General features: G+C 38.2%; 55 protein-coding genes, 2 pseudogenes and 1 riboswitch (1 of these 58 running past the window's edge). Of the genes and pseudogenes, 40 read left to right on the top strand and 17 right to left on the bottom strand.

The window, feature by feature from the left end; genetic code table 11:
* Window positions 1-54: 54 nt before the first annotated feature.
* Window positions 55-162 (top strand): annotated as a pseudogene (locus tag BIV60_RS30885) (DinB family protein); the annotation flags it as partial.
* 165 nt (window positions 163-327) lie between these two features.
* Here BIV60_RS30885 and BIV60_RS08430 read toward each other — a convergent pair.
* Window positions 328-636, bottom strand: coding sequence for a hypothetical protein (locus BIV60_RS08430; protein WP_256218347.1), 309 nt, complete (start codon window positions 634-636; stop codon window positions 328-330).
* A gap of 237 nt (window positions 637-873) precedes the next feature.
* Complete coding sequence (locus tag BIV60_RS08425; protein WP_071355275.1) at window positions 874-1,791, bottom strand: EamA family transporter; 918 nt, start codon at window positions 1,789-1,791, stop codon at window positions 874-876.
* A gap of 212 nt (window positions 1,792-2,003) precedes the next feature.
* Here BIV60_RS08425 and BIV60_RS30880 point away from each other — a divergent pair, with 212 nt between their 5' ends.
* The 12 genes from BIV60_RS30880 to BIV60_RS08370 all read left to right on the top strand — a co-directional run bounded on the left by BIV60_RS30880 (window position 2,004) and on the right by BIV60_RS08370 (window position 15,514).
* Window positions 2,004-2,219, top strand: a complete 216-nt coding sequence (locus tag BIV60_RS30880; protein ID WP_083402164.1) for an SDR family oxidoreductase — start codon at window positions 2,004-2,006, stop codon at window positions 2,217-2,219.
* Between the two features lie 486 nt (window positions 2,220-2,705).
* Window positions 2,706-3,029, top strand: coding sequence for a heterocycloanthracin/sonorensin family bacteriocin (locus tag BIV60_RS30875; RefSeq protein WP_083402163.1), 324 nt, complete (start codon window positions 2,706-2,708; stop codon window positions 3,027-3,029).
* A gap of 172 nt (window positions 3,030-3,201) precedes the next feature.
* Window positions 3,202-5,163: a putative thiazole-containing bacteriocin maturation protein gene (locus tag BIV60_RS08415; protein ID WP_071355273.1), complete on the top strand. Its 1,962-nt coding sequence runs from the start codon at window positions 3,202-3,204 to the stop codon at window positions 5,161-5,163.
* Window positions 5,160-7,100, top strand: a complete 1,941-nt coding sequence (locus tag BIV60_RS08410) for a TOMM precursor leader peptide-binding protein (protein ID WP_071355272.1) — start codon at window positions 5,160-5,162, stop codon at window positions 7,098-7,100. Before BIV60_RS08415 ends, BIV60_RS08410 begins: the two co-directional genes overlap by 4 nt.
* Before the next feature lie 21 nt (window positions 7,101-7,121).
* Window positions 7,122-8,702, top strand: a complete 1,581-nt coding sequence (locus tag BIV60_RS08405; RefSeq protein ID WP_071355271.1) for a SagB family peptide dehydrogenase — start codon at window positions 7,122-7,124, stop codon at window positions 8,700-8,702.
* Window positions 8,703-8,944: 242 nt separating this feature from the next.
* On the top strand, window positions 8,945-9,139 hold the full coding sequence (locus tag BIV60_RS08400) for an aspartyl-phosphate phosphatase Spo0E family protein (RefSeq protein WP_071355270.1): 195 nt from the start codon (window positions 8,945-8,947) through the stop codon (window positions 9,137-9,139).
* 292 nt (window positions 9,140-9,431) lie between these two features.
* The gene (locus BIV60_RS08395) at window positions 9,432-9,860 is read left to right on the top strand and encodes a MarR family winged helix-turn-helix transcriptional regulator (RefSeq protein WP_071355269.1); all 429 of its coding nucleotides are present in this window, start codon (window positions 9,432-9,434) and stop codon (window positions 9,858-9,860) included.
* A 222-nt stretch (window positions 9,861-10,082) separates the two neighbouring features.
* The gene (locus BIV60_RS08390; RefSeq protein WP_071355268.1) at window positions 10,083-11,660 is read left to right on the top strand and encodes an MFS transporter; all 1,578 of its coding nucleotides are present in this window, start codon (window positions 10,083-10,085) and stop codon (window positions 11,658-11,660) included.
* 97 nt (window positions 11,661-11,757) lie between these two features.
* The gene (locus tag BIV60_RS08385; RefSeq protein ID WP_071355267.1) at window positions 11,758-12,393 is read left to right on the top strand and encodes an HlyD family secretion protein; all 636 of its coding nucleotides are present in this window, start codon (window positions 11,758-11,760) and stop codon (window positions 12,391-12,393) included.
* Between the two features lie 225 nt (window positions 12,394-12,618).
* On the top strand, window positions 12,619-13,443 hold the full coding sequence (locus BIV60_RS08380; protein WP_071355266.1) for a DUF4405 domain-containing protein: 825 nt from the start codon (window positions 12,619-12,621) through the stop codon (window positions 13,441-13,443).
* Between the two features lie 805 nt (window positions 13,444-14,248).
* The gene (locus tag BIV60_RS08375; protein WP_071355265.1) at window positions 14,249-15,040 is read left to right on the top strand and encodes an SRPBCC domain-containing protein; all 792 of its coding nucleotides are present in this window, start codon (window positions 14,249-14,251) and stop codon (window positions 15,038-15,040) included.
* Between the two features lie 33 nt (window positions 15,041-15,073).
* Window positions 15,074-15,514: an SRPBCC family protein gene (locus BIV60_RS08370; RefSeq protein WP_071355264.1), complete on the top strand. Its 441-nt coding sequence runs from the start codon at window positions 15,074-15,076 to the stop codon at window positions 15,512-15,514.
* 169 nt (window positions 15,515-15,683) lie between these two features.
* Here BIV60_RS08370 and BIV60_RS08365 read toward each other — a convergent pair whose 3' ends face one another.
* A complete protein-coding gene (locus BIV60_RS08365) occupies window positions 15,684-15,866 on the bottom strand; it encodes a YolD-like family protein (protein WP_071355263.1) in 183 nt (60 codons plus the stop codon).
* Between the two features lie 180 nt (window positions 15,867-16,046).
* On the opposite strand from BIV60_RS08365, the gene BIV60_RS08360 reads away from it, so the two are divergent.
* Window positions 16,047-17,627, top strand: coding sequence for a bifunctional metallophosphatase/5'-nucleotidase (locus BIV60_RS08360; RefSeq protein WP_071355262.1), 1,581 nt, complete (start codon window positions 16,047-16,049; stop codon window positions 17,625-17,627).
* A 133-nt stretch (window positions 17,628-17,760) separates the two neighbouring features.
* Here the strand turns inward: BIV60_RS08360 and BIV60_RS08355 are convergent, their stop codons facing one another.
* Window positions 17,761-21,093 (bottom strand): trifunctional glycoside hydrolase family 18/polysaccharide deacetylase/glycosyltransferase family 2 protein, encoded by a 3,333-nt coding sequence (locus tag BIV60_RS08355; RefSeq protein WP_071355295.1) that lies wholly within the window; start codon window positions 21,091-21,093, stop codon window positions 17,761-17,763.
* Between the two features lie 775 nt (window positions 21,094-21,868).
* Here BIV60_RS08355 and BIV60_RS08350 point away from each other — a divergent pair.
* A complete protein-coding gene (locus tag BIV60_RS08350) occupies window positions 21,869-22,522 on the top strand; it encodes a hypothetical protein (protein ID WP_141770428.1) in 654 nt (217 codons plus the stop codon).
* 249 nt (window positions 22,523-22,771) lie between these two features.
* Here BIV60_RS08350 and BIV60_RS29555 read toward each other — a convergent pair whose 3' ends face one another.
* The 5 genes from BIV60_RS29555 to BIV60_RS08330 all read right to left on the bottom strand — a co-directional run bounded on the left by BIV60_RS29555 (window position 22,772) and on the right by BIV60_RS08330 (window position 27,082).
* Window positions 22,772-22,939: a hypothetical protein gene (locus BIV60_RS29555; protein WP_177177249.1), complete on the bottom strand. Its 168-nt coding sequence runs from the start codon at window positions 22,937-22,939 to the stop codon at window positions 22,772-22,774.
* A 228-nt stretch (window positions 22,940-23,167) separates the two neighbouring features.
* Window positions 23,168-24,061: a permease-like cell division protein FtsX gene (gene ftsX / locus BIV60_RS08345; protein ID WP_071355260.1), complete on the bottom strand. Its 894-nt coding sequence runs from the start codon at window positions 24,059-24,061 to the stop codon at window positions 23,168-23,170.
* The gene (gene ftsE / locus BIV60_RS08340; protein WP_071355259.1) at window positions 24,058-24,738 is read right to left on the bottom strand and encodes a cell division ATP-binding protein FtsE; all 681 of its coding nucleotides are present in this window, start codon (window positions 24,736-24,738) and stop codon (window positions 24,058-24,060) included. Before ftsE ends, ftsX begins: the two co-directional genes overlap by 4 nt.
* A 37-nt stretch (window positions 24,739-24,775) precedes the next feature.
* Window positions 24,776-26,008 carry a glucosaminidase domain-containing protein gene (locus BIV60_RS08335; RefSeq protein WP_071355258.1) on the bottom strand — a complete coding sequence of 411 codons (1,233 nt, stop codon included), beginning with the start codon at window positions 26,006-26,008 and terminating at the stop codon, window positions 24,776-24,778.
* A gap of 312 nt (window positions 26,009-26,320) precedes the next feature.
* Window positions 26,321-27,082, bottom strand: a complete 762-nt coding sequence (locus tag BIV60_RS08330) for an N-acetylmuramoyl-L-alanine amidase (RefSeq protein WP_071355257.1) — start codon at window positions 27,080-27,082, stop codon at window positions 26,321-26,323.
* Between the two features lie 370 nt (window positions 27,083-27,452).
* Between BIV60_RS08330 and BIV60_RS08325 the strand changes: the two genes are divergently transcribed.
* The 6 genes from BIV60_RS08325 (at window position 27,453) to BIV60_RS08300 (ending at window position 32,944) form a co-directional block, all read left to right on the top strand.
* Window positions 27,453-28,403, top strand: a complete 951-nt coding sequence (locus BIV60_RS08325; RefSeq protein WP_256218344.1) for a ribose-phosphate diphosphokinase — start codon at window positions 27,453-27,455, stop codon at window positions 28,401-28,403.
* 212 nt (window positions 28,404-28,615) lie between these two features.
* Window positions 28,616-29,785: a tryptophan synthase subunit beta gene (trpB, locus tag BIV60_RS08320; RefSeq protein WP_071355256.1), complete on the top strand. Its 1,170-nt coding sequence runs from the start codon at window positions 28,616-28,618 to the stop codon at window positions 29,783-29,785.
* Between the two features lie 120 nt (window positions 29,786-29,905).
* A complete protein-coding gene (locus BIV60_RS08315; protein ID WP_071355255.1) occupies window positions 29,906-30,814 on the top strand; it encodes a DMT family transporter in 909 nt (302 codons plus the stop codon).
* 139 nt (window positions 30,815-30,953) lie between these two features.
* Window positions 30,954-31,274 (top strand): hypothetical protein, encoded by a 321-nt coding sequence (locus tag BIV60_RS08310; RefSeq protein WP_071355254.1) that lies wholly within the window; start codon window positions 30,954-30,956, stop codon window positions 31,272-31,274.
* Between the two features lie 66 nt (window positions 31,275-31,340).
* Window positions 31,341-32,270, top strand: coding sequence for an aldo/keto reductase (locus BIV60_RS08305; RefSeq protein ID WP_071355253.1), 930 nt, complete (start codon window positions 31,341-31,343; stop codon window positions 32,268-32,270).
* Between the two features lie 200 nt (window positions 32,271-32,470).
* A complete protein-coding gene (locus tag BIV60_RS08300) occupies window positions 32,471-32,944 on the top strand; it encodes a hypothetical protein (RefSeq protein ID WP_071355252.1) in 474 nt (157 codons plus the stop codon).
* A 6-nt stretch (window positions 32,945-32,950) separates the two neighbouring features.
* On the opposite strand, the gene BIV60_RS08295 is transcribed toward BIV60_RS08300, so the two are convergent.
* Window positions 32,951-33,154 (bottom strand): hypothetical protein, encoded by a 204-nt coding sequence (locus BIV60_RS08295; protein WP_071355251.1) that lies wholly within the window; start codon window positions 33,152-33,154, stop codon window positions 32,951-32,953.
* Window positions 33,155-33,324: 170 nt separating this feature from the next.
* On the opposite strand from BIV60_RS08295, the gene BIV60_RS08290 reads away from it, so the two are divergent.
* The 3 genes from BIV60_RS08290 to BIV60_RS08280 all read left to right on the top strand — a co-directional run bounded on the left by BIV60_RS08290 (window position 33,325) and on the right by BIV60_RS08280 (window position 35,384).
* Window positions 33,325-33,846, top strand: coding sequence for a DUF2179 domain-containing protein (locus BIV60_RS08290; RefSeq protein WP_256218343.1), 522 nt, complete (start codon window positions 33,325-33,327; stop codon window positions 33,844-33,846).
* Between the two features lie 92 nt (window positions 33,847-33,938).
* On the top strand, window positions 33,939-34,364 hold the full coding sequence (locus BIV60_RS08285) for a hypothetical protein (protein WP_071355249.1): 426 nt from the start codon (window positions 33,939-33,941) through the stop codon (window positions 34,362-34,364).
* A gap of 111 nt (window positions 34,365-34,475) precedes the next feature.
* Entirely contained in the window at window positions 34,476-35,384 is a 909-nt protein-coding gene (locus BIV60_RS08280; RefSeq protein WP_071355248.1) for a TIGR01777 family oxidoreductase, read from the top strand.
* Between the two features lie 102 nt (window positions 35,385-35,486).
* Here BIV60_RS08280 and BIV60_RS08275 read toward each other — a convergent pair whose 3' ends face one another.
* The 6 genes from BIV60_RS08275 to BIV60_RS08250 form a co-directional block, all read right to left on the bottom strand.
* Window positions 35,487-36,830 carry a TldD/PmbA family protein gene (locus tag BIV60_RS08275; protein ID WP_071355247.1) on the bottom strand — a complete coding sequence of 448 codons (1,344 nt, stop codon included), beginning with the start codon at window positions 36,828-36,830 and terminating at the stop codon, window positions 35,487-35,489.
* Between the two features lie 4 nt (window positions 36,831-36,834).
* A complete protein-coding gene (locus BIV60_RS08270; protein WP_071355246.1) occupies window positions 36,835-38,223 on the bottom strand; it encodes a TldD/PmbA family protein in 1,389 nt (462 codons plus the stop codon).
* Window positions 38,224-38,380: 157 nt separating this feature from the next.
* A complete protein-coding gene (locus tag BIV60_RS08265) occupies window positions 38,381-39,463 on the bottom strand; it encodes a GerAB/ArcD/ProY family transporter (RefSeq protein WP_071355245.1) in 1,083 nt (360 codons plus the stop codon).
* A 34-nt stretch (window positions 39,464-39,497) separates the two neighbouring features.
* The gene (locus tag BIV60_RS08260) at window positions 39,498-39,725 is read right to left on the bottom strand and encodes a hypothetical protein (RefSeq protein WP_071355244.1); all 228 of its coding nucleotides are present in this window, start codon (window positions 39,723-39,725) and stop codon (window positions 39,498-39,500) included.
* A complete protein-coding gene (locus tag BIV60_RS08255; protein ID WP_071355293.1) occupies window positions 39,722-40,906 on the bottom strand; it encodes a Ger(x)C family spore germination protein in 1,185 nt (394 codons plus the stop codon). The genes BIV60_RS08260 and BIV60_RS08255 overlap by 4 nt, the downstream gene beginning before the upstream one ends.
* An 11-nt stretch (window positions 40,907-40,917) precedes the next feature.
* Complete coding sequence (locus tag BIV60_RS08250; RefSeq protein ID WP_083402159.1) at window positions 40,918-42,486, bottom strand: spore germination protein; 1,569 nt, start codon at window positions 42,484-42,486, stop codon at window positions 40,918-40,920.
* A 286-nt stretch (window positions 42,487-42,772) separates the two neighbouring features.
* Here BIV60_RS08250 and BIV60_RS08245 point away from each other — a divergent pair, with 286 nt between their 5' ends.
* The 12 genes from BIV60_RS08245 to BIV60_RS08190 all read left to right on the top strand — a co-directional run bounded on the left by BIV60_RS08245 (window position 42,773) and on the right by BIV60_RS08190 (window position 54,004).
* Entirely contained in the window at window positions 42,773-43,276 is a 504-nt protein-coding gene (locus tag BIV60_RS08245; protein ID WP_071355243.1) for a hypothetical protein, read from the top strand.
* A 322-nt stretch (window positions 43,277-43,598) separates the two neighbouring features.
* Entirely contained in the window at window positions 43,599-44,681 is a 1,083-nt protein-coding gene (locus BIV60_RS08240; RefSeq protein WP_071355242.1) for a sulfate permease, read from the top strand.
* Window positions 44,682-45,106: 425 nt separating this feature from the next.
* Entirely contained in the window at window positions 45,107-45,826 is a 720-nt protein-coding gene (locus tag BIV60_RS08235) for a TerC family protein (protein WP_071355241.1), read from the top strand.
* Between the two features lie 78 nt (window positions 45,827-45,904).
* Window positions 45,905-46,276: a hypothetical protein gene (locus BIV60_RS08230; RefSeq protein ID WP_141770427.1), complete on the top strand. Its 372-nt coding sequence runs from the start codon at window positions 45,905-45,907 to the stop codon at window positions 46,274-46,276.
* 395 nt (window positions 46,277-46,671) lie between these two features.
* Window positions 46,672-46,872: a hypothetical protein gene (locus BIV60_RS08225; RefSeq protein WP_071355239.1), complete on the top strand. Its 201-nt coding sequence runs from the start codon at window positions 46,672-46,674 to the stop codon at window positions 46,870-46,872.
* 64 nt (window positions 46,873-46,936) lie between these two features.
* A complete protein-coding gene (locus BIV60_RS08220; RefSeq protein WP_071355238.1) occupies window positions 46,937-49,276 on the top strand; it encodes a transglycosylase domain-containing protein in 2,340 nt (779 codons plus the stop codon).
* A gap of 140 nt (window positions 49,277-49,416) precedes the next feature.
* On the top strand, window positions 49,417-49,650 hold the full coding sequence (locus BIV60_RS08215; RefSeq protein ID WP_071355237.1) for a hypothetical protein: 234 nt from the start codon (window positions 49,417-49,419) through the stop codon (window positions 49,648-49,650).
* 122 nt (window positions 49,651-49,772) lie between these two features.
* A riboswitch (TPP riboswitch) is annotated at window positions 49,773-49,886 on the top strand.
* Window positions 49,887-50,025: 139 nt separating this feature from the next.
* On the top strand, window positions 50,026-51,780 hold the full coding sequence (gene thiC / locus BIV60_RS08210) for a phosphomethylpyrimidine synthase ThiC (protein ID WP_071355236.1): 1,755 nt from the start codon (window positions 50,026-50,028) through the stop codon (window positions 51,778-51,780).
* Window positions 51,755-51,952 carry a hypothetical protein gene (locus BIV60_RS08205; RefSeq protein WP_083402158.1) on the top strand — a complete coding sequence of 66 codons (198 nt, stop codon included), beginning with the start codon at window positions 51,755-51,757 and terminating at the stop codon, window positions 51,950-51,952. Before thiC ends, BIV60_RS08205 begins: the two co-directional genes overlap by 26 nt.
* A gap of 165 nt (window positions 51,953-52,117) precedes the next feature.
* Window positions 52,118-52,525, top strand: a complete 408-nt coding sequence (locus tag BIV60_RS08200) for a hypothetical protein (protein ID WP_071355235.1) — start codon at window positions 52,118-52,120, stop codon at window positions 52,523-52,525.
* 314 nt (window positions 52,526-52,839) lie between these two features.
* Window positions 52,840-53,319: a transporter substrate-binding domain-containing protein gene (locus BIV60_RS08195; RefSeq protein ID WP_083402157.1), complete on the top strand. Its 480-nt coding sequence runs from the start codon at window positions 52,840-52,842 to the stop codon at window positions 53,317-53,319.
* A gap of 295 nt (window positions 53,320-53,614) precedes the next feature.
* The gene (locus BIV60_RS08190) at window positions 53,615-54,004 is read left to right on the top strand and encodes a cupredoxin domain-containing protein (RefSeq protein WP_071355233.1); all 390 of its coding nucleotides are present in this window, start codon (window positions 53,615-53,617) and stop codon (window positions 54,002-54,004) included.
* An 81-nt stretch (window positions 54,005-54,085) separates the two neighbouring features.
* Here the strand turns inward: BIV60_RS08190 and BIV60_RS08185 are convergent, their stop codons facing one another.
* The gene (locus BIV60_RS08185) at window positions 54,086-55,516 is read right to left on the bottom strand and encodes a PQQ-dependent sugar dehydrogenase (RefSeq protein ID WP_071355232.1); all 1,431 of its coding nucleotides are present in this window, start codon (window positions 55,514-55,516) and stop codon (window positions 54,086-54,088) included.
* Between the two features lie 320 nt (window positions 55,517-55,836).
* Here BIV60_RS08185 and BIV60_RS08180 point away from each other — a divergent pair, with 320 nt between their 5' ends.
* The 4 genes and pseudogenes from BIV60_RS08180 to BIV60_RS08170 all read left to right on the top strand — a co-directional run.
* Window positions 55,837-56,022, top strand: a complete 186-nt coding sequence (locus tag BIV60_RS08180) for a substrate-binding periplasmic protein (RefSeq protein ID WP_071355231.1) — start codon at window positions 55,837-55,839, stop codon at window positions 56,020-56,022.
* Between the two features lie 138 nt (window positions 56,023-56,160).
* A pseudogene (locus BIV60_RS29095) lies at window positions 56,161-56,268 on the top strand (peptide ABC transporter ATP-binding protein); the annotation flags it as partial.
* Window positions 56,269-56,280: 12 nt separating this feature from the next.
* Window positions 56,281-57,486, top strand: coding sequence for a M20 metallopeptidase family protein (locus BIV60_RS08175; protein ID WP_071355230.1), 1,206 nt, complete (start codon window positions 56,281-56,283; stop codon window positions 57,484-57,486).
* Between the two features lie 105 nt (window positions 57,487-57,591).
* Window positions 57,592-57,671 carry the 5' end (the start) of an IDEAL domain-containing protein gene (locus BIV60_RS08170; protein WP_177177248.1) on the top strand. Its footprint extends 268 nt past the window's final position, so 80 of the gene's 348 nt are visible here — the first part of the coding sequence; the start codon lies at window positions 57,592-57,594; its stop codon lies beyond the right edge, outside the window.

Genomic DNA, 57,671 nt, shown 5'->3' with positions numbered 1-57,671 from the left:
ACTGCGGACCCAATGGTAATGATCTTCAACAATCGATCAATTCTGAAGTATGATCATCGTGGACAATTGACTGTCCGAATGAGACAAGATGACTTGAAAGTTCCTGGCGTTTATGGTCCTAGCAAAGAAGAATGGCAAGCAATGAATACTCAAAAGAACTGATATTTTCATGATACAAAAAAGCCGGCGTCTGCCGGTTTTTTTGTACGATCAGAATGTATTTCATTTCTTAACACAGTTTGAGCACTGTATCCGTTTTTATATTACATTAACAAAAATGATATTCAAGAATCGGGCGCAATTCCGTTGCAAGAATTGTGCTGTTGCTTACGAAGGAGGGCGAGGTTCAAGAGGGCACTTATTGACTAAATTTTTGAGTCTCCTAATTGTCTTTAATAAGATTGAAACCGTAAATATTAATAAAAAAGCCAAAATTACACAACATACATAATAAACAAAGTTGGGAGTATAACCATAATAAAAGAAAATAAAGGATGAAATGCTAAACAATATCGTTAAAAACAATTCTAATAAAAATGCGGTAATCACAAACAATAAATATGGAATAACAATTTTTTTATCAAATACGTATTTTAGAGTAAGACCATCCCAACAAAGATTTGCAATATTCCCCATCTTAATCCCTCCTAAGGACATGCTTATTACATATTATGTCCATTAGAGTAGATTCTTAACTGGTAGTCACAAAATCGTGTTTTAATAATAATTGATAAAAAAAGCGAACAAAAAAGCTAGCTCATTTGGGAGCTGACCTTTGTTGAAAGTAAAAAGATTGTAATATCAAAAAACCATGTTATCCTTCGATAAATGCATAAGGGTTGCCTCTATCGTTTTGCTTTCAAAGACACCCCCTTATTTTATAGGGGCAGATAAATCCTCAATTGGCATTGATTTCATTCTTTTTTTTGAAGTTTTCCCATTTCCCATTACAATACCGCATAATATTAAACCAACACCCAGCCATTGAAACAGACTTACTTTTTCACCCAAAACTAACGATGATAGAGTTACTGCCACCGGGAGCTCTGAGGCTGTTAAAATGGTCCCCAGTCCTGGTCCAATAAACGGCATGCCAATTGAAAATAACAAGGGTGGTAAAGCTACGCCGAATATACCAAGAATCAGTCCATAGGGTGCAACTCCCATTAAGACAGATAAATCAAATAAATAATAGGGAGGAAAGATGAACAGAACAACGATTAAACCACCCGTAGCAAGTAGCGCGCTTTTTAGGACTGGCGGAGTATTTTTTTCGATTGTGCTGCTGAGAAAGATAAAAGATGTATACGATAAAGCTGAAAGCGCACCCCATACAGCACCATGCCACGAGAAATGTTCCACTCCATTCGCAGTGGAACCGGCTGCAAGAATAGATCCTAAAATCAGGAATACAAGCGATGCAACCTTACCATTTGTAGGTTTCTTCTTAAAAAATACCCACTCAAAGAGAGTACCAATCCAAACAAATTGGAACAAAAATATAATTGCCAATGAAGCATGCAGTGTTTGTAAGGATTGATAATAAAAGACACCTGTTAAACCCAGCGGTATTCCGGATATGAGTAGTTTTATGATTTGTTTAGGTGTTAACTTTTGCTTTTTTGTAAATAACACAGCAAACCAGATTAGTAATGTACCAAATAAATATTGTCCACCTGTTACTTCTGTAACAGAGAATCCGGCAGAATAAGCAAGCTTTACAAAAGTAGATAATACCCCATAACAACATCCACCCAAGAATACAAGCGAGACATACTTCCAAGATCTCATCCTTTTAGCTCCTTTCAGGAAAAAAATAAAAAAGCCACACAACTGTCCAATGACAGCTGTGTGGCGAAAATAGAGTAATCTCTAGAAAAATCCACATTCAAAAAGAATTTTATTATTCATTTACGTTATTGACTATAAAATCAAAAAGGATATTTGTCAACCTAATGGATGAACTAACAAATCATTCCTTTTCGAAATAGTTCGATCACTGCATGTGTACGATTATTTGCACCAAGTTTTTTTATGGCTATTTTTACATAATGAAAACCATTCAAGAAACCGGTAATGTACCAAAAATTCATTACCCGACAATTGGACATATGGCCGACGCAGAGGAGATTGCAAATGTAGTTGCGTTCTTGGCTTCTCCTCAAGCAAGTTATATTACCGGCTCTATCATTTCGGTAGACGGTGGTCTGACTATATAACTTAAATGATATTGCAAAATAAACCATTTTACCTTTACTATATTTATTAAATAGTTAAATAAAAGACCGTATGAAATATGGTCTAAATGGTGCTCATCCTGCTCTTCAGTTCCTCAAAGCGTTATTTATCAACGTTTAAAAGGCTCTCATCCATTTTGGGTGGAGGCTTTTTTTATGTGTTAAATTATCTTTTGTATGAATATCCGTATTGTTCTTATTCTTTTCTATTCTATTCCAATATCACAGTATAAATGAAATTAGGAGCTTATTCTTTGTATTACATTTAAACGTCATTACACAACTTAACATCCCATTGGCCTTCGACGTGAAATAGGCTCTTAAAACAGTAACAACCACCTAATGAATACATAATTTGTTGATGAGAGTACAGTTTTTAAGATGATTTTATTTATATAAAAATGCCTATGCAGCTCTCAAGACAGGTAATGATTTATCTGATCATTTAAAAACAAAGGGGAGGAAAAAATGCAGAATTTTCATAATGATCTGCAAGGGTTGGGAATCGATCCTTATCATGTTGGTGAGTTAGTTCCAATGAATTTACAGACCTACGATGAGCGCGTATTTCGCTGTGGAGGCTTTGGTCGATGTGGTGGCTTTGGTCGCTGTGGAGGCTTTGGTCGATGCGGAGGCTTTGGTCGATGTGGTGGCTTTGGCTTTCGTTGTGGAGGCTGCTTCGGTTGTGGCGGCTGTGGCGGCTGTGGTGGCTGTGGAGGCTTTGGTTGCGTTGGATTTGGTTTTGGTTGTTTCGGTTTTAGCTGTTTTGGCATCGGTCTCGGTTTTATTTAATAGTTTTGAATTGTGGAAATCAGTTGGAAAATATTGTTTTGTGAAACAAAGTGCCCCTGCATGTACATGTGCCGCAGGGGCACTTCTTTACTACATTTATCATATTGGACAATAAATCGTACATAAACTTATAGTGCGCAAGTAGTAATGATTAGGAATAAGGAGGATCTGAATGACAAATCTTACCTCGTCCTCACGTTTGAAGGCTAAAAGGGACACTTTTTTTCTCCCTGACCCAAAGGGTGGTGTATATTTTAGAAATAACGTAAGCTCATTCCGAATGGAAGGCCAAACCATCTATCAGTGGATTGAAAAACTGCTGCCGATGTTTAATGGGGAACAAACATTGGGAGCTTTAACGGAAGGATTATCGGGACCGTACCGCGACAGGGTATATGAGATTGCAGAAACGTTGTATAAAAATGGGTTTGTTCGTGATGTAAGCAAAGATCTTCCACATCAATTAAATCGCCAAGTTCTTGAAAAGTATGCTTCTCAAATTGAATTCATCGAGAATTTTGTGGAATCAGGTGCCTATCATTTTCAAGAATATCGTCAGGCTAAGGTTCTGACTGTCGGTGCAGGCCCCTTCCTGATCTCGTTGGTTTCTGCCTTATTGGAATCGGGGCTGCCCAAATTAAATGTTGTGGTAACAGATACAGTTCCAACCAATAGGCTGCGGCTCAATGAGTTGATGCAGAATGCGAGGAAAATTGATTCCGATGTGGAGATCGAGGAAGTACCCTATCGTAAAGGGGCGGGGAAAAATTTTTGGAAACAAGCCATTCAGCCCTATGATTGGATTCTGTATGTCTCTCAGGATGGGGATTTAAATGAATTAAGGCATCTAAATCAAGTTTGCCAAGAAGAAAAGAAGGCATTTCTCCCTGCGATATGTTTAGAAAAAGTGGGGCTCTCTGGTCCATTAACTCATCCAGAATCAGAGGGATGCTTCGAATCTGCATGGCGCAGAATTCATCAATCACTCTTGGAAACCGATGTGGAACCACAGTCTTTTTCTTCCACATCAGGAGCAATTTTGGCAAATGTGTCTGCATTCGAATTTTTCAAAAAGGCTACAGGAATCGCAGATTCAAATCAAGATAATCAAATTTATCTGCTCAATCTTGAAACGATGGAAGGTGACTGGCTTTCATTCATCACACATCCCACCCTAACATCTAAAAGTGATACACCAAAACTCGTTGAAGATCTTGATGTTAGACTGGAACAAGAATCAGACAGGAATGAAAAGGATTTGCTTTTGAATTATTTCAGTCGTTTAACTTCAGAAGAAATCGGTATTTTCCATATCTGGGAGGAACGAAATTTGCCGCAGCTTCCTCTTTCTCAGTGCTATGTTCAGGCTGTTGACCCCGTGTCGGAAGGACCGGCAGAACTGCTTAAGGAAGTTATCTGTTCGGGCCTGACACATGATGAAGCCAGACGAAATGCCGGATTGATGGGTATTGAAATGTATGTTTCAAAAATGATCAATTCACCTGTTTATGGTTTCAAAAACCAGACAAATCAAGTTGGTACGAATTTTCCAGAGGGATTTATTGGTATCGGTACAGGGGAAACCATCGCAGAAGCTGTTTGCAGGGGGCTGCAAGCCAATCTGGATGAAGAATTGAAAAATAGAACGGGGGATCAATTGAATACGGTTTTTGGTGTGCCATTGGGGGCCATTGAAGATAACATATGTCAATTTTATTTAAATGCTTTGACTACCATGAGCGGTTCACCGGCTATAGGTTTAAAAGAAGATGTACATGGCTTCCCTGTGGTATGGGTAAGGTCAAATGGCTGTTGGTACACAGGGGCAGGCTTAAATACAACCTTGGCATTGCGAAATACATTGCAGCAAGCCATTTTGGATGCTCAAAACCAGAATAATTCCGTAGAGAGGCACGAGAAGGAGTCGATGATTTATCTGGAAAAAAAGGATTCCAAACTCGAAATCCCTTCTTGTATGGAAATGACACAATTGGAGCTTTTACAATCTGCCATTCAGGTCTTGAATCGATACAGCAAACAGCTATTCGTCTATGATCTGTCGATTGAGCCGTTTTTAAAGCAAGGGCTGGCAGGGGTATATGGTGTGCAGGTACGAGAGGGGGATTCCAAATGACTGCACAGGTCCTCATTGACGGATCCGGTTTATTAGCAGAATATGTCTGTGATCAATTGTCCTCCAACTGTCTGGTAAGTCGTCAAAGCATTTCAGAAGAGATTCCCGAAGAAATAGAATTAGCTCTGGTGCTCGACGATGCCTGGCATCCTTCCAAACATCGGAAAGCGGATGAGAGATTCAGGACCGCCGGTATCCCTTGGCTTCGAGGTTTCGTTTCGTTCGGGGAGGGAATCATTGGTCCTTTCGTACGGCACGACTCGCCAGGATGTTCTCACTGTGCTGACAAACGGCGCTTGCTAGCCGGACCCGACCGCCTTGAAATGGCGGAGGTTCAGGCGAGATTGACAGCGGAAGCAGGTTTCACGCGAGATTCATGGTGTTCACGAACGGGACTATCACAAATGGCCACCTTCATTTGTAACGAAGTGCAGAAAGTCCTTCAAGGAGAATCCTCGAGCGTAGAGGAAAGGATGTTCATCACCAATCTGAAAACGTTAACGAACTCCCGTCATTTTTTCTTGCCTGATCCATTATGTCCGATTTGCAGTCCATTACCTGAAGACACAGCGAAATTAGCTCAAATTACGTTAGAGTCTAGTCCTAAATTTAATGGTGACGGATATCGCTGCCGTTCGATGGATGAATTGAAAACAGTGCTGGTCGAAGACTATCTGGATTATCGTACTGGAATCATGAATGGAAAAATAGAGGATTTCAGGCTCCCCTTTGCAGATGTTTTGATTAACATGCCGTTATTTGGAGCGGACGAGGGAGTAGCTGGCCGTACTATTTCTTATGAAATGAGTGAGCTAACGGCCATTTTGGAGGGATTGGAGCGATATTGCGGAATCGAGCCTCAAGGAAAAAGGAAGAAAGTTCGTGAGAGTTACCATCATTTACAACATATCGCCTTAAATCCGGCAAGAGTAGGCTTGCATGAACAGAAACAATATGCCAAGCCTGATTTTCCGTTTAAAGCGTTTCATCCGGATCAGCCAATGAATTGGGTCTGGGGCTATTCGTTCATGCAAGAACGTCCCATACTGGTTCCAGAGTTACTCGCTTATTACAGTTTGGGAAGTGGGGAGGGCATTGTATATGAAACCTCCAACGGGTGTGCATTAGGAGGAAGCCTGGAGGAAGCCATATTCCATGGCATTATGGAGGTTGTCGAGCGCGATTCCTTCTTGTTAACCTGGTATGCACAGCTGCCACTTCAGCGTCTTGATCTTCGTTCTGCTAACGATCAGGAATTAGAGCTAATGGTTGACCGTATACGTGAGGTGGCGGAATATGACCTATATTTTTACAATTCGACAATGGAAAATGAAATTCCCAGCGTTTGGGCGGTGGCAAAAAACAGAAAATCCAAGGGTGTGAACCTCATTTGTGCAGCAGGTGCTAATCTTGATCCGGTTAGAGCAGTAAAAAGCGCGATTTACGAGCTCGCTGGTATGATGGTTAGGCATGACGAAATATTGGAGAAAAACCGGCAGAAATATGAAGAAATGCTAAAAGATCCATATGCCGTCCGTACCATGGAGGACCATGGCCTCCTATATGGTCTGCGGGAAGCAGAGGAACGGCTAAGCTTTTTATTGGATAATCAGCGACCATTACGAACGTTTGCAGAGGAATTTAAACAGCCTCCGGCGCATACCGATTTGAAGGATGATCTTCAGGATATTCTTCAGAGGTTCCGTGAGTTGGACCTCGAGGTCATTGTTGTGGACCAAACGACACCGATCACCAAACGGAACGGTTTATACTGTGTAAAAGTATTGATTCCTGGTATGCTGCCAATGACATTCGGTCATCACCTTACCCGTGTCGAAGGGCTGGAAAGGGTCCTCCAAGTACCAATGAAGCTTGGATATACCAAACAGCCGTTGTCGTATGAACAGCTCAATCCTTATCCTCACCCATTCCCATAATGAAAAGTAGGAGGTGTAAGAGTGAAGCTTGAAACATTTCTGCAACATCTTCACTTTGATCCAGAAAAAGTTGTTCCTCCTGATTGGGAAGTGGATTGGGAGGACGCACCACTTCCCTATAAACTGTACCGCGGCTTGCCAGAGATTCCACTATCCGGAGATGTTCCGTTAACTCTCGAGAGGCGGGAAGCTCAGGCAGATCCTGGACTAGAGGAGCTTGGGTCTTTCTTATGGTATGTATACGGCCTAACCCATTACGCGCAATCCGCTTTCACCCAGGACACTCAGGAAAAAGCTTTCATTAGCTATGCCCAGTTATTACGCAGATTTGTTCCCTCAGGAGGGGCATTGTATCCGAATGAATTATATGTGTATGTAAAGCTGGAGGGCGTACCACAGGGAATTTACCATTACGATGTGGCCCATCACCGCCTCCTATTGCTTCGAGAAGGAAATTACGATTCCTACTTGTCCAGAAGTCTTGGAAATTATGATGTTTCTGATTGTTTCTGTACTGTTTTTGTATCAACGGTTTTTTTGAAAAACTTCTATAAATATAATAACTTTTCCTACAGGCTCCAAGGGTTGGATGCCGGTGTGGTCATAGGGCAAGCATTAGAAGTTGCCGATCGGATGGGTTTTTCTTCGCGAGTATGCTATCAATTTCTTGATCGGTCAATTAATCATTTACTTGGACTAACCGAACAGGAAGAAAGTGTCTATGCGGTGATCCCATTATCTATTCATCCATCAATCTATTGTGATGACAACTCTGATCTAGAAGAAAATTTTTCTGCCGTTGAATTGTCACAGGAAGTGCCGTTATTGAAGCATAAAACTTATAACCGTTCAAAGAAAGTCATTGATTACCCAATGTTGAAAGAGATGAATGAAGCATCGATGCTTGAAACTACACAGTCATTTGTGAAGATTAAAAAAGATAATCGGGTTAAAAAGTCCTTTGGTACGGAGTTCATCATGTTGCCATTTACAGAGCCATTTTCGTACGATCTTGCTTCTGTATGCAGAGAGAGACATTCTCCTGATCTTGATTTTATGATGGGGAATGTCAGTCAAAGAACAATATCCACTTTGTTATCTGAGATATTTTCCTTTTTATATCAGAATGACCTTGCCGAGACAATTGAGAATTCTGAGAATCGTTTATCATTGAACGGCTTTTTTTATAATGTGGAGGGTGTTCCAAATGGTGTTTACTCCTATGACAAAAACGTTCATGGACTTTGCAGAATAACTCATGGAGATTATCGGGAGTATTTACAATATGGATTAACAATGCCCAATGTAAATCTCTTTCAAGTGCCGCTCTGCCTTCATGTCGTCGGAGACAAAAATTACCTCAAAGAGAAATTAGGGTATCGAGGTTATCGCATTCAACAAATGGAAGCAGGCATTCTCGTGCAACGACTGCTCTTAGTTTCTTGTGCCTTAGGGATGGGGGGCCATCCACTGCTAGGATTCAATACGAACCAATCTGATGAACTTTACAGAATTAATCCGAAAGGAAAAACTAGTTTAATTCAAATCCCTGTAGGTCCTTACCGTCCCCGTACCTGGTTAAAAGGGACTTTGCTTAGCTAGGAAGAAGATAAATAATCCATGTGTAACTAGCAATTAAAACATCACAAGAGTGGCTAAATAAGCCGCTTTTTTTCTTTAACCTTTATTTTACGGATAACGTCTTTTTTTGTCTTTTTTTATCTTGTTTTATCGAATCAATTTATCTTAGGTCGGATAATGTTATAATGTTGTTTGTGTCCAAGTGTCTCATAAGATTAACAGATATACACAGTTATAATAAGTTTTCGAGGTGTGAGTCCATAATGAACCTAGCAGATTTGGAAAAGGCTATAAGTCAGAAAAGAGAAGAAATGATAAAGTTAGGAATGGATAAAGGATTATCGTGTCATGAAACAATCAAATGTAGCCAAGAACTCGATAGGCTACTGAACGTGTATGATGATTTATTAATTGAAACAAAAATCACCAATCCTATGGATCAGTACCATGATTTTTAAATATTTCTCCAAGAAACTATATATAAATCTTTACGTATAGGCTACAGTTCTTTTTTTTCAATCCTAAATTAATAATGGGGTATTCCTATCCCTAAGAATAAAGAGAGGATCCTACAAACTGGTTCTCGATCATGTTTAACTCCGAAACATCTTTTAAAATTAAAACCCCTAGAAAAAGAGATTATACTTCTAATGTTTTTCTTAAATAATTTTTCCTATGATATACTTGTTATAATAAAATCAATTTGTTTACAATTAGTAGAACAGTTGCTTTATAAGGGGGAAGTACTTTGTGAATCCAGACTCACTCCAAACGATTGAATATGAAATAGCCTTGCTGGTCCGGCTTATAACCGCTTATAGTCCTAAATTAGGTAAATTGGATCGTTCCGAGTACCTTATTATGAGTGAACTGAATGAAAATGGACCCATGGCCATTAATGCTATTGCGGATAAATTACTGCTAAACATATCAACTGCGAGCAGGCAAGTTGGTACTTTAGAATCGAAAGAATATATTAAGCGTTTTCCTGATCCAGATAATGGAAGAATTAGCCTTATAGAGATTACAAATAAAGGGCAGGAGATCCTTGATACAGTTCAAAAAGGTCGTTATAAATTTTATTCAGAAATACTTCAAAACTGGACGATGCCGGAATTACAGCAATTAGAAAATAACCTAATCCGATTAAATAAAGACTTTAAACAACGAAAAAAATAATTTTTTTACTATAAAAAATAAGAAGATACGCGACAAGAGGCTTGTGACAAACTGTCACGGTCTTTTTTTTGTAAAAAAATCTTATTGATTTAAAAAAAACAATATTGTATAATACAACTTGTTATTTACAACTTGTACTATACAATATTTATACTTGAGGTATAAAACAACTTTTTCACCGAATTTATACCGAATTTTTTCATTATGAAAGGAGGACAATGGATGAGTCAGCAGGTTAATACGACAGCTTCAGAATCCGAAAAGGTTGCTGTTCCGCAATACTTGATCATCTCCATCTTGACGATACTTGCAATTGGTTCACAGTATTTTTCAAATCTGTCTTACATTCTTAACCAAGGGATTATTCAAAATGGGTTGGAACTTGGATCGAATCACTTACTGCTTCCATCTACATTATCAAATTTAGCTTTTGCCCTTGGCGTCCCATTTGGTCCTGTACTTACGAGGAAACTTGGACTAAGAAGAAATTATTTATTGTTTATATTTATTTTTTTATGCGGCTCCATTATTTCTGCCCTATCTCCTGAATTAGTCATTCTAATTGTGGGAAGAACCATTCAAGGCTTTAGTGCAGGCATACTATTTTTAACCATTTTGCCGGTTAGCCTAAGATCCTTCCCCAATGCCATCCGTAATACCTTTTTATTTATGGTTATTACGGGATTGTTTGGAGCAAGTGCCATTGGGGCTTTATTCGGTTCGATTTCATTAATAGCTGATGCATGGCGGTGGTTATTTATTTTAAACATCATCGCTTCATTCTTCTGTTTAATCATTGGTTTTTGGGGTTTACCTCACAATGAGGATCATGTACATGATCATAGTCCTGTGGATAAAACTGGAGTATTTTTATACAGCCTTTTAATGATTGTACTCGCTTTTCCACTATGTAACTTATCGGAAAAAGGATTTACATCTTTGTATGTTTGGCCATTTCTTCTTGTAGGTCTAATTTTGTTCATTTTGTTTATTTATGTAGACTTAAAAGCAACGAATCCACTCGTTCCGTTTCGGACATTAAAGGCAGCAAAACCAATTTCGGGCACGATTATGGCAGTTGCATCACATGTTTCGCTTATTGTTGCGTTAGCCGGAATCAATGGATTTTTACGAAATAATATGAACCTTCCATTTGTATATTTAAGCCATTTTTATTTTTGGTTCTTTGTAGGAATTGTGTTCACTGCCGTATTTAAAACCCTATTGTATGATAAATTGGGTGCCGGGATCCTTGGAATTCTCGGTTCGCTGGTTGTTTTGTTTGTTAGTATCAGGTGGAGAGTCATTGGGCCTGAAACTTCTTTATCAGTTTTATATTTTCAGGTTGCTTGTCTTGGTGCCGGAGTCAGTATGACTCTTGTTTCAGGTGCTCTTGGAACTGCACTGGCTGGTGATATTCATAAGGCTTCGATGAGATCTGTGACCCTGCACACTATCCGAAATTTTATAGGTGCTATTATTTCACCTATAATCGGCTGGTTTTTAATCAGACAAAATGCCCAAAATTATGAAGATATAAGAGGGCAGCTAGATTCAAATAGTACTGAATTTAAATGGGAAATGACAAAATTAATTCACTCTATTATTGGGAAGCATTTATCTATCACGGATGCTAAAAATTCGGCTGCTTATGAACTAGTTGCAAATTCTAAAAAGTCTGCAGTATTAGGGGCCTATCACGATTTGTTTACGATTTTACTTGTCCTCAGCATCATCATGCTAATTGGTTCCATCGGAAAAACAGTGACGGGAAAGGGAAGGTCCCTTGTTCAGAAATAGACCCGGCTGCTTTTGCCAGCACCAAAAGAGACAAAAGCTTTCAAGACCTCAGCATTGAGTGGTATTTAAATAAATTGAATAAAGGAGAAATTCGCTAATGAGTAAAGGTCGATTAATCTTCATTAATATAGTTGGGATGATTGTGGTTTTGGCATTAATTGCCGCAGGTGCATACTTTTTTTACGAAAGTAAGAATTATGTTAAAACAGATGATGCAGTCGTTTCGGCAGATATCAATCAAGTTGTAGCACCAGCTTCCGGTTTATTAACCAATTGGGATGGAAAAGAAGGTAATGTTATTTCTAACCATGAAGAATTGGGCAAAATTTCAAATGGAAGACAGGGTCTTCCCGTAGATAGCATGGAGAAAGGAACCATCATCAAAAACGAAGCAAAAAAGAATCAAATGGTACAGGCTGGCCAGGCTTTAGCCCAAACAGCTGATATGGATCATTTGTATGTTACGGCTAACATTGACGAAACGGACTTAAAAGATATTGAAGTGGGCGATAGTGTTGATATTACGGTAGACGGAGATTCTGGTACATTATTTAGCGGAAAAATTGATTCCATTGGCTATGCTACGAATTCGGTATTTTCTGCTCTTCCTTCACAAAACTCAAACGGCAGCTATACAAAAGTAACTCAAAAAGTTCCGGTTAAAATTTCTATTCAAAATCCATCAAAGAAAGTATTACCAGGAATGAATGCAGAGGTCAAAATTTCTATTTAATTGAATGATCTGTTAATAATACATCCAATTTCAAATTAGGGCTGCCCATCCAGGGCAGCCCTAATTTATTGAGGAGAGTGCTCTAATTTATTTTTTGTCAACTTGATTGTTTTTTATGGTTAAAAGAGTAATGAATGATAAAAATCTATTATTCGTACTTAAGTTTTTCTTAAGGTTCCCACTTTAATATGTGAAACAGATAAGATATTAAATGGGGGAATAAATATGAAAAAGAATTATACTAAAATTATTCTTGATTTGATGATGGCTATCACGTTTGTGTTGCTAATGAATCCGCGAGTATTAAACGGTTTACCGTTTCATGAAATAGCTGGTCTTGTTATTGGTGTTGCCATTCTTGCCCACATCGGATTAAACTTTTGCTGGGTAATTAATACAACGAAAAAGATTTTTGATCCAAACCTACCTAAAAAAACATTCTTTAGTTATCTGTTAAACATACTGCTCTTAATTTCGATGGCTACCGTTATTGTCACTGGTATTCTAATTTCTAGGGTAGTTTTACCAAGCCTTGCTATCCAGGGGGGACACTCCATTCGCGGGATCCACAGTTTCTCTGCAGATGCAACACTTGCGTTAGTAGGACTTCATATTGGGGTACATTGGCAATGGATTTTGAGTATCTGTAAGAAAGCATTCAAATCGAAGGAAGGAAAATTTAAAAAGGGTGTTATCGCTTCCGTTGTTCTGTCACTTGCCATTTTGGCAGGCGGAATTCAATGGTTTGCTTCCGCAGCTTCCCCAAGCAAAGGTTATTTCAATCCAATAGAAATGCAACAAAGTAGCGGGGCACCATCGGTTAATAAGGGAAATTCAACTAATACATTTCAAGGTCCGCCGAACAAAGATTTTCGGGAAGGAAAATTCCATGGAAAAGATGGACATGGTGGCAGCAGCAATCCATTTCTTGTAGTCTTAAATTATTTTGCCATTTGGACAGCCATCATTATTCCTACTTATTATCTGGATAAGCGAAAACGAAGGAACAAACGAAAATCAAGTGAACTTCAACCTAAGGTATCATCATAACTTATTCAAAAGGTTTGATGAACGATCAAAATATCCATGCTACACGCTAACGGATTAAGTATTGGATGCAAACAAGTAAAAACGCATTGGAATTTATAAATGGATTCCAATGCGTTTTTTGTTATTTAATCAAAGTCTAAGGGTAATTTTTTCTTTTTTCAATAAGAAATCGGTATTCGATTATTGTGTTTTATCTAATAAGGTTTTCAAATGAGTTTTTAAGACAAAAAAGGCGATTTATTTTCGCCCTTTTTCCACCTTTCTTTAGAGAAATTAGCCGGATGTGAATAATCTATATAAAAACTGAAAGGGTGATTATGTTGGGAAAAAGCTCAAATAACAACAAAAATAAAAATAGTAATAAAAATAACAATAGCAGCAACAAAAACAACAATAAATCAAAAAACAATAGCAATAACAATAATAAGAAAAAATAATAGATTGATTGAAAAATTCATCTAAAAAATCAGAACGCCCCATCGGAATGATCGGGCGTTCTGATTTTTTGGACAAAATTCCGGTGAGATTAGATTCGATAAGCAGTCTATAAAATTTGGTTGGACAAAACAGATCTTGTAGTCGCAGTTATTGGGGGGCTGTTCAAGCTGAAGGTTCCTAATTTCCTTTTGTTATTAGGAGTAAAACACAATGAGGGTTAAATATGAAGTTGAAATAGAATAATAAGTTTATACTTGCTTACTTGACCGTATTTAAAGTACATGTTACCATAAGGTCACATATAACATGTGACTATTTATTCACATGAGATGAAATTCGATATACCTTTTTAGAAAGGATAGTTGGAATGGAAGACGAACTTTCCACATTATTTAAAGCTTTAGGCCATCCAATCCGCAGAAGGATTCTCGATATTCTGAAGGAAACACCGAAAACCACTGGTAAACTAAACGAGTATTTTCCTGAAGTCACAAGGTATGCAATTATGAAACATTTGGACATCCTTGAAGAAGGAAATTTAGTATTGGTACGGCGTGAAGGGAAATATCGGCTTAATTTTCTTAATGCCGTTCCACTTCAGGAGTTGCATAACCGGTGGATAGCAAAATACATGCAATCAGCTGCCAATTCACTACTAAATTTACGGTCGCTAGCTGAAAAAAGAGGAGGAAATTTGACTATGACTGAGCAAGAACAAAGCAAGGTTTTTCGAATCGAGCAGGAGGTTTTCATCGATGCACCAAGGGAACAAGTTTTTAAAGCTTTAACAGAACAGTCTAGCGATTGGTGGGAATTTCGTTTGGCGCCAAAAGGGGTGCCATCTCAGTTTACATTCGATCCATCCCCAGGAGGACAATTTATTGAAAAATGGGGAGACAATCAAGGAGCCGTATGGGGGAAAGTATACTTTGTGAATGCGCCGGAAGAAATCCGTCTAAATGGTCATTTAGGAATGCAGGGAGCAGTAAATAGTTCTTATACGTACCGTCTCATAGAAAAGGATGGGGGAACACTGCTTCAGCTTTCCCATCATGCGTCTGGGATTATCCGCGAAAACTGGGAACAGGAACACACCGAAGGCTGGAAATATCTGCTTGGCACCTTGCTGAAAAATTATGTAGAAAAAAATAAACTTTAAAATAATGGTTGAATAGAGGAAAGGACTTAAGATATGGTAGATGTCTTAACAGAAATAACGATTCGCTCGCCTATTAAAAATGTAGCGGAGTATGCTGCTAATCCTGACCATGCTCCAGAATGGTATGCCAATATCAAATCAGTAAAATGGCAAACTCCAACACCGTTAACGATTGGTTCAAAAATCGCTTACAAGGCGCAATTTTTGGGTCGAGAACTTGCCTATGTTTATGAAGTGGTTGACTATATTGCAGAACAAAAGCTTATCATGAAAACTGCAGACGGTCCTTTTCCAATGGAAACGACATACACTTGGGAATCAAATGAGAACAATGGAACGAGAATGACGCTTCGAAATAGAGGGAATCCCACAGGATTTTCAAAATGGTTTACACCGTTCATGGGCTTGATGATGAAAAAAGCAAACAATAAAGACCTGAAAAAAATAAAAGAAATCCTGGAAAGTAGCGGATAACCATAAAAAACCCCAAAATGGGGTTTTTTATTTATGGATGTTTTAATAATTCGTGCCCAAAATAAACACGTTATGAAAAGGAAAAATTTTAAGATATAAAACAGAGAGGCAATAAGTAGCTGAAGGATAAAAAAGAATCGGTTGAGAAGAAGAAGAGAGCGAATAGGAATTAATAAATACGTCTAATACAAGATAAATGAATCGTGAAAAGCTTTTCTTTTTTATCCTTTAGAGAAAGTATTTGTTCAAATAAATTAAGCCGATATACACGCCCTTCCACTGTTTGTAAGGCACCATTTTCATCATAATCAATCGTAACCGGTTTTTTTGCAGTGAGTTTTTTCAAATACATCATTATCCTCCTCGTATTTTCATTTTATACAATTCCATTATAGAAATAGTTCATTAAGATTGTATGGATTAAAAGTAAAAATATAATAAATAAATTGCAACAAAAACTTTACACTCCCTTTAAATGGATTTAAAATTCCAAAGTTATCCTAAATTTACATCTAGAGGGAGGGATCGGAAGTTGATAAAATTTCAGATCATGTCTTCTTTGTTCATCTTGGTACTTACCATTTTTTGCGCTTATGAACTCACCCCATTTTCATCCAATCATTCCACAATGAGTCATTCCACATCCAACCGTTACATTCAAGTCCAATTGTTAGGTGTTAATGATTTTCATGGCCAACTCACCACTTATCAAAGTGTTTCAGGGACTAAGGCAGGTGGAGCCGAATACCTGGCTGCCTATTTAAAAAAATATAAACAAAAAAACCCCAATACACTACTAGTTCATGCAGGTGATATGGTTGGAGGAAGCCCACCAATCTCTTCTCAATTTTATGACGAACCCACAATCGAATTCCTAAACCTGCTGCACTTTGATATTGGGACACCCGGAAATCATGAATTAGACCGAGGCGTAAAAGAAATGAAACGCCTTATTTATGGAGGATTCCATGAAAAAACAGGTTATTTTCAAGGTGCAAATGCTTCCTACATTTCTGCAAATATCATCGATAATAAAACTGGGACTCCTTTCCTTCACCCTTATGTAATTAAGCAAATTGACGGTATCAATATTGGTTTTATTGGTGTGGTCACAACTGAGACGAATCTTTATGTAATCCCGGAAAACCGAAAAGAAGTTGTGATTACGGATGAAGTTACAGCGATAAATCGAACGGTGAAGCTTTTAAAGGAACAAGGGATAAAAGCCATTGTTGTACTGGCACATGTTTCAGCTAAATCTGATCGGACAGGTGCAAATCCCCAAGACGCTTTAATGGAGATGGCATCAAAAATCGATGATGAGGTAGACGTTATTTTTGCAGGCCATAGCCATGATTATGCCAATACCATTGTTGATGGTAAACTAATTGTTCAATCTTATTCTTATGGAAAAGCTTTTTCTCAAGTAAACCTTAAAATTGACCGAAATTCGAAAGACATTGTTAAGAAAGAAGCAATGATTATTGTCACTTCACATGAAAATATTAAGCCGGATCAAGAAACCTTATCCCTTATTAATAAATATAAAGAAAAAATAGGGAACCGTTTTAATAATATCCAAGGAGAAATTCCTGAAGATATAACCCGGAAGCAAGATATAAACGGTGAATCTCCGTTAGCGAAAATGATTGCAGAATCAGAGCGGAAGGCCATGGGAGTTGATATCGCCTTTGTCCATCAAGGCGAAATGCGGGAAAGTTTAAAGAAAGGGAGGTACACTTTAGAACAGCTTTATAGAACTATGCCCTTTGGCCATCGTGTCTGTAAAGTAACTTTAACAGGAAGCCAAATTAAACTAGCTTTAGAGCAGCAGTGGAGGAAAGATCAGGAAAATGATATGCTGCAAACTGTTGGTTTATCGTATCGTTGGGATCCCAATTCTCCAATTGGCAGCCGTATTACTGTACTGAAAGATAGGAAGGGACAATTTCTTCAGCCTAACAAGGAATATGAAGTAGCGGTAAGTAATTATTTAGCTTCTGGAGGTGATGAATTTACTGCATTTGAACAAGGTAAACTCGTAGAATCTGGTCCACAAGTTGTTACTGCATTTTTACACTATCTAAAACAGAAGTATCCTTACCATAAGTAATGTTCCCCAAAATTTATGAAAACAGGTTTAATTTAAATTGGTAATCAAAGCAAATATAGTTCAATTTCCGCATTTTTATTTTTTCCAAAAAAAGGTCCTCCCCAAACGGGAAGGACCTGTACAGTAATGAAATTTACATATTTTCTTCTACGTTTGCGATATTTGATTCCTGGGTGACATTCCCATTTCGTTTCAATTTATTCCAACCAACTGCTACTCCCCTTAATGCCGAGAAGATTGATTTGATTACGACATACGTCATGATCTGCTTGTACAAAATTCTCTGCAGAAATAAGGAAGCTAGCGGTTTAGGGTTTTCTTTCTCCAATCGGAATGCGTAAACACATGTAGTGAAATCCAGTAAGTAAAATAGGGTAAATACAATCGCTGCTCTTCCCGGGTGATCGCCAAATAGAGCGATAATGAATAAGAGATCCGCAATTGGCGATATCGTTTGATAAAGATATTGGAAAAGCCACATGTTTGGCAGGCCGATATATCCTAATGAAGGATGTTTTTTATTGAATAAAGCCCCCCGATGTTTCCATAAGCATTGCAGAGTACCATAAACCCAACGGTAACGCTGCTTTGCCAGGCTTTTAAGATCCTCCGGTACTTCGGTAAAGGCATAAGCTTTTTCTTCAAATTCAATCTTTTTCCCTTGGCGTAAAAGGGTAAGGGTGATATCGGTATCTTCTGCAAGTGTATCCTCCTGAAAATATCCAGCTTCTTCTACGTCGCTCTTTCTCCATGCACCGATTGCACCTGGCACAACGGTAATGCAATTGAGCGTAGCAAAGGCTCTTCTCTCCAGGTTAAAGCCGGTCACATATTCGATATGCTGCCAGTTTGTCAAGAGGTTACCTTTATTCCCGACTTTTACATTGCCTGAAACGGCCGCTACTTTTTCATTTTTAAAATGATTTACTAGCAGGGAAATTGCATTTTCCGCAATAACTGTATCCGCATCAAGTGCAACCACGATTTCTCCAATTGCTTCTTTAAAGCCAAGATTCACAGCAGAAGATTTTCCGCCATTCGCTTTTTTAATTAATCGTACTTGAGAATGGTCCACATAGGTTTTTTCAACAAAATCTGCTGTGTCATCCTTTGAACCATCGTCGATCACTAGCACCTCAAATTTAGTGTAATCACTGGATAAAATCGAATCAATCGTTTTGGAAATAACTTTTTCCTCGTTATAGGCAGCAATCACAACACTGACAAAAGGGGTAAAACTAGGGTCAATCTCCGTTTTTTTATACCTTTTTACTTGTTTCCTAGAAAGGAAGATGAAGAGGATAAGTCGTAAAATTCCTAAAACTATCGCAGAATAGAAAAGTATACTTAACCAAAAATGCCAAACTTGCGCAAGCGTAAATACCGCTTTGTCATAGACAAAATATGGCCGGTCCGCATCGGCAGGTGGCATAAATTCCTGATTATCTTTACCGATTAGCTGAGCAATGGTGGTAAAGGTGTAGCCACGCTTTTTCAATTCTTTAATAAGGATCGGCAAAGCCTTTACGGTGTGGGAGCGGTCACCACCGGCATCGTGCATCAGGATAATATTTCCATTCGGCAGTTGTTCTACTACTCGCTTAACGATCTCTTTACTAGAAGGTTTTTGCCAATCTTCAGAGTCAATGGCTTCACCAACCATGGTATAACCCATTCCCTGCGCCCTTAATATCGGCAATAGCTCGTTCTTTGTACTCGGTTCTGCATCGGCCACATAGGGCGGACGGAATAGATTCATGGAATGACCCGTAATTTCCTGAAAAAGCCGTTGGTTTGCATTTAGTTCCATTTTAGTTTGTGTTGGTGACGTGGAAGCAACATTCGGATGGGTAAAGGTATGGTTGCCAATTTCATGGCCTTCATGATACATCCTTTTAACCAGTTCAGGGTATTGCAATGCATTTTGCCCAACGATAAAGAAGGCTGCCTTTATATGATTTTTGTCTAAAATGTCTAATATTTGTGTCGTGTATTTTGGGTCAGGTCCATCATCAAAGGTAAGTACAACTTTCTTTCCTTCCACATTACCAAAACGAACCACTTCGAACGGCTTTGGTAATTTTGTATAGGTTTCATTTTGTATCCAACCCTGTGAATCGGTTTGAATTGTTCTATTTCCATTTTCTGAGGGTGACGCAATTTTTAAAATCTCTCCATCACCGGTATAATGAACAGGTTCAGGACTGACTAAGGTTTTCAATGCATTAGATGGATGGTCCATGACCTTTGGCTGATTCATATATTTCCAGATTGCAGGATCCTCAGAGCCAAGGCGCCAAACAGCGATTCCTTTTGACCCGGAAGCCATCGCAGCTTTCATTTGGTTATAAAAGGTAGCTCCATCTAAAAACCAAACAATATGGTTTTTTTCTTCTATTTTGTAACGGAAATAGGGGTTTCCTGCTTGCTTATTCCAATGGATTTGCAGATTCGTCCCCATTCCGAGCTCCATGACGTCTCCGAAGGTAAGTGTCTCCGCGGGCCATTTTGTGTTTTCTTCCCAGTCGTAACCGAAGCTTCCCAAACTGACAATTAATTTTTCAGATGGGATTACATGATTTAGATGATTTAAACTTGCCTTTGCCCAGTCCGTTGGAGCAACGGGTCCAGGTTTACTCGTTGAGTTGTGCTGATCATAGAGCATGACCAGCATTCGGTCAACAACTGCCGCCAAGGAAGAATAGTCAAAATTCGTGTTCATTGGCGGTACATCCATTGTGACCATCAGTCCGTGCTGATGAAAGGCTTTTGATACTTTATCGATAAAATTTGTTAAATTCGCTTTGTCTTTCGGCTGGATCTCTTCAAAGTCAATATTGATCCCATCAAAGTGATTGGTTCTCACGTACGTAAGCATTTGTTGAATAAAACGATCTTCAGCACCGGGAGTGGTAAATAATCGGTGAAGGGCTCCTCCATCCCATTTATTATGAATAAAATTATTCACTAATGGCAGTATTTTTACCTGATGTTTTTTTAACTCAGCTGTTATTGACGAATCAGTGCTGGCTTTCAAGGTAAGATTAGGTTTAAGCTGCAGCCACTCTGGAATTAAGGTTGTAATTGAGCCGATATGTTTTTTAAAAGAAGTTTTGCTGTTTTCATCCCAATTTACGTAAAAACCATATACTTCTTGTTTACCTGTCATTTGATTCCTTTGGACATTGGTCTGTTGAATAAGCGGGGAAGGGTTCGTTTTTTGAAACTGGTCGGCAAGATGTTTTTTATTTAAGGGTTGATTTATTGATACAATCCTGCTCGTTTCTGCGCTTTCATTCAATTGAAGTTTAGGAAAAATTGGATCATTATAAAGGCTGTCAATGAAAATCTTCGATACCAAAAGAATAAATATACTGAAGCCTGTTGTCATCCGGACAATAATTGACCAGCGTCTTTTCGCCGGATCAAGAAAAACATGCTCATGATCTCGTTCACTTTTTTTCATCCCTAAATTGTAAAACCAATGGAAGAAAAAGTAGCAGACAAGACCAACCAAGCCTCCCAAGATTCCAGTTGAAATCGATTGGGAAACCTGTATTTCCGTTTTTAGGGTAGAGGATAGCCAACGATTCATATATCCTTCCCAAATATCTAAATTAAGGAACGGCAAATGACGAACCATCGGAATAAAAATGGTGATCAACGTTCCAAAAAAAAGAGCGATAATATTTAAACGAAATATGAGCGAAAGTGCCAGCATTAATGGAATTCTGGCACTATATAAAGGTAAAAAACCCAAGAAAAAACCAAGTGTACTCGCCACCGCTCCGCCGTTTCCCGTAACAGGCGCAAACAACGACCGAACCATCCATCTAAAAATTCGATTCATATAACTCCTCCAGTGACAGGCACCGCCCGTGGACTTTTTAACTGAATGTCCGTCTCCAGTGGACATTGTTTTTCGACAAAAATTGACTGCCTTAAAAAGGTTAGGTTATCGTTGCTGGATTATGGGGGTAGGGGGAGATGTTTTGAAATTTTGATGGTAATGGACTACATATTGGGTAAAATTGCTTTGAAGGTTGAAGGTGAAATAAGAAAATATGACTAGTCACTTTACCCTCACAAATGATTTCTGTTGGTCGAAGTTTGTAAGGAAATCGTACATAGAAAGTTAAAAGGGGAAACAAATGAACAACCTAACCAAAGGAGCTCTTACTATGGTGTTAGTCGGATCGGTTACGTTTTCTGTTACTAACGCTTTGTTCGGAGATCATACGATGAAACAAATAACACAAGGAATGGATTCAACCCTCTCCAGAGAAAAACAAACAGGAGATAAGATAAACCAGTCAGAAAAAAAGGGGAATGTTCTAAAGAAAAATTTAGTGGATAACTCAAACAATGAGAGAAATAAGGGCGAGGTCCCAACGCAAAAAACAGCGAATAACATCAATCAAGAGAAAACAACGCTGAAAGTTTCTTTACAAAAAACAAAAGCAGAAACAGCTTTGAATGACCGAACAATAACAACAGTTATTAAAGAAATGCAAGTTACGAATTCCAATCCTATTACTTTCACTAAAACTTCTTATCCAAGTGACAGCAAGAGCAATAAAGCCAATACAGCAATTCAAAAGAAAACGACAACTGTTCGTGCTACTTCAAAGACAAGCAGTTCAAAACCAGAGACTATCAGTTCAAAGCCAACTACCGCAGGGACAAAAACAACTGTTCCAAACACAGTATCGCATGCAAAAACTACTAAGACTGGCTGGACGAGCAAGAAAACGACAACTCCTACAGCACCGGCTGCATCAAAAAAATCAACAGCAACAACAAGAACCAACCACGGACAACAAGTTTCTCAAGCTGCAAAAGAAAAGGCCGCAAGTCGTAAGGAGCAAAAAACAAACAACGGAAAGAAAAAGTAACTTTTTGACAAGGGGGCGTCAAGGGAAGGCGATTCTTATATACATCAAAGGTGCGGTTACGTGTGAACCTGGTTGACTTCATTCTCAGCAACTAGATTGGGACCAATATAGGTGATGGGTAAATAAAAGGAGAACACCTTCCTGTGATCATCACAAGTGTTCTCCTTTATTGATCCATATAAAGTTTTGATAACAAGTTATCAACTCTCTTTTCTAACTAGTCTATTTTCCTAATTTTCTACTATTTAATTAATACTTAACACATTTAAACATCATACGAACATTTTTCTTGGTATTTACCATAATTTTTTTTCGAAATTCCTTTGCTTTTTTGAAGGCTTCCATCATTCCTGCTGCTTTAATCTTAACTTCTCGAGAATCAACAGATTCATCAAGAAGAAAAATGTATTCTCTCATGTTGTCTTCACCTTTCAAATTATAATATTGTATTAGTATATCGCATGTTGTAATCGTTTACAATGCTTTTGTATACAAATCAAGTTTTTAACATGCATTTAAAACAGCGCAGGAGATAAGAGTCATGGCAGGAAAAGAAAAAGTACCAAACGGCAATTCATTTGGCACTTTTTTATCCCAGTGTATCTTTTTTGCTTGTGAAAATCTATTCGTAAAATCAAATTATGTTTAAACCCTTAATATTCGCCTTAATGATGATGTGGCTCCCATAATTCCAATGAAGATCCCAAAAATTAGAAGAATCAAACAGGAAATTGGAATCAGCGGGAGTGGGGACAGCAATTCAATAAAGTCTAGATTGATATATTTACTAAAATAGATGAAAACAAAGTAATAGCCAATCAGAATAAGAATACTTGCAACAAATGCCCCTAAAAGTCCGATGATAGACCCTTCAATAAAAAATGGAATACGAATAAAACCGTTTGTTGCTCCAATCAATTTCCTCAGTTGAATTTCTTCTTTCCTCGCTAAAACCGTTATTTTTATTGTATTCGTGACAGAATGAACGGCAGTGAAGGTAAGTCCAATAATAAAGATCGTCCCGGCTAAGCGGGCGATTTTTGTTGCCGTAACTAAGTGGCTTACAACAGTTTTTGCGTACGCTGTTTTATCCACTAATGGCAAGCTTTCTATTTTCTTGGCAACGCTCGCTACATCTTTCGGCTGTGCTGTTTTAATCACCAATTCATCATTTAATGGATTATCATTCTTTAATGTTTGAAAAGCTCCTCCTTCATCACCCAAGTTTTTCATAAAACTTTCAAGGCCTTTATGTTTGGAGATGAACGTAACAGAGGAGACATGATCGAATGTTTGAATGGTGTTAATTAAATTTTTAACGTCATCTGAATTGACATCTTTTAGATAGGCGTGTATCTCTACATTATTCTCTACTTTTGTTGTCATATGGTTTAAATTTAACAACAGTAAAAAGGTAAATCCAATGAGGAAGATCATCAAAGTTAAGGAGCTGACGGAAGCAACAGTCATCCAGCCATTCCTTTTAAAATTATTCATTCCTTCTTTGATGTGGCGATTTAAGTAAGTATCCTTTTTCAACTTGTTCGCACCTTCCTATGTTGATCTCGAAGAATGCTCCCATTATCGATTAAAATGACTCGTTTAGATGTTTGCTCAATAAACTCTTTATTATGGGTTGTCATGATGATGGTCGTGCCGAGTTTGTTAATCTCTTCAAAAACCTTCATGATCTCCCAAGCAGTTTTGCTATCTAAATTTCCAGTCGGTTCATCCGCAATAATCATTTTCGGATGGTTGACAATTGCTCTTGCGATTGCGAGCCGCTGCTGTTCTCCACCGGACAATTCTCTCGGAAAGTGACTTGCTTTCGCTTCAAGACCAACCATTTTAAGTGCATGAAATACATTGTCACGAATTTGGTTCATCGGTACCCCAATGGTTTCTTGTGCAAAAGCAACATTCTCATAAACGGTCATTTTTGATAACAAACGAAAGTCTTGAAAGACCATCCCAATTGATCGTCTTAGCTGGGGAATTCTCTTTTCTTTTAACGAAGATATGTTCATTCCGTTTACCGTTAATTCACCGCTTGTCAGTTTTTCTTCCCTTGTTAATAATTTAATAAGGGTTGATTTACCCGCACCGCTCTCGCCGATTATTAACACAAATTCATCATTTGTGATTTGAAGATTGATGTTTCTTAGGGCATGCACGCCATTGGGATAGATTTTTGTTACTTCCTGAAACTGAATCAATGTACTCAAACCTCTTTTCAAAAGGTGATTGAATGAACTATTCAACTGGAATATCTAATTTCCATAAATCATACTGATAGATAATCTTAAGTAATTTATTTGCATATTCCGGGTCAGTCGCATATCCGGCATCATGAATACCATGGGCATAGTCTACAATATTCGTAACATCCTTTAAATATTTTTGATACCTTGACGTCAATAATAGATTAGCATGGTCTAGCATACTATCATAATAGGTTTTATATTTGGCAAATTCAGCCGTTATGACGATTTTTTCTCCATTTACGTATTCGGTTGTTTCTACTTTGACTGAACCTGCTGTGCCTTTTCCTTTAATGCCAAATAAATTTTTTGCGTTATAAGCAAGGCCGGATAAACCATTATAGCTGCCCGAACTTTCTAAAATGATTTGGCCCAGCGTAATGCAAGCGGGTACTCCGGTTTTCTGTTGAAGTTTTTGTGAATCAGCAACAAATGGGGCGATGATGGAGTTGATCACTTGACCATTAGCTGCTTTTTCGCTGTTACGATTATTGACCCATGATTGAATTTCCTTTTCATTTTTTTGCAATAATTCAAGGGCAATGGTTTTTTCTTGTTCTTCTTTTTCTAATTGTTTTTTCTTCTTTTCCAGGACCTTAGCCAATTTTTCTTTTTCTTTTTTGCTGTGCTCTTGGCTTACTTTTATCGCTTCTAGATCTGCTTTTTCTTTACTTGTAGACTCTTTCAATGTTTGGACTTTTTCTTTAATGTTTGCTACTTCGTTTTGATCTGCAATGTACTTTTCAATAAATTGCTTATCTTCGTTGACGATTTTGTCATATGCAAAAAAATGATCAATAAACTCTCCGAAACTATTAACTGACAGAATTACATTTAAGAAGGACATTTGACCATCCGTTCGATAATAGGCAGCAACCCGGTCTTTAAATTCATCTTTTCTATTATTCAGTAAAGTAGTGATTCTTTTTTCTTCCTTATTTAGGCGGTTCATTTCAGCTTGAATTTTATGTAACTCATTCTCTTTTGTTTGCAGTTTTGCATTTGATTCTGTAATTTGTTTATCAAGTTCTTTTATTTTCTTTGCAGTTGCCTCTATTTCTTCTTGGACTAAAAGTTTTTGTATTTTAACTGCTTTAAGATCAGATTCGATTTGTTTTTTTGAATCTTGAGAGGGGGGAGAGTTAATGCTCTCTGCACTTGCTGCTAGCGGAGCTGTCATGAAGGTAAGAAAACAAGCAGATAATAATATTTTCTTTTTATCCATTGTTCATTTCCTGCCTTTTTATAGTTTAATGGATTGCTTATGTATTAGATTAATATTATAAATTCAACAAATACAAAATGGTACTATATGTATCTTCCTTTTGATATTAACAGAACTAGGAATAAAATACCATGTAGATTTTGTAACGCTTAGTAAACAATCTTGTTTCAACGGAGGGGGGATGTGTAAAAATGGTCTTTTTATGCAGCATGAAGACCAAAGCTTATTAGTAGTGTGGTAGATTTATCCAGTTTTCGGTTATTTATAAAAAAATCAGTAAGTAATTTAATTACTTGCTGATTTTTCAAAAAGCTACTCTTCATACACCATCACATCAAACCCAGCATTCTTCGCTTTGGCGGCTAAATCGTCTGCATTTGCTTTTGTTGCGAACGCCCCAATTTGGACTTTGTACAGACTATCTTTTAAAATAACAATAGCGTCGAAGCCCTTTGCTTTTGCCTTGGTGGCAAGGTCGTCTGCATTTGCTTTTTTACTGAAGGCACCAATTTGCACTTTATACAGAACAGTAGGTTTTTTCGTTAATTGAAAGGCCTTTTCTAATCCATTCGCATGTCCTCTAGCAATCTTCGTTAAGAAACTAGCGTCTTTTAGTTTTGCCGCATCACTCGCAGTATCGATAAACCCATTTTCCGTTAACAATGCCGGCATATGGGATTCCCGTAAAACGTGGAAATTAGCTGACTTTTTACCTCGATTAACGAAATCCACAACTTTTAGCACTTCGCCATGAATAATATCCTGGTATGTGGTAGTAGGGGCACCAACACCTGGATAAATATAGCTTTCAAAGCCTGTCCCACCGCCGGCATTTATATGAATTGAAAGATAATAGTCTGCCTTCCAATTATTTGCAGCATCAGTTCTTTCAGTTAAACTTACTGTCTCATCACCTGTTCTGCTTAATTTGACGGTAACACCATCATATTCATTAACTAAAATATCTCCTAAAGTCGTAGCGATTTTTAAAGTAAGATTTTTTTCCTGCAGACCATTTCCTGTAGCACCTGTGTCTGAACCTCCATGTCCGGGATCGATAAAAATTTTGACCATTTTTCATCACCTCCAATCCTAGCATATTGGTTTATTGATGAAATGCTTGTACAAAAATACTAATGGTCAAAAAATATGCTATAAAGCTGATCGTAATAAAGTCCAAACTAAAAAAGAATCAACCACAAATATATTAGTGCTTAAGATTTGTGTTTCTTAATGTAATACAAGTATAAGCTTGGCTTTATATGTGAATAACAAAGAAATGTGAAATTAACAACCAATGACAGAATTCTTCTTCCTTAAAAATACGATAGAATTTTAGGGGAGGGATTGGGGAGGTTCAATTGCTATCGCTATTCCTTTAATTCATGTAAAATAAATTTAGAAAAAGATTAAAAAAGACGGAACAAAGTATGGAGGTTTAAAGGTGACATATCATCTACATCAGAGGTTTAAAATGTTTGCTTTAAATTCAAATCCTAAGCTGGCAGCTGAAATAGCTGAGCTTTTAGGCTGCGAGCTGGGAAAGAACTCCACTACACGCTTTAGCGATGGGGAAATCCAAATACATGTAGAAGAAAGTGTTCGCGGAGGATACGTGTATTTAATTCAATCCACTTCCCAGCCGAATAATGAACATATCATGGAGCTTCTCATTATGATTGATGCCATGAAAAGAGCTTCCGCAAAAAGAATCAATGTGGTAATGCCTTACTATAGCTATGCACGTCAGGACCGAAAAGCACGGTCGCGGGAACCGATCACAGCGAAACTGATTGCGAATCTATTACAAAAAGCGGGAGCAACCCGATTGCTTACAATCGACTTCCATTCACCGCAAGAACAAGGCTTTTTTGACATCCCGGTCGATCACTTAACGGGTATTCCGATCCTGGCCGAGTATTTTAAGAAAAAAGAATTAGAAGATATTGTAGTGGTTGCACCACATAATGGTGTCGTGACCAGAGCGAGAAAATTGGCAGGACCATTGAATGCTCCTATAGCCTTAATTGACCGCAGGAACCCGGAATCCAATGTGTCTGATGTATTGAATATTATTGGGAATGTTGAAGGGAAAAATGCAATTATTATTGATGGCTTAGTGGACACAGCCTCCAACATTACTTTATCGGCGAATGCTTTGGTAGAGGCAGGTGCAAAAGCGGTTTTTGCCTGCTGTACCCATCCGGTTCTCTCAGGACCGGCAATTACCAGAATTCAATCCTCCCCGATTAAAGAATTAGTCGTCACGAACACAATTGATATTCCTAAAGAAAAACTGATTGATAAAATTACGGTTTTATCGGTTGCCCCGTTACTAGCAGAGGCAATTGATCGAATTCACAACGAAAAAGCAGTAAGTCCATTATTTGAATAGGTTTATGCTTCTAATATAAGGTATCCCTGTTTTCTAAAAGGGGATACCTTTCTTTTATTAAAACAGTGGTTGGATTGCTCGGGAGCAGTGTCCATGCAATGTAGTTGGAGAGATACTTTTCTAAAAAAGCAGGGGGGAAAACAAAATAGTTGGAAGATTCACTCTAAAGGAGTATAATTAATCGAAAAAGTGGAGAGGGAGACGAGTAGAGTATGACGAGCTTGAGTACAGAAAACAAAGGTTATTTTGGTGAATTTGGCGGAAGTTTTATTCCAGAAAATCTCCAAGAAGTAATGGATCACTTAGAGGAACAATTTTTGCGATATAAAGATAATCCTGAATTCCAGGAAGAATTTAAATTTTACCTAAAGCAATACATCGGAAGAGAAAACCCGCTCACATTTGCAGAAAACTTAACACGTAAAGTTGGCGGCGCAAAGATCTATTTAAAACGGGAAGATTTAAATCATACAGGCGCACATAAAATCAACAATGCCATCGGACAAATTCTTCTTGCCAAAAGAATGGGAGCAAAAAGAATTATTGCTGAAACAGGTGCCGGACAGCATGGAGTAGCCACCGCGACAGCATGCGCAATGTTCGATATGGAATGTATTATATACATGGGCAAACTTGATACTGAGCGCCAGGCATTAAATGTTTTCCGAATGGAATTACTAGGTGCTAAGGTCGTTCCCGTAGAAAAAGGGCAAGGCCGTCTGAAGGATGCCGTTGACGAAGCTTTGGCAGACTTAGTACAAAACTATAAAAATACTTTTTACTTACTTGGGTCTGCTGTTGGCCCGCATCCGTATCCAACCATGGTCAAACATTTCCAATCGATCATTAGTGAAGAGTCAAAACGGCAAATTCTTGAGCAGGAAGGGAAACTCCCAACAGCTGTGATTGCCTGTACCGGCGGCGGAAGCAATGCCATTGGTGCGTTTGCTCACTATATTGATGAAAAAGATGTAAGGTTAATTGGAGTCGAACCGGCAGAAGCACCAACATTAACAGAAGGGGTTCCAGCTATCATCCATGGTTTCAAATGCCTTACTTTGCTTGATGAGAATGGCGAGCCACAGCCTACTTATTCGATTGCGGCGGGACTTGACTATCCGGGTGTAGGTCCTGAACACAGTCACTTAAAAGTTAGCGGCAGAGGGGAATATGTGACAGTAACAGGACAGGAAGCGTTAGAAGCATTCCAGGTATTGTCTAAAACAGAAGGAATCATTCCTGCCTTAGAAAGCTCACATGCTGTTGCCCATGCAATTAAATTAGCAACAGAACTATCCAAGGATGATATTTTGGTAGTAAATCTTTCCGGCCGTGGCGATAAAGATGTAGAACAAGTTTTTCATATGTTAAAAAATAACTAAATAAAATAGTATCTACTCAAAAGAAAAATCCCTGGTCTAGGGATTTTTCTTTTGAAAACTTTTTAATATTTTTTCGAACAAATGAATACAACACAATGCTTACGAACAGGTGGGAACATAATGAGTTTTTCATTCAAAACATTTGCTTCGATTTCAAGTTTAGTTCTTATTTGGGGATTTTGCTGGCCAATCTATAAACTGGCATTATCTTACACTCCACCTATATTATTTGCTGGGATGCGGCCACTTATAGGAGGATTGATTTTAGCCATCTTGTTAATTCCACAATGGAAAAAAATGAAATGGCGTGAAAATTGGAGGACGTATTGTACTTCTGCCTTTTTTAATACATTTCTCTTTTTTGGATTACAAACAATCGGCTTGAACTTTTTGCCGGGTGGATTGTTCTCGGTTCTCGTCTATTTCCAACCTGTTTTAATTGGACTGTTGGGATGGTTATGGTTAGGTGAGAAAATGTCCACCCTCAAAGTAGCAGGACTTCTCATCGGATTCTTTGGCGTTGCGGCTGTAAGTTCAGAAGGATTTTCTGGCCATGTTTCCGTTTTGGGAATTGTTTTAGCATTAATCACCGCTATTTCATGGGCGCTTGGTGTTATTTATGTGAAAAAAGTCAGCCATAAGGTCGATTCTCTATGGTTGGTGGCCATGCAATGTCTAATCGGTGGATTTGTTCTCACGGGAGTCGGTACTGTTACAGAAGGCTGGTCCAATATCGTTTGGAATGGAACCTACCTATTCGGATTATTGTACGGAGCTGTATTAGGGGTAGCGGCAGCTTTCATTCTCTATTTTAAATTGGTCAATTCAGGAGAGGCAACAAAAGTGGCATCCTTCACCTTTCTTGTCCCGCTTATTTCTGTTTTACTCGGAACTGTGTTTTTGGGTGAAAAATTTACGTATTCACTTTTTATTGGGTTAATTCTTATTGTCATTAGTATTTATTTTGTGAATCATTCTGGAAAGAAACATGAATTGCAGCAGAAGAACGGCTTAACGGTTGATGCATGAGATAAGGTTTCTAATTTAACTACAAGCCAAAAATAGCAATAGCATAAAATGGGGTCAATCCAGGATTGGCTCCTTTTTTTATATGAAACGGAAAATTATTTAATGGTCATACTATTGAAAAATGGTAAGGAGGATCATGATGCCAAGAAAAGCAGCACAAAACGACGAGACAACTGATGAAGAATCAAATGTTGTTTTTTTAAATGAGGAAAAAGAAGATGAATCTGCTGATCTTTCTCGAATGCTTGCAGCCGTCATGAATTATTTAACAAACGATGACTTGGAAGAGTTAGATATAGAATACTTATTGGACAGCACTGTAGGTCTTCGCGACTGGTGGAGTCGATATCGAGAAAGCAACAAAAAAATAATTGAAGAAGAAATTAAAAAATCGCTCGGAGACCTGTCATTAAAAGACCTGGAAAAAATCCGCGAACAAATAAAAGAAATACAGGAATAAGGCATATTTTATCCCTCCTCCACCAAAATTTGGTATCATGAAAAAGATGAGAGGAGATGATTGGAAATGACAATGCAAGTTCAAATTGGAAGAACAGGGTTAAAGGTGAATCCTATTGGTCTTGGTACAAATGCGGTAGGCGGTCATAACTTATTTCCAAATCTGGATGAAGAAGCAGGGAGAGCGTTAGTTCAAACAGGGCTTGCAAATGGGATCAGTTTTTTAGATACGGCTTACATATATGGGCCAAAACGGTCCGAGGAAATCATCGGAGAAGTGGTAAAGGAAAGAGGGAACCGCTCAGAAGTTGTCATTGCAACAAAGGCCGCCCATAAACTAGTAGGGAACGAAATCGTGATGGATAATTCGCCGATTTTTTTGAAAGAATCAGTGGATGAGGCTTTAAAAAGATTGCAAACCGATTATATCGATTTATTCTATATCCATTTTCCAGACAAGGAAACGCCAAAGGATGAAGCCGTCGGTGCGTTAAAACGATTAAAGGACGAGGGGAAAATTCGAGCCATCGGGGTTTCCAATTTTTCATTTGAACAGCTGCAAGAAGCGAACAAAGATGGGTACGTTGATGTCTACCAAGGGGAATATAATCTCTTAAATCGCGATGCGGAGAAAGAATTGTTCCCATATGTTGACGAACATAGGATTTCATATATTCCTTATTTCCCTTTAGCCTCAGGTTTGTTAACGGGAAAATATAATAAAAATACAAATTTGGAAGAAAAGCGCGGAAAGTTTTTTCAAAAAGAACTTTTTGTGAAAACGTTGGATCAAGTAGAGCAAATTAGTAAAATAGCCAACGAAAAGGACGCCGAAGTTGCTCATGTCGTGCTTGCCTGGTATTTAACCCGTGATGTGATCGATGTTGTAATTCCTGGTGCAAAAAGAGCAGATCAGGTGTTAAAAAATCTTAAAACGCTGGAAGTTCAGTTAACGGCGGAAGAAATTCAAGAAATCGATCAAATCTTTAAAGCATAATGAAATAGGCCGGGATGGTATCATCCTGGCTTTTTAGTCGTAATAACAGGTGGATAACCTATTATCATTTTTATTTCGTATGTGACATGCGTTTATTTCATACAAATAATCTAAAAGATGCTTCCATCCATTGTACAACTAGTCATCTGAGAATATCCCGTAAATTTTGGGAAATGCATAAATGAACAGGAGGGGCCGGAATGAAATTTACCATTCAGTATATCCCCATTAACAAAATCAAACCAGACATATCACAAAAAATTACCGAGCACATTAAGAAACTTCAAAGATTAATGTGGGACTGCATGTTTGTGTTGGTGGTTAAAAAAAATCGGAAGGATGGCAGCTACACGATTCTAAGTGGGCAAGACCGATTTGAATCTCTTAAAAAACACACCAAAAATATTTATGCTCCATGTATTGTCGATAAAAGCAGTTCCACCGGAATTATTTCGTTGTTTTATCGAATATGGAAAAAACAACCACTGGATGACTTTCCTTTAATGCCGCCAAGCTGGTCCATCGTTCGTTCCTTTTTAAAACAAGAACCCCGTTTTAACAATTTATCCCGCTCCGAACAAATAAGAGTGCTGCTGATCGCAGCACGCTACAAAAAAACGGTCATTTATACGATGAAAACAACAGTGGATCATATTCTAAGAAATAACGATTGACGGGGGTTACTCTTTCTCCGTAATAAACCACCCATCTGGTCTTTTTTCGATATTAAAAAGATTTTCATCGAATTGTTTTCGAAGAATCTTATATTCTTCATTTTCAATTTTAACTTGTGTATTTCGAATACGTTTAAGCGAAATTTCTGGATCCTTTACTTCGAAAATTAAATCATCAATCATAAAATAGGTTCTTTGAAGTTTCATCATCCAATTCCCCCTTTATATTTCTTACGTATATAATTCAATAAAAATGAATCATATCCTATAAAGATTTTGTTATTTTTTTTGTAAAAATCCCCCACACCTATTTACCTTTTATTCAATAGAAAGCATGTTTTCTATCATGAAATAATATGGTGAAGTGTGGGGGTGTTTTTTTGTTTGGTTTAGAACCGATTATTTTCATCATTATTGTCATTAATATTTTATATGTGACCTTCTTTACATTACGGATGCTGCTGGTGATTAAAGGTCAAAAAGTTTGGGCTTCCATTATTTCGATGCTGGAAGTGTATGTTTATTTAGTTGGTTTAACAATCTTTCTTGATAATCTTAATAAACCATCCAATATGATTGCCTATTGCGCTGGCTGGGGTTTGGGGGTTTATTTAGGAGGTAAAATAGAAGAATTTCTTGCTTTGGGTTATGTTACTGTACAAGCCATTGTCCATTCTTTTGATTTTGAGCTCCCTCATGCACTAAAAAGGCAGGGGTTCGGAGTGGCATCCTGGACAGCAGACGAAAAAAGCGGGAGACGAACCGTCATCCAGGTATTAGTGAAACGTAGGCACGAACAAAAAGTGCTGAAAATAATTAATAAAATGTCCCCAAATGCTTTCGTCATATCCTATGAATTAAAAAATTTCCAAGAAGGATTTTGGGGGAAGGGTACTTTTTAACAATATATGTTCAGTATAAACGGATGAATAAATGGAAACGTATTTGCAAAGCCTTTAATTAAGGAATTTTATTGGAAGAAAGAGGACAAACTATGTTTTCATTTCGCGGAGATGCACATAAAATTTATCTTCAATTAAAAAAAGCCTCGAATGATGACCCATCCTTCAAAGAAATTAAAAGGCTTTTAGAAATAGGAGAAATCCAAAATTTCTATCATTCCATTGATACCGAAACATTAAAAAGAATTTATTATTGTATGGTTAAGGAGAAAAACGGGTCGGGTATGATCCCGATTCTTGTCTCCACGATACCATGGTTATTAGTCATATTTGCAAAGCAATTACAAGATTTTGTTTTTCAAGACCATAGTATGGTATGGGCGATTTTTGCGATTATTTCATTAATTATCCTTCTATACAGTGTCATCATCCACTTTTACGAAAAATCATGGGCCGCTGTTCATATTGAGATCATTCAAGCCATTTTAAAGGAAAGAAAAACTGGTCAGCAAAAATAATCGCCGCTGGCTATTTTTATGTTGCAAGAATGAGTCAAAACGGGAAAACTAGAAGATACATAGATTTGATACAGGTATTCTATTTGAACCTTATCTTGATTGGAGGGAACCATGAAAATTATAATAGCAGGTGGTTCAGGATTTATTGGGAAAAAATTAACGGAACTTCTACCTAAAAATGGCCATGAAATCATTATTTTAACGAGAAAAGAAAAAGAAACGGACGGACCAATTAAGTTTGTTCAATGGCTTTCGGAAGGTTCATACCCTGAAAAGGAAATTGGTGGGGCAGATGTGGTCATCAATCTTGCTGGGGTATCCATCAATGATGGCCGTTGGACGGAAAAACATCAAACACAAATCTATGAAAGCCGCATGAAAGCGACTGATGAGTTGGTAAGAATCGTTAAAGCTTTTTCAAAAAAACCATCCGTTTTCATAAATGCTAGTGCCATCGGAATTTATCCTGCATCGAATCAAATGGTTTATACTGAACAATCATTGGAAGTGGCAGATGATTTTCTTGGACGAACAGTTCATGATTGGGAGAGAAAATCATCAGAGATGAGGGAATTTGGCATTCGTACTGTGTTTATGAGGTTTGGTGTAATAATGGGAAAGGAAGGTGGGGCTCTACCTCTTATGGCTTTGCCATATAAATTGTTTTTGGGTGGGACAGTTGGTTCAGGGGAGCAATGGGTATCTTGGGTACACATAACAGATGTTGTCCGCGCCATTATTTTTGCAATTGAAAACTCTCGGTTATTTGGTCCTGTTAATGTTACTGCTCCGAATCCAAAAAGGATGAAAGAGTTCGGCAAGACGATTGGTGCCGTTTTACACCGCCCGCACTGGTTTCCGGTACCGGTATTCCTAATGAAGGCAGCTCTTGGGAAAAAAAGTTCACTGGTTCTTGAAGGACAACAGGTGATCCCCAAAGTTTTATTGGATGAAGGTTTTGAGTTTAAGTTCCCTGTATTGGAACCAGCATTAAACGATTTATTCTATTCATTCTCATAGATATTGGAGCAAACAGGAAATCTGATTAATCTTGTTTTGGTCGATCTAGAAGGTACAAAGTCCGTCCCCACCACAAGAATTAAGTGGGGACGGGCCCTAAACTTATTCCACGGTCACCGACAACGAACTCACTAAAACCGACGGAGCTCCTACTGGCAAAAGCGGGAACGTTAAATCCGAGCCAATTTCCTTAACGTCCTGTAATAGCTGATAAAAATTACCGGCAATCGTCATCAAATTAACCGGGAATGCAATTTTTCCATCTTTAACAAAATACCCATTCGCTGCAAGCGAAAAATCACCAGAAACAGTATTCGCACCAGAATGCAAACCGGATAGACCAGTAATCAGGACACCTTCACCCATGGCAGCCAGCAAATCTTCAAAAGAGGAAGAAGAAGGCTCAATATATAAATTCGATGGTCCCACCTTTACCGCACCTTTATACGAATCTTTATGCGCATGCCCTGTAGTAACCGTTCCATCTTTCTTGGCCGTTTTCTGATTGTGCAGCAACGATGTCAAAATTCCATCCTCTACTAATGTCAACATAGAAGAAGCAACACCTTCACTATCAAAAGTTCGACTCGCCAGACCATCTTCTAAAAATGGATCATCAACAATCGTTATCTTACCCCCAGCAATTTGCTTACCAAGCTTATCTTTTAAAAAGGAAACACCCGCTTGTGTATTTTCTGCTGAAAAATTAGGAGAATACGTCGATAAAAGCTGAGCAGCCGCATCATTTCGCAAAAGGATCGGATATTCTTTGCTCTCAATATTCTTCGATCCTAGTTGGGAAAGTGCTTCATCTGCGGCTTTTTTTGCGATATCTTTCGCATTTAAGCTATGGAAGTCCTTTGTTACAACAAATTCGGACCCTGTTTTCGTTTCTTCTCCATCTTTAACAATGGCTTCTACCCAAACATATAAATAATTCATTTGATCACGCAACGACAAACCTTTATTATTAATCAAATTACGAGTGATGGACTCTGTCCGAATCCCGCAATAATCAGTAGCTGCAATTCTTGGGTCTAAAGAATACAATTCACGTTCAATTTCTCGAATAAATTGAATTTTTTCTGGAATTGTCACTTGAGTCAAGGACGCAGAATAAAAGTTACCATTTTCATATTGACTGCTTCCTGCATAGATTTCTTCTACTTCATCATCCTGAAACCAGATGGAATTTTCCTTTGCATTTGCGATCAAGTAGGGGATAGAGGCCTCATCTAATTTTTCCGAATAGGCATACCCCATTTTCCCATCGATTACTCCACGGAAAGAAACGCCTACATCTTCGGCGATTTCATATTGGTCAATTTCGCCCTTGAAAACCTGGCAGCCAAAAACCTCTTTCATTTCCAAATAAATTTCTACATCGGTAAAACCGCTAACCACCGCTTGAGAAAAAAGCTTCGCTTGGAATTCTTGAATATTCATTCGTTTATTCCCCCTTTGTCCCGCCGACCGTCATTTCGCTGACCCGAATCATTGGCTGACCCACATTCACCGGAATACTACCACTCAAAGAACCGCACATCCCGGCACCATGCCCTAAATTGTTCCCGACCATATCGACCATTTGTAAAGTTTTTGGACCATTTCCGATTAAGGTTGCACCCTTTAGTGGTTTACCGATTTTTCCATTTTTCACTTCATACGCTTCGGCAACAGCAAAGTTATAATCGCCAGTAGCAGGATTAACCTGTCCGCCGCCCATATATTTCGTATAAATACCATGTTCGGTATTATCGATAATCTCTGCAGGTGTAGATTTTCCCGGAGCAATATACGTGTTGGTCATCCGTGATGTTGGAGCAAAGCGGAAGGATTGCCTTCTGCCAGAACCCGTTGACTCCATTCCCATCCTTCGTGAATTAAATTTATCAATCAAATAACCTTTTAAAATACCATTCTCAATCAGGACGTTTTTCCGTGCCTTTTCCCCTTCATCATCAATATTGATGGATCCCCATTCATTTGTTAATGTCCCATCATCGATGTATGTAACGATTTCCGGTGCAACCCGTTCACCAATGCGGTTCGCGAACACGGAGTTGTTTTTCGCCACAGCGGTTGCTTCTAAGCCATGACCGCATGCCTCATGAAAAATTACGCCGCCAAATTCATTATCAATAATGACAGGGAACCTCCCGCTTGGGCACGGACTGGCATCTAACATCGTCACGGCGATGCGAGCCGCTTCATTTGCATAATACTCCATATTAAGGTTCTCAATAAATTCAAACCCTTGATGGGCTCCAGGACCATAGAAACCGGTTTCCATTAGGTTGTCCCGAACTGCTACAGTTTGAATCGCCAGGCGGGAGCGTACTCGTTTATCTTCAATGATTTTCCCATCTGAATTGGCAATCAGGACATTTTGTTCTTCATCCATATAGCGGACGGTAACTTGTGAAATACTAGAATGATAGTTTTTGGCTGTATCAAAAGCTTTTTTCATAATGGCAATTTTTCTTGATTTATCCACTTCAAGAGGCATGAGTTGAACAGGATGAATAGATTCGAAGGATTCTTGGATGAACGGGGCAGGTTGGATGATTGAATCACCGCTAATGGCCTGTGCTGCATTTTTGGCTGCCTTCAAAAGGCTTTCCTTCCGAAAATCAGTTGTATAGGCATAAACACTCTGTAATCCTTTAAAAACACGGATGCCAATACCAAAGTCACGACCGGAAAGACATGTTTCTACTTTACCGCTTCGTAGTGACATATTATTGGTGAAGCGATCCTCCATAAAGATTTCTGAAAAGTCACCTCCGCTAGACAAAACAGCTGTAAGTACGTCATCAATTAAAGATTTACTAAGCATAGGGTCCCCCTTTTTTTAAAAAAGTATTGTATCCTCTTTGATTATATGTTCTGAATACTTTATCATACAAAAGAAATGTGTTAATTTGGAAAAATAGTTATTCTTGAAATATGCTAATTAAAATAATCCTCACTATTTGGATTACTAGTAAGGATTATTAAACACGCTTTCTGATGAGAGCTACACATAGGAGTAAAATAGGAATTAATAGCTGAACCGTTAAAAAATAAAATGGGACAGTTGTATTCATACCTTGAATCATAATCTGAAACGAAGGGACGGACCATTCCGAAAATAGGATGATTAAAATACAAATCGGCAGCACCATTTGTTTGTAACTGGGCACTGCCAGCCATTGTACAGTCCCAAGGACGAGCATATAAAAAAAAGAGGAAAGCTGCACAAAACCACCAAGAACCCAAACGGCTATGACAATGGACTCAATATGCTCAAAGAAGGAACCGATACTAATAAACCTTGCTGCTTCAAACACTGGAAATTGTATATTTGTAATAATTTCCCCAAATAAAAAAAGATTTCCGAGATTAATAAAAACCATTGTTAGAACACATGCCAAGACGGATAACATTCCCCATTTCATTGCATTTTTTTGATTCGTTAAAAATGGGAGCAAGAAGGACAACAATGAAAATTGACTTAACCATGCATGTGGTGCAAGGGAGCCTTTAACAGAGGGTATCAACCCATCTTGCATAATTGGAAATAAATTTTTAAAGTTCAGATCAGGAATTAGAAAAACATAGATTAGGATATAAAGGGCCAAAACAATTGGCAAAAAAATCGTAGCGCATTTTCCTACTGTTTCAATACCGCCATGCACTGCAATCGCGCATGAAAGGGCAATACTTGCAATAACAATAACCATCGGAGTTTTATGCAAAAAGGCACTTTCAACAAATTCACCGTATTCCCTAAATGCGATGGCCGTATCATGTAATAGAAAGAACAAGTAAATGAAGCTAATGAACTTTCCAAGAATTTGACCAAGGATGAGCTCGCTATATTCGATCAGTGTTTTCTTTGGGTATAGCTTATATAGTTTAAGGATTATAAATACGATTAAAAAACCACTCATTGAACCCCAAATGGGTGATAGCCATAAATCACGCTTGGCATGCTGTGCAGTGATAAATGGAATGTAAAGAATAGCGGTTGCTACAACTGTTGCATACATAATGAGTGCCATTTGCAAGTAGGAAATCCTGCCTTTTTCGACCATTTATTTCATTCCTTTCCAAATGATGGTGATAGCGTTATGTTTCCCAAAAGGATCCAATTGATTTATAAATAAAGTCAATTAAATCTCCCGGCCCAGGAATTTTAGGAAATAAAATGAGTGTTACAGCGAGGAACCAGTCAAACACGATGAACGCAAAAAATGATTTTTGAACTTTTTTCCCATTTTCCTTCAGTTTTGGCCGTTCATACAGATAGAGAAGCAACAAAAGGGCTGTTACACCTACTATTTCTACTACTTTCATTTTGTTTCACCTATATTTCTTTTCCCGGATGCTAAACCGGTTCTTTCAATTTGTACGTTTGTTTTAAAAGAAATGTCTACCTCACGGAAAATTTTATTCCATTCATTTTTTCTAGTTTTCCATACTTCAGGGTATTCTCGTTGGAACGCCTCTGCAAAACCAAAGATATCTGCATTCAATTTTTTCTGGGCTTCAGTAAAAGCTAATCGTTCCCGATCCTCAATTTCCTGTATTGCCATATGTTCGACTTCCTTTATATTTGCCGGCTTCATTAAACTAAGGTTGGTTGTATTTTGAATCACATCTAAACCAGCATCCGTTTTAATGCGCATTTTCCATTTTCCATTCTTTATGGTTGGAACTAACTGATTATGGCTTCTTAACAAATTTAAAGAAATATAGCCCGGTTCATTTTTAAAAGAAATAGTAATAACACCTGTTCTCATTTCATTTCTTGGCCATAGAATTCCCCTTGTGGCTTTATCATTTAAGCGTCCCGCCAGCTTATCTCCTTTAAATACGGCTACTCCATTAACGAAAGGAATTCTCTCCTTGTTTAAACCAAGATGTGATGGAGACAACCCCTCAACCCATGGGAGAACGGCTGCATCCGATTCACTTGATAACATTTGCGCCAAATCCTTAACGGTTACTTTCACACCAATTTGTGTTTTTACCATTTCACGAAGTTGTTGGGCTATGTCTCTTTCCAATTCAGGTTTCGCTTCTAAAATTTCCTTTGCTTTTCCTTTTGAAATAAAAACATCGGCTCTTATTCGAGGCTCCGAATGCCGTACCCAAAAATCAATTTGATCACTTAACCCTTCTTTGGCAAGCTTCTCACCAATCACAAGCACCTCATTTTGACCCCAAAATATCTTCCTTGTCAGTTCCTCTTGAAGGCGCGCCATCGCATCAGCGATGGTTTCGCCTTCAGCGGACCGCACAAAGGTTTGACCACTGCTCGCACCGCTTGACATGCCACTTTGTTGTCCGCCTTCCGCCGGTCTAGGAATAAATACCTGGACGGAAAGTTCAATATTATTTTCTTTACCTTTATCAATTCCAGATGCCATAATGAGGGCTAAATCATTTACTTCCGTTCGGTCCCAGCACCCTGTTAGAATTAATATAGACGAGCAAATCAGGAGAGTTAGATTTATAGATTTTTTTTTATACATTGCGAAATCACTCAACCTTCCTCGCCGCTTTTGCTTGGACCAGGCTTTTGACCGGGAGATTTTCGTCTTAATGTACTCGCTTCAGATGAATAAAGCTCAGGACGTGTATCCATTGCCCACCACGGAGCACGGATGAGTACATCTTTGAAATTTTGAATCTTTAGTTTTGCCGACGTATTTAAGTATGGAACCCCGAATGATCGAAGGGTACAAAGGTGCGCAACAATCGCTGTAATCCCAAGCATTACGCCAAGTAAACCTAACATGCCGGATATAATCATGATTGGAAAGCGAAGTAAACGAATCGAAACTCCAGTCGCATATCTTGGCATCAAAAATGATGCCACCCCTGTAATCGCCACTACCATAACCATCGGTGATGATACGAGTCCCGCAGAAGTTGCAGCTTGTCCGATGACAAGGGCTCCCACTATACTTACAGCAGCTCCCACTTGTTTTGGCAATCTTATCCCTGCTTCACGCAATGCTTCAAAGGTGATTTCCATAATAAACGCCTCAATCAATGCCGGAAAGGGGATTTGTTCACGACTTTCGGCAATGGTTAAGAGAAGAGAGGTTGGAATCATTTCTTGGTGATAGGTTAGGACCGCTACATAAGCAGAAGGTGCAAGCAAAGCAATAAAAAAGAAAATATAACGTAACCAACGGATAAAAGTACTGATAAAAAAAGAATTATAGTAATCCTCTGGTGCTTGTAACATACTGGCAAAAGTACACGGGGCAATCAGCGCGAAGGGAGTTCCATCAATTAATATGACAATGCGTCCTTCTAAAAGACAAGAGGCTGCTACATCGGGACGTTCCGTTGTTAAAATTTGCGGAAAAGGAGAAAATGGTCGATCTTGGATCATCTCTTCGATATAACCGCTTTCCAAAATGCCGTCAATATCAATTCGCATTAACCGATTGGTAACCTCTTTGATTAAGGTGCTGTCTGCTATTCCTTCCATATATGCAACAATTATTTGCGTTTCAGTTAAACGACCGATATCCATTTGTTTCATTTTAAATGAAGGATGGCGTATCTTTCTGCGTAATAGGGAAGTATTGACACGTAATGTTTCAACAAATCCTTCCCGGGGTCCGCGAACTACCGATTCCGCTGAAGGTTCCTCAATTCCGCGTTTTTCCCACATTGGTAACCCAAGGGAAAATCCGTTTGTTTGTTGATCCATCAGTATAATTGGGTTTCCAATAGAGATTTGTTTGAAGACATCGGAAATGGTGTGGATTTCCTTTATATCTGAAACAGCCATTTCGTTTTTTACTATTTCCATTGGCGTATCAGGATTCAGGGACTTCATTCTTGTAAGAGGCATGAGGACATGTTGATCAATCTCTTCCGTATTTGAGAGTCCATCTATGTAAAGAAGAACAGCATTTATCTGACTTCCGATGATAAATTCGCGAAAAACAACATCTGAGCAGTCTTTATAAGCAGATTTTAGGTAATCTATATTTTTATTCAACTCTTTAATTAACGGTATTTCAGGTAATTTATAAAGTAATTCATTCATACGAAGACTTTGATATTTATATTTTTTTTCCTTAAAATTCATCCCATGATTCCCCTTGAATGTATATTCAAGGCTATTTTTTCCTAAGGAAGAATTACTATGCAAAACAGTTGGGTCTATATTCATGTAGTAATGAAATTTCGGCTAAAATACACTATTTAGAAAAAGGAACTATTATCTTGCAAATATCTTATATATATTTTTAAATTCCTCACTAGTTCCAATACTAGTGTGGTTTTATATTTTTTTTTGAAGAAAAAGCAATTTTTTTATAAAATTAGATTTATCGAATATATTTGGAGTGGAAGAGCTCTTTGGAGGAATTGTAATGGTTAGTGTAAAGTCAGTAAAAGTTGATGGTGAGAGTATCCACATTTTTAATAGCGCCATTTATATTTTTGAAAGAAGTGATGGGGTTACTTTAGAATTGGGATTAATTGTAAGTGAGGTTGCGGTAAAAAAATATAACAAAGAAGATACGCTTATTATGGAAATAGAATTAGAGAATGGGAGAACCATCCAATCAATCATGCATGTAAAAATCCTTTCAGGGGGATTACCACAGCTCAATTTGTTTTGTGAAATGGATGATTTGGATGAGTATGAAGGATTCCAGCGAGTGAACGAAAATGACTCGTGGTTTCCAAATATTGAAGAAGGCATTACGATCGAGGAAATTAGGAAAGTGGAAATGCCTGATGAAAATATTAGTTTAAAATTGAGACTGCCGATTGACCAGGTGGAGTGGTTAAAATCACAAAAAAAGGCTCGATTAAATGAAATCTTTAAAGAATTTATATACGAGTATTGGGAAAAACAGGGAAGCAAATAGCTAACCTGATTTTGAAGAGCGTGCTTGAAAAAGTATGCTTTTTTTTTGCCCTCAGGAGGGACAAAATCCGGATGAAAAACGAAAAAGTGTCCTTCCAGGCCCTTTCGAAGGCATGAAACATGTCTATCATCAAACCTTAATTACAATTTAATGGCAAATTTCAAATTATTTTAAAAAATTCACCCAGATTTGAATTTTCCTAATTGATTATTGCTGAAATGGACTGTATAATAATCATCATATAAATTATTCCTATCTGAATAGTAAGAATTAAAGTTCAAAACATTAGGAATTTTAAATAATGTATAAGGGGAGATTGAGGATGTTTTGGACGTACATAGCATTTATCATCGCATTCTTTTTCGCAATGAATATCGGAGCAAGTGGTACAGCTGCTTCAATGGGGTCAGCCTATGGTGCCGGGGCCATAAAGAATAAGCGATTGGCCATGGTCCTTGTGGCAATAGCTGCTTTTCTTGGAGCCATACTTGGCGGGGGCGAGGTCGTAAAAACAATTGGTAAGGGAATTATTCCGACTTCAATACTCAGCATTGAAATGGTTGCTTTAATCCTTGCCGCCGCAACCCTAACCTTATTTATCGCCAATCTGATGGGAATTCCGCTATCAACCAGTGAGGTAACAGTTGGCGCCATTGTCGGTGCCGGGATTGCTTATAAAAAATTGTATTTTGATAGTCTTACTGTTATTGTCGCTTTTTGGATTATTGTTCCAATCGTCTCTTTTTTAATAACCTTTGTCCTTGGGAAACTGATCAACAAAGCTGAAAAACAGTGGCCAAGTCTGACTAAACAAGGAAAATGGAAAAAATGGCTGGCCATATTACTTGTAATAGGAGGCTGCTTTGAGGCTTTTTCTGCAGGGATGAACAATGTGGCAAACGCGGTTGGACCCTTAGTCGGTGCCGGAATGCTCACTGCAACAAAAGGAATATGGATCGGCGGTCTTTTTGTAGCAATAGGTGCGATTTTATTAGGTGGCAAAGTCATAGAAACAAACGGAAAAAAAATCACGAAGCTTTCACTTTTGGAAGGAAGCGCAGTTTCCTTTACAGGAGGGGCTTTAGTGACTGTCGCATCCCTTTTCGGACTGCCAATCCCCCTTACACAAGTGACCACTTGCGGAATATTAGGAATCGGCGTATCCCAGAAAGGGTTTGGAATTTGGCAAAAATCCGTCATTCAAAAGATTTTAAAGGTTTGGCTGATTTCACCATTAGCATCTCTTGTGATCTCTTATCTGCTAATCAATCTCTTTATTCAAACCAATTTGTATAATATTTTTATCATCTTGAGTACTTTTATTGCGGGGTTCGGAGTGTTAAGCCTTTCCTCCAACGTCCGAAAGGAAAATAGTACGACCCATGATGAAGGTGGGGGAATCTAAAAAATGCTGCAGCTAAGATTTAGCTGCAGCATTTTTATTTTCAAAATTTTTTCCTTCCGCACCATTCATAATACATGTGTATTTTAGTATCCAAAATGAGCCAACTCTTAATGGTCCAAAAATTAACGGTATTTCTGCTAACAAATTTGGTTTTATTTTATAGAGGAACCACCACCGTTGATACATGTTTCATAGTCATTTATTCAAAAATGATATTTTATGAATAAAAAGGAAATATTTAAAAAATATTCCATTCCTTAACCAACCGGATTGCTTCTGTTAATCCCCATGATTATAGGCATGGGTATGTTTAGGAAACAATAATAAACTGGAATAAGGTTCATTAATACGAAATGTAAACATACATATTAATGGAGGACGACCTATAGATTTTTAAAATTGATTTAAAGGGGAAAGGAATCCGTATGGAGTTTCTACAAGAATTGATTAATAGTTTTAGCCCATTTTTGTCATTAGAGACCCCTGAGAAAATTATTACCAATCCTGCCAACTGGGGAGTCATTGGCACACTGATTATTCTTGAAGGATTATTATCCGCTGATAATGCAGTTGTTTTGGCAGTAATGGTAAAACATTTGCCAAAAGACCAAAGGAAAAAAGCCTTATTTTATGGAATATTTGGAGCCTATTTTTTCCGTATTGTTGCGATTGGATTAGGAACTACATTAATCAATATCGCTTGGATTAAAATTGTTTGCGGCCATTATCTTCTCTGGATTGTTTTTCAAAACTTCATTAAGAAAAATGAGGAAGAAGACGAGGTCAAGTCCAAACGAATGGGATTCTGGCGGACAGTGTTAACGGTCGAACTGATGGACATTGCCTTTAGTTTTGACAGTATTATTGCCGCGTTTGGTGTATCGAATCAGGTCTGGGTACTGTTTTTAGGTGGAGTGTTAGGAATCTTAATGATGCGCGGAGTAGCACAAATTTTCCTTGCTCTGATTGAAAAAGTACCGGAGCTTGAGACAACGGCCTTTATTTTAATTGCACTCATCAGCATCAGAATGATTGCCTCCGCATTTGGTTTCCATCTTGATGAAAGGGTCTTTTTCGGCTCGTTAATTTCCTTATTCTTTGGGACATTTATTGTTCATTATTTCAGGAAAAAATTAATTTTGTAGGGTCCAATAGTTGATTCGCCGTTGCCCGAACCTCCATATTTCATTTATTAATATATATGGAGAAAGTCGGTGGTATTTTTGTCGAATGGATTTTATCATACGGAAGTCATAGATATCGTAACCAGTGTTACAGGAGGAACGAGATGCAGGATGCATTTCCAGCTGACCACAGAAAGTATAACTGCTGGTGGATTAACGACGATTACGTATACAATAACGAACTTTCTTGATTCAAATTGTTTGATTTATTACTTAACGGTGGATGAACACTTGTTTCCTTTTGATCCCGGAATTGCTCCAGGAAGTATTGGAACGATTAAATTCTCCAGAAATGGATCTTCCGTCTCCGCCATTGGCAATGTCTTTGTCGAGTGCGGTGGTCTGGAATTCGAATTTGGCACATTGTGTACGGCTGTACTAAAAGGAGATTGCGGTAACGCTGTTGAATAATATTTTAATAGAAAATCCAGTGTTTTTGCTTTAGTTATTTATTGTGTTTTCTGTGTAGTTTGGTTCAAGTAACTAATTGAGATAAAAATATTTTTGAATAATAAATCCAACGTTCAGAGTAAAATCTTTGAGCGTTTTATTTGTCATTTGCAATTCAAATTTTATAATGAAATAAGAGAAATAGTAACTTTTGGGTGGAGGCAAAATACTGCTGATTTGATACAATACATAAATACAAATCTATTGAACTCACAAGAAAAAAATAATTTTGTAATACCCCCTTAATCAATAGAACCATGGCGAATGAATATCATTGTACGATGTCCATATTTTGCTAGGTAATTAGATTTATTATTAAAGTACATGTTTCATGGAGTTTGAAAGGGAGATTTAAATTGAAAGAATATATTGTTTGTTATACATTGGACCATGATATTAAGCGTGAAAAAATTTTAAAAGACCAAGAGGTTAAAAAGGAAGAGGTCAAACAAGAGGTTTTAGAAAAGGTCCTCCAACATTCATACATTGTTGCAAAATGCGAACAAGGTGATTACCGGATTAATTCATCTTCTATTCGCTATATACGGGTTTTATAAACCGTGATACAATAATCACTTAGCAACAACATTGTGTAACTTAGAGCAACGGGAGAGAGAAAGCATGTCAGAAACCTATCGCTACCGTGAGGAACGAAAACAAGCGGAAAAAGAAAAACAACGAGAACAAAAAAAGAACAAAGCACCGAAAACAGCACCGAAAAAAAGTTCTCTATGGAAGAAAATTTTATTGGCTTGTATCTTGCTGGTTGTCCTGTCTATTGGAGCAGGAGTCACAACGATTGCTATTATGATTAAAGATGTTCCTTCGCTGGACGCATCTAAACTAGTCGACCCACTATCTACGAAATTTTACGACCGGAACGGAAAGTTTTTGTATGAATACGGGAAGGAAAAGCGGACGAAAATCACCTATAATCAAGTTCCGAAACAATTGGAACATGCCTTTATCGCCACAGAAGATTCCCATTTCTATGAACATCATGGGATCGACATCAAACGGACCGCTAAAGCGATTTTCGAAAACGTAACAGGGAACTTTGGCTCCCAAGGGGGAAGTACGATTACACAGCAAGTCATCAAAAGATCATTTTTAACTCCTGAAAAAACCATAAAACGAAAGGTTCAGGAATGGTACCTGGCCTATAAGTTGGAGCAAAAATATTCTAAACAAGAGATTTTGATGATGTATTTTAATAATATTTATCTTGGAAACCGGTCATACGGTGTTGCTGCAGCAGCAAAAAATTATTACGGAATTGAAACAAATGAATTAAATAAATTGACGCTTCCGGAAGCCGCAATGATTGCCGGCCTGCCGCAAAGTCCATATAACTATGACCCTACCAAACCGAGCAACAAAAAAGCGGCTACCGACCGCCGGAATCTCGTTTTATCCTCCATGCACAAGCAGGGCTATATTACGAAGAAGCAGATGCAAGATGCAATGAAGGTTCCTGTGACTCAAGGCCTTGTTAAAAATAAGAATCAAGGAATGCCTTATGAAGCATTTATTGATGCAGCTGTAAAGGAAGTCGAGGGAAAACTTAAAGGTGTTGATATCGGTACGGATGGATTATCGATTTATATGACCTTGGACCCGAAAGCACAGGATTATGCGGACAAAATGATGAATACCAATAATATTATCTATTATCCGAATGATCGATTCCAGGGGGCTTTTGTATTTTTAGATTCAAAGACAGGCGAAGTAAGAGCGATTGGCAGCGGACGAAAAGATTATAAGGCCGGATTCCGCGGAAACAATTTTGCCATTGACCTCGTCCGTCAACCAGGTTCCACCTTTAAACCTGTATTGGATTATGGTCCTGCGATTGAATATTTGAATTGGTCTACTTACCATCAAATGAATGACCAGCCAACCAATTATTCAACAGGGCAAGCGATTCAAAACTGGGACCGCCGTTACCATGGGATGATGTCAATACGGACAGCACTTCAATGGTCGTATAATATTCCTGCACTGCTTACGCTTCGTGAAGTAGGGATGGACCGGGCAAGGAATTTTGCCGAACAACTAGGCATAGCCTTTGATCACCACGAAATTTATGAGTCATATGCCATTGGAGGAAATACGGTCAGCCCATTGGAAATGGCGGGAGCATATAGTTCATTTGCCAATAATGGGGTTTACAATCAACCTCATTTTGTACAAAAAGTGGTGTTTCCGGACGGCAAAGTCGAGAGCTTCAAACCGAAGCCAAAACAGGTTATGCATGATTATACAGCTTATATGATTACCGATATGCTGCGGGATGTTGTCCATTCCGGAACAGGTACAGCTGCTAATGTTCCTTGGCTGGATGTTGCAGGTAAAACGGGGACTACAAATTTTGATGCTCAGACGAGTTACCGTTATGGTTATCCACTTTATAATGTTGCGAAGGATAGTTGGTTTACCGGATACACACCACAATATACGATGTCAGTTTGGACGGGGTATGTGAAGAATGGTACTGGCAACTATTTACCTGGAGATACAACCAAAATCGCGCAAATCATGTTTAGGAAAATGATGCAGCAATTTGGTACGGACTCTACTAGATTCCAGCAGCCTTATGATGTTTACAAAATGGGAAATGATCTTTATATTCGGGGTGCAGCGGATGTTCCACCGCCGCCGCCGCCACCAAAGCCCGTGGATAAGCCGAAAAAAACCGAAGAAAAAGGAAAAAAGGACGCGAAAGCCTCTGAAAAACAAAAAGGGTCGGATAATCAAAAAGCTCCAGATAACCAAAATGTTCCGGATAATCAAAAAGCTCCAGATAACCAAAATGTTCCGGATAATCAAAAAGCTCCAGATAATCAAAATGTTCCGGATAATCAAAAGGCTCCAGATAATCAAAATGTTCCGGATAATCAAAAGGCTCCGGATAAACAAAAGGCTCCGGATAAACAAAATGAAAAACATAAAAACCATTAGGTTCCTAAAGACTGTTTGAAAATTAATTTCAGCAGTCTTTTTTTATAGATGTTCGTCAAAAAAAATAAAGTGCATAAACATAGCCCAGAAAGAAAAACATAAGAAACAAACGGTCAAAATGACGGTATGAGGTGTTTCTTTTGCAAGATTGGTGGATTTATCATCACTTTATTAATACGATTTGGTTTCTCTTGTTCCTCCTTTCCATTCCGTCCATTCTTGGACTAGGCATTCTCTTTTATTACTTAAAAAATGTTCATCAAGAAGGTAATCAAAATGACCAAAACACCCAGCAAGCTGATAACCAAAACCCTCAGCAAGCTCAAAATCAGGAAAACCAAAATAGCCAACAGGTTAAGGAACAACCAACCTGAAATTTAGACCGAAAATATAGTACTTTTTACTTATTTTAATTTAAATTTTGCAAAATGCTTTAACAATCTTAAAACCTATGTTATTTTTGAAAGGTAAGTTTCATAAAAGTATATTGTTTCCAATGCTCTACTAGGGGGGTCCGACAGCTCGGACTGAGAGAAGAATGCGTAAAATTCTTTGACCCTTTGAACCTGATCTGGATGATACCAGCGTAGGGAAGTAGTAATGAAGGCGTCAATTGACTTATATGCGCCGCTACTTTTTGACGATGAATCAGGTTCTGTGTAAACAGAACCTTTTTTTATTGTCAACATGATGTCATGTCCTATTGCTGCAACTTCCAGATTTGGAAAAAAATATTAGGAGGAAGATTCATGCAAACGGATATGAACATTGAATTAAAGTCGCAATTTACAGGAAGTAAGAAGGTGTATCAAAGCGGTTCAAGACCGGATATCCTTGTTCCCATGAGGGAAATATCTCTCAGCCGGACTCTAACTTCTTTTGGAGAAGAAGATAATTCACCCATTCGCGTCTATGACACAAGCGGTCCCTATACGGATGCAAACTATTCTATTGATATCAGAAAAGGGTTACCCGCTTTACGAAAGAATTGGATTCTTGAGCGGTACGATGTGGAGACATATGAAGGCCGGGAAATTAAACCGAAAGACAATGGATACAAAGAAGGGGATGAACGGGCAAATCTTGAATGGTTTCCGAACATCAATAAAACCCCATTAAGAGCGAAAACCGGTAAGAATGTTACACAAATGCATTATGCGAAAAAAGGAATCATCACTCCAGAGATGGAGTTCATTGCCATAAGAGAAAATTTAGATCCGGAATTTGTTCGGGATGAGGTTGCCAAAGGACGCGCGATTATTCCAGCTAACATCAATCATCCTGAGAGCGAACCGATGATTATTGGCCGCAATTTCCATGTCAAGATTAACGCAAACATCGGTAATTCAGCGGTCACATCCTCCATTGAGCAGGAAGTTGAAAAAATGACCTGGGCGACACGCTGGGGTGCGGACACCATCATGGATCTATCAACCGGAAAAAACATACATACAACAAGAGAGTGGATTATTCGTAATTCTCCGGTTCCCATTGGTACGGTGCCAATTTACCAAGCATTAGAAAAAGTAAATGGAATCGCTGAGGATTTAACTTGGGAAGTATACCGCGATACGTTAATCGAACAGGCTGAGCAAGGTGTAGATTATTTTACCATTCATGCAGGTGTGTTATTGCGTTATATTCCTATGACAGTAAAACGGACAACAGGCATCGTGTCTCGGGGCGGTTCCATCATGGCGCAATGGTGTTTGGCCCATCATCAGGAAAGTTTCCTTTATACTCATTTTGAAGAAATCTGTGAAATTTTGAAGCAGTATGATATTTCCGTTTCACTTGGAGATGGCCTGCGCCCGGGAAGTATTGCCGACGCGAATGATGAAGCACAATTTGCCGAGCTTGAAACCCTTGGGGAATTAACGGATATTGCTTGGAAGCATGATGTTCAGGTCATGATTGAAGGACCAGGTCATGTTCCGATGCACAAAATAAAAGAGAATATGGATAAACAATTAGAAATTTGTAAGGAAGCTCCTTTTTATACATTAGGACCGTTAACCACCGATATTGCCCCTGGGTATGATCATATTACCTCCGCAATTGGAGCAGCAATGATTGGCTGGTTTGGAACGGCAATGCTTTGCTATGTTACACCGAAAGAGCATCTTGGGCTGCCAAATAAAGAGGATGTTCGTGAGGGGGTAATTACGTATAAAATTGCCGCACATGCCGCCGATTTAGCGAAGGGACATCCTGGTGCGCAAATCCGCGATGATGCCTTATCGAAGGCACGTTTCGAATTCCGTTGGGAAGACCAATTCAATTTATCTTTGGATCCTGAGCGTGCACGGGAATTTCACGATGAAACCCTTCCGGCTGAAGGAGCGAAAACCGCACATTTTTGTTCGATGTGTGGACCAAAGTTTTGTTCGATGAGGATTTCGCATGACATTAGGGGGATGGCAAAGGATGAAGCTGTTATCGATAACGGCATGAAACAAAAAGCGGAGGAATTTGTCCATGATGGGTCACGAATCTATCGATAATTCTACAGAGATTAGAAGACTATTAGAGGAATTATCTGCATTGCAGCAAAAGATTTTTCATCTTAATGAAAAAATCCAATCGATTCAACTTCAATGTAAGCATGTCTTTTTAGAAACACCCGTTATGAGGAAATGTCAGAAGTGCGGGTTTGCAGAAAGTACGTATTATTAAAGAGTACATTTCTAATTACCATAGCAAGAAAAAGACCAAATCGTATATGATTTGGTCTTTTTCTTCTCCCCACAAAAGAGGCATTTTTATTAGTACAACCCATCTGCATGCTTCATATAAATAAAAGAAAAGAATGCTTGTTTTATGGAGAGGGGAAAATTATTGATGTTTCAAGACACAATGAGCTCTTTTTTAGGTAAAATGATCAAAATTGATCAGGGGTGTCAAGAATATGGGGTTGGTAGGTTATTAGATGTTTTTGATGATTATCTTGTCGTACAGACAGAAGAAGATGGAGTTGTTTTCTATATTACCCAACACATACAAAGCGTGACGGAGAATACCAAGGAATTCAATATTTTATTCCCTGAAGGTTTTGAGTATAAAAAAGCTAATAATTTACTAAATCTGTTAGAAAGCCAAAAACTCAATTGGGTCAAATTAAACCGTGATAGTCAAGTAAACTTAGAAGGAGTTTTATATGATGTAAATAATGATATGATTTCATTGATTCATAATGAAGAAATTGTTTACATTTCCTTCTCCCATCTCCATAATATCAGCATAGGCTAGAATTTGAGAAATTAAAAATGAAGAAGATTTATCAAGGGGACTCTCGATTTTAATCGGGAGTATCTTTGTTTTTGCTTCTAATGGCTGTTGATTTTACATACTCGACATCATAATAAAATTATAATTCGAAACTATCAAAATAGTTTAAATAATCTAACTTCAATAAAATGCATTGCGTTTTAGTTGTATAAAATTACAATTAAGTACATAAAAACACTTTACCTTGCTAAATAGATAAGAATTAAAGGGAGATATGTAGGAATAACATCATAAAGAAGGTCATCCAGATTTATATCATCATAGCAGTAGCATTAATGGCAACCGCATGCGGCTCACAGCTAAAACTACCAGATAATTCTACACACGAAAATACATCAAAGACTAATAGCGGAGATACATTTGCTTCGATTAAAAAACGAGGGGTTATCACCATGGCAATGGATGACACTTTTCCTCCAATGGAATATCGTAACGATAAAAATGAGTTAGTAGGTTTTGATGTAGACTTTGGGAATGCGATTGCTAAAGAACGTGGTGTAAAAGCAGAATTTAAACCAACGGCGTGGGATGGTATTTTACCTGAAGCCGTTGGCGCCTACTACAAAAAAGCCAAACCTGATGCATTTGATGTGTTAGAAGAATCCTTTGGGCAATTACCAACTGGAATAGCCGTTCGTAAAGGGGATGCTAAATTGGAGAAAGAACTAGCAAAAGCGATTCAAACTCTGAAGGATAACGGAACTTTCGCCAAAATCAGTATCAAGTGGTTCGGAAAAGATAAGTCAAATGAATAGAAAAGGATAAAGCATGTTAAAATTGCGGCTGAAATGGCCTTCATAAAGTTCATAACCACATTTTTAGTTAAAGTCGTCTGTTCAAGGCGACTTTTTTTGGAACAAGGGGAACATTTTATCATCTTATTTCTTATTTCGAATTGATTCCAAATGATCGTCATTAGAGTCGATCTTTTTTCCTTGTCATTTTTTAAGATAAAAAAGTTCTATTTTGAAAGGACGTTGGAACCCAATTTATTGTGATAAAATGATATGAATTGGAAAAAAATAGTTATTAGGAAAGGAGGGATTGCGAATGTCTATGAATAAGTGGTTAACAGGATTGGTCGTTTTGCTTGCGATGATTGTGGTTGTGACAACTCCAGGCTCACTCGCCGCATTTGCCGAATCCGGCGTCGAAACACAGCCTATGGAGACGGTGAATGCGATTGAAGTCGAGTTGAACGATGATTACTTTAATCCGAAAGTCATCTCTATTCCCAATGGAAGAACGACAACGTTGATATTGAAAAACAAAGGAAGGAAAGAGCACACCTTCACAGTGGAAAAGCTCAGAATTGACGCCGAAGTCCAACCGGGAAAAGAAAAAACCATTACCGTGAAACCGGAAAAGCCCGATACATATGAACTGATATGTCGGTACCATTTCCAGGAAGGAATGGTTGGAAAAGTAATAGTCAAATAACAAGCAGGGTCCAATCGGGCCTTGCTTTTTTAATAGGCATCGGTAAGTTGCTTCAATTAAGTAGAATTTTAAAGTTGTGAATCATGGAATAATTTCAAAAACAGCACCTTGGTTAAAATCAGTCACTTTCATCGATCCATGAACCCCTAAATATAGTCTGGTTTGCTTCAGATTCGTTCCCAAACTAACATAATAAGCAGATTGAGACCCAAAATCATAATCGGTTTTAATCACACTAAAATCATTTAGCTTACCATCTGTTCTTACCCTGGTATAAGCTAAGGCACCTCTTACCGGAGACTCAGATTCTTTATTTCGAGCAAGATCTGTAAACACCACGTTTCCCGTTAAATCGGGGATTCCATTCCCCATATAGGCTTGAACTCCTGTAAGTGAAGTTCCTTCAAACTTATCGGGGCGGGGATCTTTATGAAAATAACTAGTGAGAGGCGGTAGCCGCGCCACCGAAGTGTTTACAGCTTCATTGTAATAAGCAATTGTGTTCTCTTTTAAAGCCGGATTTTCAGAGCATCCCCTTATAATCATAGTAGGAAAAGCACCTTCCCAACCCCGCCAGCCAAAGTTAATCAATCCTTCATGGTCAGGTTCGGTGTTTCTTAAAGAGGCTTGAACTAGCTGAGTAACCGGTATTGGCCTATATTGAACGAATGAAAATATGGACTCTGCCAGATCCTGTCCGACAATTCCCACATATTTGATATACTGATTATAAAACCTTTGAAATGAAATGCCTGGTATATTTCGGACCCCTTTGGCCATGACCGTAAGCGTTTCCTGAATAGGTACGGGAAGTTCATTAAAACGTGTGACTACGGGTGGATGATCGATAAATGTATTCTTACCTACGTCAATTTCAATGATTTTACCTGCTATTTCCATATTATCCTGACTTAAATTAAATGGATCATAGCCTGATCCGCCATCTCCAGTTGTTAAAACAAGTTTTCCTGTTTCAGGTGAAAAATTTAAGCTATTAACACCATTATGATTAAAAAATGGTCTTCTTACGTTAAGTAATGTCCGTCGTTTTTGAGGCTGGCCATTCGATTGTAAAATCCATTCTTCCACTGTATTAATATGATCATATTGAGTTTCTCTATTTTCCCACCTCATGTGTAAGGTCTTGGGATCACATGGGTTAGGCCTAAAATGTTCAGTAAGAGCACCTGGACCTTGTGTTCCAACTACTGAATAATGAAGATAAAACAGACCGTTATAATAAAATTCAGGATGAAACGCCAGCCCGAGCAATCCCCGTTCATCATATCCTCTTCCAGAAACACCTGATTCTGAAGCACCTAGTTTTAGGATTCGCGAGCGAATATCTAAAAAAGTCCTTATATCACCATTTCCTATGTAAAAGATCTCTCCTACCTGGGTTGCAATAAATAGTCTTTCAATTGAGTCACCCGGAAGGATAGTTGTTTTCAAAACAGTGGGTAAATTTATCTTACTTATAATGGGCCGTAAATTAACCTTAACTTTTATCAACTTACTTTACACTCCCTCTTTGTTTTCTTCTACAAGAATATGATTGGGACTGTTCTATTAGTACCAAATTAGAGCGGGGGAATCTGACAAGGCATTGCACTATTTTCTGAACATGTGGAGAAATTAATGTAGCTGATCGAGATAGTAGAGAAAGAGAGTATCCTTTGGAAATGGTTTTAATAGAAAAATAATTCAAAACTATCATAATAGTTTTAACTATTGAACTTTAACGAAACATATTGCATTTATTCTTGTATAAAATTACAATTTAGTACATAAAAATACTTTACTTTGCTAAAGAAATAAAGAATTAGGGAGATATGGAGGAATACATCATTGATGTGGTAGGAAGCACATTCCAAAGCTTGCCGGTGGGTGTCGCCGTTCGCAAAAACGATGACAAACTTGAAGCTGCATTGCAAAAAGCCGTTCAAAATGTCAAGGAGAATGGAACTTACGGAAAAATTAGTAAAAAATGGTTTGGTAAAGATAAATCAAAAGAATAGAAGTGGTACGGATAAATCAGTTGAACGATTTATCCGTATTCTTTTTCAGAGAGAGAATAGCATGAGTGATTTTTATCATTTGCAATTACCTATCTCCCCAATTTATTTCAAGGGGCATTGGTTACGATCGAAATAGCGGTAATTTTTATGGATGGTGGCTATATTATTGAACAAGGAAAACCGGAACAATTATTTGGTAATCCGCAGCATGAACGGACGAAGGAGTTTTTAGGGCATATCAAGTAGGGAGAGATCACCATGAAACAAGCCTCAAGTATAGAACTAACTTCATTTATTAATGAAAAAATTGATCAATTGTTTGCTAGATTAGTGGAGATGAGAAGGCATCTTCACATGTATCCGGAGTTAAGAAACCGGGAATTTAACACAACCAAACAAATCAATGACTGGTTAAAGGAATTCGGAATACAACAAATTCCACTAAATTTGCCAACAGGGACTGCAGCGTCGATTGAAGGAAAGAAAGAGGGACCAATTGTTGCCATTCGTGCCGACATTGATGCCCTGCCAATTTTTGAAGAGGCAGACGTTCCGTTTCGTTCGATTATTGATGGTGTTAGCCATATGTGCGGCCACGACGTACACACGACGATTGCCCTAGGTACAGCCATTATTTTACAAGAAATCAGCGATGCTATTTCTGGAACTGTACGGATTTTATTCCAGCCAGCTGAGGAATCAGAAGGTGGTGCAGAGTCAATGATTCAGCAAGGTTTATTAAATGGAGTAAAATCAATTATCGGACTTCATAATGTTCCTGAACTTCCGGTTGGAAAAATCGGGGTGAAAGAAGGGTTTTTGATGGCAAGTGTCGATGATTTTACGATTACCATCAAAGGAAAAGGTGGACATGCTGCCCTGCCTGAAAATACAATTGATCCGATTGTGATTGGAAGTGCGGTTGTCAGCCAGTTGCAAACGATTGTTAGCCGAACAATCTCTGCAAAAGAATCAGCAGTGGTTACGATTGGTTCGTTCCAAGCAGGTTCAACGAACAATGTCATTCCCGATAAGGCCATCCTTAAAGGAACCGTTAGGACGTCCAATGAAGAAGTAAGGAAGAAAATCTACAAAGTATTCACGAAGACCGTTCAGAATACCGCTGCAGCTCTTGGTGGTGAAGTGGAGATTGATTATCAATTCCTGATTCCTGCCGTTTATAATAATACCAGTGTAGCAGAGATTGTTCGGACAGCTGCGGCTGTGGTTGTAGGCAGTGAAAATACGGTTACGGCTGAGCCTACGATGGGCGGCGAGGATTTTTCTTTTTATCAAAAAGAAGTACCTGGCTGCTATGTTTGGCTTGGTTCCGGAAATGAGGAAAAAGGCATTCATTATGGCTGGCATCATCCGAAATTTATGGTTGATGAAGAAGCCATTCGGATCGGGGTCAAATTAATGGTGCAATCTGTGTTACGGTTATTAGAAAATCATCAAGGATAACATTCTGTACTGGAGTATGGATGTGTTTTTTAACCTATACTCTTTTTATCATCTTGCATAGTTTATTAGTAAGATTTCTAACTAATAAACTTCGAGGTGATGAATGTGGCGCTTTACGCATTTAAAAAAGGGGATTGGGTAAAGGGAACGTCACGCGACGGTGAACTGGTTCGCGGTTATGTTGT

The sequence above is a fragment of the Bacillus sp. MUM 116 genome (assembly GCF_001866655.1).
Classification (GTDB): domain Bacteria; phylum Bacillota; class Bacilli; order Bacillales; family Cytobacillaceae; genus Neobacillus.
The sequence above is the reverse complement of the archived record's forward strand: the minus strand, read 5'-3'. Positions and strand labels throughout refer to the sequence as shown.

What these genes read in the sequence shown, in the direction of transcription:
- BIV60_RS08430 (WP_256218347.1), bottom strand. Translation starts at nt 636, where the DNA reads ATGGGGAATATTGCAAATCTTTGTTGGGATGGTCTTACTCTAAAATAC.
- BIV60_RS08425 (WP_071355275.1), bottom strand. Translation starts at nt 1,791, where the DNA reads ATGAGATCTTGGAAGTATGTCTCGCTTGTATTCTTGGGTGGATGTTGT.
- BIV60_RS30880 (WP_083402164.1), top strand. Translation starts at nt 2,004, where the DNA reads ATGTGTACGATTATTTGCACCAAGTTTTTTTATGGCTATTTTTACATA.
- BIV60_RS30875 (WP_083402163.1), top strand. Translation starts at nt 2,706, where the DNA reads ATGCAGAATTTTCATAATGATCTGCAAGGGTTGGGAATCGATCCTTAT.
- BIV60_RS08415 (WP_071355273.1), top strand. Translation starts at nt 3,202, where the DNA reads ATGACAAATCTTACCTCGTCCTCACGTTTGAAGGCTAAAAGGGACACT.
- BIV60_RS08410 (WP_071355272.1), top strand. Translation starts at nt 5,160, where the DNA reads ATGACTGCACAGGTCCTCATTGACGGATCCGGTTTATTAGCAGAATAT.
- BIV60_RS08400 (WP_071355270.1), top strand. Translation starts at nt 8,945, where the DNA reads ATGAACCTAGCAGATTTGGAAAAGGCTATAAGTCAGAAAAGAGAAGAA.
- BIV60_RS08390 (WP_071355268.1), top strand. Translation starts at nt 10,083, where the DNA reads ATGAGTCAGCAGGTTAATACGACAGCTTCAGAATCCGAAAAGGTTGCT.
- BIV60_RS08385 (WP_071355267.1), top strand. Translation starts at nt 11,758, where the DNA reads ATGAGTAAAGGTCGATTAATCTTCATTAATATAGTTGGGATGATTGTG.
- BIV60_RS08380 (WP_071355266.1), top strand. Translation starts at nt 12,619, where the DNA reads ATGAAAAAGAATTATACTAAAATTATTCTTGATTTGATGATGGCTATC.
- BIV60_RS08375 (WP_071355265.1), top strand. Translation starts at nt 14,249, where the DNA reads ATGGAAGACGAACTTTCCACATTATTTAAAGCTTTAGGCCATCCAATC.
- BIV60_RS08370 (WP_071355264.1), top strand. Translation starts at nt 15,074, where the DNA reads ATGGTAGATGTCTTAACAGAAATAACGATTCGCTCGCCTATTAAAAAT.
- BIV60_RS08365 (WP_071355263.1), bottom strand. Translation starts at nt 15,866, where the DNA reads ATGTATTTGAAAAAACTCACTGCAAAAAAACCGGTTACGATTGATTAT.
- BIV60_RS08355 (WP_071355295.1), bottom strand. Translation starts at nt 21,093, where the DNA reads ATGAAAAAAAGTGAACGAGATCATGAGCATGTTTTTCTTGATCCGGCG.
- BIV60_RS08350 (WP_141770428.1), top strand. Translation starts at nt 21,869, where the DNA reads ATGAAACAAATAACACAAGGAATGGATTCAACCCTCTCCAGAGAAAAA.
- BIV60_RS29555 (WP_177177249.1), bottom strand. Translation starts at nt 22,939, where the DNA reads ATGAGAGAATACATTTTTCTTCTTGATGAATCTGTTGATTCTCGAGAA.
- BIV60_RS08335 (WP_071355258.1), bottom strand. Translation starts at nt 26,008, where the DNA reads ATGGATAAAAAGAAAATATTATTATCTGCTTGTTTTCTTACCTTCATG.
- BIV60_RS08330 (WP_071355257.1), bottom strand. Translation starts at nt 27,082, where the DNA reads ATGGTCAAAATTTTTATCGATCCCGGACATGGAGGTTCAGACACAGGT.
- trpB (WP_071355256.1), top strand. Translation starts at nt 28,616, where the DNA reads ATGACGAGCTTGAGTACAGAAAACAAAGGTTATTTTGGTGAATTTGGC.
- BIV60_RS08315 (WP_071355255.1), top strand. Translation starts at nt 29,906, where the DNA reads ATGAGTTTTTCATTCAAAACATTTGCTTCGATTTCAAGTTTAGTTCTT.
- BIV60_RS08310 (WP_071355254.1), top strand. Translation starts at nt 30,954, where the DNA reads ATGCCAAGAAAAGCAGCACAAAACGACGAGACAACTGATGAAGAATCA.
- BIV60_RS08305 (WP_071355253.1), top strand. Translation starts at nt 31,341, where the DNA reads ATGACAATGCAAGTTCAAATTGGAAGAACAGGGTTAAAGGTGAATCCT.
- BIV60_RS08300 (WP_071355252.1), top strand. Translation starts at nt 32,471, where the DNA reads ATGAAATTTACCATTCAGTATATCCCCATTAACAAAATCAAACCAGAC.
- BIV60_RS08295 (WP_071355251.1), bottom strand. Translation starts at nt 33,154, where the DNA reads ATGATGAAACTTCAAAGAACCTATTTTATGATTGATGATTTAATTTTC.
- BIV60_RS08285 (WP_071355249.1), top strand. Translation starts at nt 33,939, where the DNA reads ATGTTTTCATTTCGCGGAGATGCACATAAAATTTATCTTCAATTAAAA.
- BIV60_RS08280 (WP_071355248.1), top strand. Translation starts at nt 34,476, where the DNA reads ATGAAAATTATAATAGCAGGTGGTTCAGGATTTATTGGGAAAAAATTA.
- BIV60_RS08275 (WP_071355247.1), bottom strand. Translation starts at nt 36,830, where the DNA reads ATGAATATTCAAGAATTCCAAGCGAAGCTTTTTTCTCAAGCGGTGGTT.
- BIV60_RS08270 (WP_071355246.1), bottom strand. Translation starts at nt 38,223, where the DNA reads ATGCTTAGTAAATCTTTAATTGATGACGTACTTACAGCTGTTTTGTCT.
- BIV60_RS08265 (WP_071355245.1), bottom strand. Translation starts at nt 39,463, where the DNA reads ATGGTCGAAAAAGGCAGGATTTCCTACTTGCAAATGGCACTCATTATG.
- BIV60_RS08260 (WP_071355244.1), bottom strand. Translation starts at nt 39,725, where the DNA reads ATGAAAGTAGTAGAAATAGTAGGTGTAACAGCCCTTTTGTTGCTTCTC.
- BIV60_RS08255 (WP_071355293.1), bottom strand. Translation starts at nt 40,906, where the DNA reads ATGTATAAAAAAAAATCTATAAATCTAACTCTCCTGATTTGCTCGTCT.
- BIV60_RS08250 (WP_083402159.1), bottom strand. Translation starts at nt 42,486, where the DNA reads ATGAATTTTAAGGAAAAAAAATATAAATATCAAAGTCTTCGTATGAAT.
- BIV60_RS08245 (WP_071355243.1), top strand. Translation starts at nt 42,773, where the DNA reads ATGGTTAGTGTAAAGTCAGTAAAAGTTGATGGTGAGAGTATCCACATT.
- BIV60_RS08240 (WP_071355242.1), top strand. Translation starts at nt 43,599, where the DNA reads ATGTTTTGGACGTACATAGCATTTATCATCGCATTCTTTTTCGCAATG.
- BIV60_RS08235 (WP_071355241.1), top strand. Translation starts at nt 45,107, where the DNA reads ATGGAGTTTCTACAAGAATTGATTAATAGTTTTAGCCCATTTTTGTCA.
- BIV60_RS08220 (WP_071355238.1), top strand. Translation starts at nt 46,937, where the DNA reads ATGTCAGAAACCTATCGCTACCGTGAGGAACGAAAACAAGCGGAAAAA.
- thiC (WP_071355236.1), top strand. Translation starts at nt 50,026, where the DNA reads ATGCAAACGGATATGAACATTGAATTAAAGTCGCAATTTACAGGAAGT.
- BIV60_RS08205 (WP_083402158.1), top strand. Translation starts at nt 51,755, where the DNA reads ATGATGGGTCACGAATCTATCGATAATTCTACAGAGATTAGAAGACTA.
- BIV60_RS08200 (WP_071355235.1), top strand. Translation starts at nt 52,118, where the DNA reads ATGTTTCAAGACACAATGAGCTCTTTTTTAGGTAAAATGATCAAAATT.
- BIV60_RS08195 (WP_083402157.1), top strand. Translation starts at nt 52,840, where the DNA reads ATGGCAACCGCATGCGGCTCACAGCTAAAACTACCAGATAATTCTACA.
- BIV60_RS08190 (WP_071355233.1), top strand. Translation starts at nt 53,615, where the DNA reads ATGTCTATGAATAAGTGGTTAACAGGATTGGTCGTTTTGCTTGCGATG.
- BIV60_RS08180 (WP_071355231.1), top strand. Translation starts at nt 55,837, where the DNA reads ATGGAGGAATACATCATTGATGTGGTAGGAAGCACATTCCAAAGCTTG.
- BIV60_RS08175 (WP_071355230.1), top strand. Translation starts at nt 56,281, where the DNA reads ATGAAACAAGCCTCAAGTATAGAACTAACTTCATTTATTAATGAAAAA.